We start from the raw sequence: 57,671 nt of genomic DNA on the forward strand, positions 1-57,671 counted from the left end.
AAAGAGGATGTGAAGTAACCAGTCTTGCCATGCTCCTGAATCATGCAGGAGAAGAGACCAGTAAAATGGAATTAGCCGAAAAAATAAACCGTGTTCCTTTCGAAATGGATGGCTATAGGGGAAACATTCATAAAGGCTTTGTTGGCAATATGCAGACATTGGATGAACCTGGACTCGGTGCCTACCATGAACCCGTTGCAGAACTGGCTGAAAGCCATTTGCCCGGAAAAATTGAAGACCTGACAGGCAGCGGGTTCGACAAAGTAATCGAGCAGCTTGATGACGGGAGACCAGTCTGGGTGATCATCACCAGCACTTACGACGTATTGCCTGATTCAGAATGGGAAACCTGGGAAACTAAAGATGGCCCGGTCAAAATAACCTACCGAATGCATGCTGTATTAGCCACAGGCTATGATGAAGATCATATCTATGCAAATGATCCGCTTAAGGAGAAAAATACCCAATACCAAAAGGACAAGTTCATTGCCGGATGGGAACAGATGGGAAGACAGGCAATCACTTATGTGGATAAATAAAAACCGCGAATGTATGGGGATAATTTTTTGTCTCGATCAAGATTACCTATGTGGATAACTCTATTATTTCCTTGGATTATCCACTTAATGTGGATGAATCGGACAAAAAACACCTTATATTGTGGATACTTCTGAAAAATTGAAAAAGTCAATGAATTAGTTATGCACATTTTGAAATATGGGAAGCTCTAAAATAAAAATCATCCTCAATCCGCGGATGATTTGTGAATTACAAATTTTTAACTAAGCCGAAAGCTTCGGCCAGCAGTTTGTAAGAATTTAGCTTGTCTTGAAAGCCATGAATATTGGTAATGACCATAAACTCATCTGTTCCGTAGATTTCGCTGAGCAGCTTCAATTCCTCTTTTATTTTTGCTGGGGTACCAACTATCATCCGTTGGCGGTTTTCAGTAATTTTTTCTTTTTCCACATGTGTGAGCTGGATACCTTCAGCTTCTATGCTTGGGATTAATCTCGTATCTCTCCCTTTTTCAACTGCCAGAAGCCACAGATCCTGGCTCAAAGCCAGCTTCTCGGCCTCTTCCTGTGTCTCAGCGCATACAACAAAAATACACACATTTGCTTTCGGCTCAGACAAAGCTGCTGAAGGCTGGAATTGGCTGAAATATGTATCCATTGCTCTCTTTCCATTGGCGGGATTGATAAAGTGGCCATACGTAAAGGCAGCTCCATGTTCTGCTGCCAGTCTTGCTCCGCGATGCGTGATTCCAAGAAGCCATAATAATGCAGGATCTTCAGCCTGCGGAAAAGCTTTTACTTGCTGATAAGGATGGCCTTCTGGAAGCTCTTTGTTCAAAAACCCCTGCAAATCCCTAAGCTGTCTCGGAAACTCATTCAGACTTTTCCTTACTCCATCTGTCAGGGCAAGCCGGGTGGATGCGGATCCTCCGGGAGACCTTCCAATGCCCAGATCGATTCGTCCTGGAAATAGAGTTTGGAGCACATTAAAATTTTCGGCAATTTTATAAGGGCTGTATTGCGGCAGAAGGATTCCGCCTGAACCGACCTTAATTCGGCTGGTGCTTGATGCAATATGGGAGATAAGAATTTCCGGTGAGGAGCCAGCCATTCCATTCGAATTATGATGCTCAGCCACCCAAAAACGGGTGTAGCCAAGCTCTTCTGCCACTTGGGCAAGCTTGACTGTTTTACGAAAAGTTTCAGCTGCAGTATCCCCTTTTGCCACGACAGATTGATCCAAAACACTGAGCTTCATTAGAACTCCCCCTTTTATTGAAGATGATCTTATCACAAGGGATGCAGTTTCCTCAAATGTCCCGGCTGCGCAAGCGATTTATTAGGAAATTTACAGCCTTTCTGGTAGTATATGAATGATTTTTTTTAAGGAGGAAAAACGATGCATACATTAAAAGGCAAAACAGCTCTAATCACAGGAGCAGGCAGAGGGATCGGGCGTGCAGCAGCTATCGCGCTTGCGAAAGAAGGCGTCAATATTGGTTTGCTTGGCCGCACGATTGAAAATCTTGAAAAAATGGCGGATGAACTTAGCCAGTACGATGTGAATGTATCTGCTGCTGCAGCCGATGTTGCCGACCTTGAAGCCGTTACTCATGCAGTCGAGCATATTAAGTCAGACCTTGGCTCTGTGGATATCCTCATCAACAATGCCGGAATTGCCAAGTTTGGAGGATTCCTGGAGCTATCTCCTGATGAGTGGGAAAGCATCATCCAGGTCAACTTGATGGGTGTTTATAATGTTACAAGAGCCGTTCTTCCTGAAATGATCGAACAGAAGTCCGGAGACATTATCAACATTGCATCCACAGCCGGCCAAAAAGGCGCACCTGTCACTAGTGCATACAGCGCATCCAAATTTGCCGTTTTAGGCTTAACAGAATCCCTGATGCTTGAGGTTCGAAAGCATAATATTCGAGTTAGCGCATTGACTCCAAGCACGGTTGCCACTGATCTTGCGATTGAAACAAACCTGACAGACGGCAACCCGGAAAAGGTTATGCAGCCGGAAGACCTCGCAGAATTCATGGTAGCACAGCTGAAACTGAACCCTCGGGTGTTTGTGAAGACAGCAGGCATGTGGTCGACAAATCCGTAAGATTTTTGGAGGAGCCCCTATCGCTTAATGATTGGGGCTTTATTTTTTCTTTTTGGAATAAACTCTTTCTCCCATCAAAAAGAGACTGCCTTAAAGACAGTCTCGACATACATTAATTTGCGCTTCTTTTAAACGGCCACCAGTTTGCCTGGCCGAAGTTCTTGACCATAACCGGAATAAATAGCGGCAGCATTACTAGTGCGTAAAGCATTAATCCGACCAGAACGATAGACGCGATCTGCAATAGCGACAGCATCCCGGATGGCATCATGGCCGCGAATGTTCCGCCAAGGATAACAGCAGCTGAGATAATAACTGTGCCCATCTTTTTCATGGATAACAGCATTGCATCTGCAATTGAAAGGTCACGATATTCATTAAAGCGGTCCATTAAGAAAATGCTATAATCAACGCCAAGTGCGACCAAAATAACGAATGCAAAGAATGGAACTGCCCAGCTGATGCCCGAATATCCAAGCAGGTTTACAAAAATCGCTTCATTCATTGCCATACTTGTATAGTAGGTCAAAATCAATGAACCAATTAAATAGATTGGCATGATAATAGACCTGAAAAGGAACACAAGAATAATCGAAATACCAAGCAGCATCAATACAACTGTACGGGAATAATCCTGATCTGACATTGTGCTCAAATCAGCATTTGTGCTTGTAATCCCGCCTACTGCGACAACCGCATTTTCAAGCTTGGTCCCTTTTGTCGCTCTTTCCACCGCTTCTTTGATTTCACCCACCTGGTTAATGGCTTCGTTGGAGTAAGGATTTGCTTCTAGCACTACATCCATTGTCATGACTTTACGGTCCTCTGACAAATAGACATCAAACACCTGGGCAAACTCTTCATCCTCCAGAACTTCAGGCGGCAGATAGAAACCATCCATATTTTCCGAATTTGATAGGCCAGCCAGATAATCCTGTGCCGAACCGAGACCCTCAGACACCTGTTCCAGCCCATCTGCACTCTGGCCAAGACCATCTGTCAGCTGGCTGATTTGTCCGCCAAGACCGCTGAATCCTGCGAGCAGCTGTTCCTGCCCGCCATTGATTCCTGCTAAACCATTTGTCAGCTTCGGAAAATTATCCACGATTTGCCCCTGCCCGTCAGCAAGCTGATTGAGGCCAGCCTGCTGGGCTTCGATTCCTTTGACAAGCTGCTGAAGTCCGGCAGGTAGTTTTGACTGTTCTTTTAGTATTACATCAAATCCCTTATTTGCTTCTGCCAATCCATTATTTAACTCAGCAATCCTCAAATTCAGCTCATATAAAGCCCCTGTAACTTCACCAAAATTCTTTTGTATTGCCTGTTTGTAAGTTTGGTAGGTTTGATCCGCTGCTAACTGATCATAATTGGCATCAAGGTGGTTATATAAAGCATCATTTGCTGCCATTATTTCACCCAGTCCTGAACTGGCCTTAGAATATCCAGCTTGCAGCTGGGTTAACCCTTGTTGGGATAACTGGTAACCGTTTAAGAGTTTTTGATAATTTGCTGTAAGCTCTTCCGCTCCAGCTTTCGCATCACCTAATCCAGATTTAATTTGATCTGAACCCACAGACCCCTGGCGAATTCCATCTTCAATTTTTGCAAGGTTCGTCTGAATTTCACCAAGTCCGGACTTGATTTCATTGGTGCCAGAGATCAAATCGTTGATGCCTTTTGTGGCATTCTGCAGCTCAGGCTCTGATTTGGACAGTTCGCTGCTTGCTTCATTTAAGCCGTCTGAAATTTTATTTAATCCGTCCTTACCTTCTCCAAGGCCTTCTTCAAGAGTCTCAGCTTGTTTGGCAACAAAGAAGTCTTCGATTGGCTCTCCAGTTGGTCTTGTGACAGATCGGACTGTATCCACCAGATTTACTTTTTCAACCTCTCGGCTGATTTTTTCAGCCAGGCCTACATATTCTGCGGAATCCATTTCCTCATCGTTTTTCAAGACGATTTGCGTTGGCATGGATTCTCCTGGCCCAAAGCTGTCAGCAATGGCATTAAACGCTTTAATGGAATTAACATCTCCTCCGATTTCCTCAAGGGAGTTGTAAGAAAGTTCTCCGTCATATGTCACCAGGAACGGCACACAAACGGCTGCCACTATAAGCAATGCCACGAATGGACGCGCAAGAGAGAATCGCCCGACTGTACCCCATAGGTTGCTTTCTCCATGCTCGGCACTCTTTTTCGAAGGCCAGAAAATTTTCTGCCCCAGCACCGCCATAAAGAATGGCACAATGGTAAATAAAGCAATTAATAATATTGCTACACCAATGGCCACAGCTGCTGCTGACTGATAAAGAATAAATTGCGAGAAGCCAATTGCAGCAAAGCCAATCATAACAGCCAAGCCGCTGAAAAATACTGTGCGGCCCGCATTCCGGTATGTTGCCACAATGGCATCCGCTGTGCTTTCATTATAGGAAAGTTCTTCTTTAAAGCGGCTTAGCAGAAGGATACAATAGTCTGTTCCAATCCCAAACAGAATCGCCACAAGGAAAATCTGAGTATAGTTTGAAATTGGAAAATCCAGTCTATCCACTAAAAATGCCACTATGGATTGTGAGGCAAGATAGGTAAATCCAACTGTCAGCAGCGGGATAATGGGCGCAACCACTGATCGGAATACCAGCAGCAAAACAACCAGAATAAAGACGACTGTGATTCCTTCCGTCTTTTTCAGTCCTTCCTGCGAACTGTTCATGAGATCTTCATTGATCAGCCATTCACTCGTATAATAATGATCTACCTTTGCATCATCAATAGCTGAGTAAAGCTCTTCACTCAGCTCAGCTGGCTCACGGTCGTTCCAGCTTACATTGACAGAAGTCAGAATGGACTTGCCATCCTCTGAAACAAGCTGATCTTTCAAGCTTTCTTCATTAAAGTGGGTAAGAATTTCCGTAATTCCCATTTCGCCGCTTTTTTCTTCAAGCGTTCGGACAGCTTTCTCCGCTTCTTGGATTTCTTCTTCTGTCAGCTTTTTATCATTATGAAAAACAAGTGCGACCTGGGTCTCATCCCCGCCGCCTTCCTGCTTCTGCACTTCTTGCATGATATCCCCGGCAAGTGTGGATGAATACTCTTCAGGCACAGTAATCTGCCCTTTGTCACGGACCAGATCTGCCATGTTTGGCGCTGCCATAAACAAGCCGGCAACCACTGCGATCCAAACGACAATGACAAGCCATTTTCTTTTAATAATTGAATACACTCTTTAATCCCCCGCTTTGTTTTCTGATAAAGTGAAACTTCAATCAGTGGGGGTTCTCTCCCCCCACTGATTGTTAGTTGAACCAATCGGGCCTATACGGGCAGTTTGACTCCCGCTCATACTCCTTCGATTGCTCCTGAGTCTAGAACGGGAGCCTTACTGCCCGTTAGACTGCGATAGTACTTTATCCAATTTTTCAAAGGTTTCAATGAACTGCTGGATTTCGGCCTGATCAAATCTGTTTATCAGCGATTCTACAAGGTTATGAATCTTTTCTTCTGCTTTGACGTACAACTCATTCCCTTTTTCGGTAAGAGTCAGATAGACAACCCTGCGATCATTTTCATCTCGTGTTCGCTGAATCAGCCCTTTTTCCCACATGCGCGTGATCATCGCCGTAATCGCGCTCTTTTTCACGTCAAACACTTCTGCAAGCTCTGACGAAGTACAAGATCCCACCTGATTTATGTACCTCAGTGTAAAATGCTGGTCATTGGTCAGATCGCTGCCTATTTGATTTTTCACAAGTGACGCAGCCTTTTTCTCAACGGAAAAAGAAACGGCAATATACCGGTCGACCAAATCCTTAATATTTGGCACATTCACTTATATATTCACCTCACAAAGTAATTATTCTATCGTTTAACTGTTCAACTGTTTAACTATTAACGTAGTTAACTTTAATATAGGGGAAGATGGTTGTCAATTAAACTTCATCAAAAGGAATAAAATAACGTTTCCCTTTTTTATTTCCTGCACTTACTCCGCAAGTTTGCTTAAGAATCCGCTTTGCTGTATCACTGGATAGGCTGCCCAAATAATTTTGGGCTTCTTTATTTGTTATTGTTGGATTAATCAGGAGGGCATAATCATTTAATGCCTGAATATGTGTATCTTTTGAAACAGGGCTGCACGCAAGGCATTTCCAGTTGCCATGGCCCCTGTTCATAGGAAACGATAAACAGCTGGGACACTGAGCACCCTTTATCAAGTCATTTATCTGTAGAGCATATCTTTGAAGAATATCAATTTCTGCCGGATTATGATCATCTATTAGGCATGAATATAACTTCTTGAGCTGTCTTGAATTGAGGAGAGCGGATGTATATTTTTTTCATACAATCTCATTTTGCTGATGATATCCTAAGAGGGGATTACTAAATAAGGGATTATTTTATCACGGGAATCGAATTTAATTACGGTGCGCTCATTTGCGATAACAACGAGTGGTTCAATCGGAATGACAGGGAAACGGTACCTAACCAGCCAATTCTTTAAATCATCTGCCTGGCGTTTTACCTGTGCCACCGGGTCGGCAAAACCTTCCTCCTTACCTTCAATGGTCCAGATTATTTGTTTAAATGAGGAATTGAAGAAGATAGACCCTGAAAATAATAGGAATTCGACTATTCAGCAAGATATCCTTTTATTTGAATGAATGACCTTCTAAAAATTGAACTTACCAGCGAAATCTGAAATCAGCAGAACCTGACATTTTTCAGCAAAACCAAAAACAGTCCCCCATTTTGGAGGACTGCTTCATTTTAAAAATTATTTTTTAATCAATTCAAGTTCAACAGGAATAAATTCCTCCAGTTCTTCCCCAGCAAGAACCTTTGAAGCTGCATCTACTGCTTGCTCACCCATTAAGTCTGGCTTTTGGGCTACTGTTGCTGCCATTTTTTCGTCTTCTACCGCTTTAACAGCATCATCTGTCGCATCAAAACCGACAACAATTACATCCTCCATGCCTGCAACTGCCAAAGCCTGCACTGCACCAAGGGCCATTTCATCATTGTGGGCAAAAACCGCACCGAAATCACTAGTGCTTTGAATGATGTTTTCCATAACCGTTAATCCTTCTGCACGGTCAAAGTTTGCTGCTTGTTTTGCTGCAACTTCAAAGCCTTCAGCTGCACCGACTGCATCATTAAATCCCTGGCCTCTTTCACGTGCAGCAGATGAACCTGGAATTCCTTCAAGTTCAACAACCTTTCCAGATCCGCCAAGCTGTTCTATGATAAATTCACCGGCCATTTTTCCGCCTGCTGCGTTATCTGACGCAATATGAGTAACAACCTCGCCGCCTTCAGCACTGCGGTCAACCGTAATGACAGGAATATCTGCATTGTTTGCTGACTCAATTGCAGAGGCAACTGCTGCTGAATCTGCAGGGTTTACTAAAAGAATATCCACACCTTGCTGAATTAAATCTTCAATATCACTTACTTGTTTTGCAGGATCATTTTGTGCATCTACCGTTGTGATTTCTAAACCAAGCTCTTTTGCTTTCGCTTCTGCACCATCACGTAATGTAACAAAGAATGGATTGTTTAAGGTAGAGATAGATAATCCAATTTTCTGTGTGCCTTCTTTTTCCCCGCTATTTTGATCGGATGATTTCTCTGTACTGCCGCCGCCCTGTTCTAATGAACATGCACTTACTACCATAGCTGCAACTGCGATAATAAAAAGCTGAAATAATTTTTTCACTGCTAAAACCCCCTTGAAATTTTTCATATAAATTTATTTAAGCAGCTTTTTTCCGATCCAGCAGGACTGCCAGGAGAATAACGCCGCCTTTTACCACTTGCTGATAGAAAGATGAAACGTTTAATAGGTTTAATCCGTTATTCAAAACGCCAATGATTAATGCACCAATTAATGTGCCGAATATCCATCCTCTGCCGCCGGATAGACTTGTACCACCCAATACAACTGCTGCAATGGCATCAAGTTCATAGCTTGCACCTGCGGTTGGCTGGGCAGAATTCAATCGTGAAGCTAAAGTGATTCCAGCTAGGGCAGAAAGGAATCCTGTAATCGAATATACACCTATTTTTAGGCGGTCCACTTTAAGTCCTGATAGCCTTGAAGCTTCTTCATTTCCTCCAATGGCATAAACTCCACGGCCAAAAGTAGTCTTTCTCAGAATGAAAAATAATACAAAGTAAGCAATTAACATGGTTACAACCGGGAAAGGAATGCCAAGAAAATAGCCTTTACCGAGCATTTGAAAGCTCACGGCGTCTGATAGTCCAGTAATAGGACGGCCATCTGTATACACTAGTGTAAATCCCCTGAATATCGTCATCGTTGCCAGTGTGGCAATAAATGGCGCAACTTTTCCCTTAGTAATAATTAATCCGTTAACCATCCCCATTGCAGCACCTGCAGCCAATCCAACGATGACTGCAAGCACAGGGTCCATGCCGCTTGCAAGCATACCGGCAGTTAAAGCAGAAGCAAGCGCCAGAATGGATCCGACAGACAGGTCAATGCCGCCAGTCAGAATGACAAAGGTCATTCCATATGCGATTAGTGCATTAATGGATACCTGTCTAAGCACGTTAAAAATATTATCAGTGGTTAAAAAGCTGGGACTCATGATGGTTAAAATGATCGTTATTAAAATCAGGCCCAGCACCGGGCCAAGCCTTTGCAAAGAACCCAGGCTTTTTGTTAATTGACTCATGATTTCACCCCTCCAGTTGCAGCTTCCATAATTTTTTCCTGACTGGCTTCTTTCTTATCTAGAATGGCAGACAGTTTTCCCTCATGAATAACCATCACCCGATCAGACATTCCCAGGATTTCCGGCAGCTCTGAGGAAACCATAATAATGGAAAAGCCTTTTTCGGTCAGTTCATTCATAATTGAGTAAATCTCTTTTTTCGCTCCTACGTCCACGCCTCTTGTTGGTTCATCAAGGATGAGAAGCTTAGGCTCAGTGCCGAGCCATTTGCCAAATACAACTTTTTGCTGGTTTCCCCCGCTAAGTGATTTGACCTCTTGTTCAGGCCCTGACGTTTTAATCCGTAATTTTTGAATCATTTCCTCGGTCCACTGCTTTTCTTTCTGCTTCTGTATAACAGCTGACTTTGATAATTTTTTCAAGTTTGGTATAGCCAGATTTTCGCGGACCGTTAACCCAAGCACGAGACCTTCATCTTTACGGTCCTCTGTAATGAATCCAATTCCTGCTGCAATGGCATGATGTGGTTTTCGAATGTTTAATTCTTTACCGTCCATGTATATCCGTCCGTTTTTCTTCTTGCGCGCCCCAAAAATTGTTTCCATTATTTCAGTTCTGCCTGCTCCCATTAAGCCGGCAACACCAAGGATCTCACCTTTTCTTACATTAAATGAGATGTTATTGAAAATGCCCTCCAGGCTCAGGTCTTCAACCACAAAACGATCCCCGCCTATCTCTGCAGTGCGTTCTGGGAAACGCTCCCCAAGCTCACGGCCAACCATCATTTTTACAATTTCCTCGAAATCCGTTTCGGATGTTATCTTCGTGCCGATCGATTGGCCATCCCTTAAAACGGTAATTCGATCACACATTCTAAATATCTCTTCCATGCGGTGAGAGATATAAATAATCGCTACTCCTTCTCTCCTTAACTGATTTATGACTGTGAACAGTGTTTCAATTTCCCTATCTGTCAGTGCAGCTGTGGGCTCATCCATTATCAGAACTTCCGTTTCAGCAGCAATGGCCCTGGCAATCTCGATCATTTGCTGCTGCCCTACTGATAATTCTCCTGCTTCCTTCTGAGGATCTATGTCGATCCCAAGCCGATTCAGGTTCTCCTTCGTTTTCTCATTCATTTCTTTTGTTTTTAAAATTCCAAATGGCTGCCTTTTCAGTTCCTTGCCAAGGAACATATTCTCTGCAACAGTTAAGTAAGGAATGATGTTCAGCTCCTGGTGAATAACTGCTATTCCGGCTTTTTCTGCTTCTTTGGGTGAATGATATTCCACTATTTCTCCTTTATAAAGAATTTCCCCGGAATTGCTTTTATGGATTCCCGTAAGAATTTTCATTAAGGTTGATTTACCGGCTCCGTTTTCTCCCATCAAAGCATGAATCTCACCAGGAATTAAATCGAAATCGACACCCTTTAAAACTTGTACATGGAAAAAAGACTTATGAATATTCTTCATTTCAACTACTGGAGTTTTGTTCATCAGAAAATCACTCCTGAATGCAGAATGATATTCGCATATGGTGTTGCTTCCCCCGAACGAATAACTGCTTTTGCTTGCTGCGTCAGCTTCTTAAATTCTTCATGGGATACATAATCTTTATCTGTGAACTTATTTTCAAGTACCTCTTTCAATTCAGGGTTAAAGTCTTTTATTTCTTGTGCCAAGGTGACTTTCTCAATCTCCATATCTGCCACCAATGCTTCAAGAACTTGTAGAAATGATGGTGTCCCTTGTTTTAAAGCAAGGTCAATCCGTTTTATCTCTTTAGGGATTGGAAGTCCGCAATCTGCAATCACGATGGTATCTGTATGTCCCATTTCACTTAATACCTTGGAGATTTCGCTATTCAATATTCCATTCTTTTTCATCTTTGCCGCACCTCCATTCTATTTTTCCTGCAATCTATTAACTTCATCACGGCTGGGCATTCCGGATTGCGCACCAAGCTTTGTGACAGATAACGCAGCAGCTTTTACGGCAAACTCACATGCACTCTTGAGATCGTTACCTTCTGAAAGAGCAACAGCAAGTGCACCATTAAAGGTGTCTCCAGCGCCGGTTGTATCTACTGTCTCTACCTTTAAGGCTGGGATTGTAACTTCTTTTTTTCCATCATATAGCAGTACACCCTGTGCACCTTTGGTTATTACAAGCTTATCTATTAATGAGTTAAGCACGTCCTGATCATTTTTATATAGTGAGAATAGCTCTTCTGCTTCATATTCATTTGGTGTTAAGTACGTAATCATTTCAAACCAATGTTTTGGTATCTGTTCGAACGGAGCAGGATTCAAAATGACTTTGACCCCGCCTTGATGTGCTATTTCAAGAGCCTTTTCCACACTTTCCAGCGGAATTTCAAATTGCAGCAGGAGCCAGTCGCTTTTTACTATTTCTTCTTTGTACTCTTCTACTACATTGGGAGTCAATTGAAGATTTGCTCCTGGAACAACGATAATTTTATTATCACCCTCATAGACTGTTATGCTGGCAATCCCTGTTTTCCCATGTGTAACCGGTTTCACACTATCCGTGCTGATTCCCAGATTTCGCAAATGTGTTAAGTATTCATTGCCAAACAGATCATCGCCAACTCGCCCAATCATCTGGACTTCAGCTCCCAGCTTGGCTGCAGCAACTGCCTGGTTAGCTCCCTTGCCTCCAGGTATAGTTGAAAAATGCTCACCGATAACTGTTTCGCCCAGCAGGGGATCTTTATTTGTTATAGTGACGAGGTCCATATTAATACTTCCTAAAACAGTAATCATTTATATTTCACCTTCTTTGTATTATCTGCGTTTGGCAGATTCCCTTATAACCATTTCTGTATCATAAACTACGTGGACGTCATCAAGCCTTTTGCCATCAATCAGTTCTAGAAGCATGGTAGCGGCTCTTTTTCCCATCTCGTAAATGGGCTGGGCCATCGTGGTGATTTCAGGTGATACCGTTTCTGTCCATTCAATACCATCAAACCCCATGACAGATAGATCCTCTGGCACACTTAAGTTAAGTCTTCTAGCAGCTTTTAGGGCACCAACGGCCATGACATCATTGCCTGCAAATACTCCATCAATATCAGGATTTTGTTTAAGCAGTTCCAGGAAAGCTTTCTCGGAATCTTTTAAATGGTATTCTCCCTCACACTCAATCAGCGGCATATTTTGCTCGTTCATTTCGTCTTCATATGCTTTCTGCCTCAAAATGGAGTTTTCAATATATTTTGGTCCTTTAATATGGGCAATTTTTTTACATCCATTTTCAAGCAGGAATCTGACAGCTTTTCGGGCTTCATTATAGTTATCGACTGTTACGGAAGGAATGCTGTTATGGAAAAAACGGTCTAATGCTATGATTGGCAAGTTCAAACGTTCAACATGCTCAAGCTCTAACGTATTGGAAACAATGATGGCACCATCTATATGATTTTCCTGCATTTTTTCCAAGTACATTAATTCTTTTTTCAGATCCTCATCACTATTGCAAAGAAAAGTAGTATATTCCGCTTTATTTGTTACATCCTCCACTGCTCTAACCAGCTGCGGAAAATATGGGTTTGTTATGTCCGGGACAATAAACCCGATCATTTTGGATTTCTTTTTAAAAAGGCTCCTTGCTACATTATTGGGGCGATATTGCAATGCTTTAATCGCTTTCTCAACCTTTGCTCTTGTATCCTCATGGACGTATCCCTGATTGTTAATCACTCTTGAAACAGTAGCAACAGATACTTGGGCCTCTTTAGCTACATCTTTAATTGTTACCATATAGGTTCTCTCCATTCTAAAAGGCAGGTAACCATTTTATAAACATGTAACCGGTTACACAACCCAATAAAACAAATCCGGTTAATTTGTAACCGGTTACATAACATTTTCAATTAAAACCGGGTGTAACCGGTTACATATATGTTAATATGATTTTTTTAATCTGTCAACTATGCTTAAAGGATATTTATCTGCGAATTATTTATTATATCAGCCATGCAAAATCTCTATTCTACCAGCGATAAACACCTGCGATTTAAACTGACAAAAAAGACCCCATCTCTGGAGCCTTGTCCGTTAAAATTCGATTTGAATCTTTTCTGCCTCTTCAATCTTCTTCCCATCAGCACTAAACACATCGCTAGTGGTGATTTCGAAATGTGTCAGATCCGATTTTTCTATTATAAAGCCAACATTGCCAGCTTTGGTTTCGTTTGGCCCAATTTCTTCGGTTAGCCCATCAAGGTAAATATCCTTTTCCCAAGTTATTTGCTCACCTTTACTTGTTTCAAGGATGGCTGCCGGGGCAAAGTTCACTTTTTGATCAGAAGTGTTCTTAATTTCAACAAAGACTTTAACAAAATCGAATTCCTCGTCATGCGTCAGGGTATGAAAATAATCCACTAAGCTGTAGTCTGGCTTCAAATGCATTACTTTTGCATCTGTCACTTTCATTTCAATGGGGCCGATACTATGAATACCATTAACGTTTTTTGTTTTTTTCAAAGTAAGTTCACCTTTTTCGTCCAGGTGAGTCTGTCCTGCTTTTTCCAACTGCCGATCATCCGGAACCTGAGGGTTTGGTGCATAATTTTTCACAGCTTCACTTTTTTTCGGAGCTTCAGCACTGACATCAGAAGGCTGTTCCGGCGCGTTTGAGCATCCAAATAAAACAAACGATAAGAGAGCAATCATTGTTATCAGTTTTTTCATGATGATCCCCCTTCCATTGGTGTAAAAAGTTCCCGCTGCTCCTTGAAAGCAGCGGGAGATGATACATTATTTATCTTCAACTTTTACATTGGACTTCAATATTTCAAAAATCAATTTAGCATGGTCTGTATTTTCGATTTGCCCTGCAAAGCGGTCGCTTGAAGGGCCAAATGCATATACCGGCACGTCTTCACCAGTATGGCCGCCAGTTGTCCAGCCAGTATGGGATCGCTCATTAAAGATTTCCTCAATCGCGTTATCAATATCTGTTACATTCTTCGTTTCGGCAGCATCTTTAACAGATTGGATCTCTTCACCAGTTAGATCAAGGTCGATATATTGGTTCAAAGTTTTTTCTGCATCCGCACCTTTTACAATTTCCGCTGCCATAAAGTCAGGTGTACGCTTTGCTGCTTTAATTGGCTCGCTGAACCAATTATAGATGCCGTCAGAACCGATGGAATAGCCGCCAGTTGAGTGGTCAGCAGTTGCAACAACAAGGGTATGCTTGTCCTTTTTTGCAAAATCAATGGCTGCTTTGAATGCCTTTTCGAAGTCTTCCATTTCGCTCATTGCCCCAACTATATCATTATCATGGCCAGCCCAGTCTACCTGGCTGCCCTCTACCATCAGGAAGAAACCGTCTTTATCCTTGTTCAGACGCTGGATTGCAGAACTCGTCATTTCTTCCAATGAAGGAGTATCTTCTGTGCGGTCAATCATTTTTGGCAAGCCGCGCTCTGCAAATAAACCAAGAACCTGCTCATTGTCATCCGCAAATAACTGGTCGCGGTCTGTTACATAGCTGAATCCATCCTTCTTAAACTCTTCTGTAAGATTTCTGTCATTGCGGACAAATAAATCTGTGCCTCCGCCAAGAAGTACATCTACCTTATGATCGCCATTGATAAGGTCATCATAGTAATCATCCGCAATGGCATTCATATTCTTGCGGCTTTCGTCATGGGAGCCGAATGATGCAGGAGTCGCATGCGTAATTTCAGAGGTTGCCACAAGTCCTGTTGCTTTTCCTTTCTCTTTTGCAGCTTCCAAAACGGTTTTCACTTCTGATCCATCGTTATCTACGGCAATCGCATTGTTATAAGTTTTAATGCCAGCAGACATTGCTGTTGCTGCAGATGCGGAGTCTGTTACATTTTGTTCCGGATCTTCCGGGTAAGTCATTTGCTGGCCGACCAAATATTTATCCAGCTCGGAACGCTCAACAAATTTTGTGCTTGGGTCGTCTTTCATATAACGGTATGCAGATGTATAAGATACTCCCATTCCATCACCGATAAGGAAAATTACATTCTTAATTTTTCTATTATCTTCGTTCCCTTTTGCTTCTGTATGCTGAACTGTACCCATTAGTCCTCCAAACGCAACTGCAGAAGCAGCAAGAACCGGAATTGCTTTTTTTGTCAATTTCTTTAATCTCATTCTAGTAATCCTCCCTGTTGTTTTTAACCACAATTAAAAGTATAGTGACAGTGTGTAAATGGAAGATTAATAGAATGTAAAAATTAGAGGGCACTTATGTAAAGACCTGGTCTTTGCTTTCTTGGAATTTTTTGTGTAAAATCCATTAACAAATGAAAGTGTTGAAGGAGCGATTTTTTATGAAAGTTTTGGCCCTGCTGGGAAGCACAAGAGAAAATGGCAACTCCGAATTCCTGGCAAAAAAAATAGTAGAAGGCACTGAACATACCCTTGTTCAGCTGTCTGAAATGCATATTGAACCGATTATTGATAAAAGGCATGCAGCAGGCGGTTTTTCACCGGTAAAAGACGATTATGAGCAATTAATTCAGCATATGCTGTCACATGATGTTTTTCTATTTGCCACGCCTCTGTATTGGTATGGGATGAGCGGTCCGATGAAGGATTTCTTTGATCGCTGGTCACAGTATCTAAGGGATGAACGCTTTAACCTGAAAGAAGAGCTGGCAAAGAAGAAAGCTTACGTTGTTATTACAGGCGGCAGCAGCGCGAAAGTAAAAGGACTTCCCCTTGTTCAGCAATTTCAATATATTTTCGAGTTTGTAGGCATGGAGTTTGCTGATTATATCATTGGAAGCGGAGTAAAGCCGGGAGAAGTTAAAGAGGACACTCTTGCTTTAGCGAAGGCCGAACAGTGGAATACATTATTTTCAAAATAAAAAGGCGGACTTATGGGCCGCCTTTTTTTCATATCACGATTCCTGTCTTACCCTGGAATCTTTATTCAGCTGATTTTCCCCATCAGGGTCTAAATATAATTTCCTGCTTGGCATAGCTACATAAACACGCTCATTTTCAAGAATGTCCATGATCTCAAAATTAATTTCTTCCTTAATTTTCAAGAATTCTCCCCAATTTGTCGTTTTGGTAAAGAAATAAAGGAAGATATCGAGTCCATTTTCTTTGTAGTCGTCAAAGGTCACAAGAATGGTTTCCGGGTGTATATCGGGATGATTTTTTAACAGATACTCGATCTGCCCTACCACATTCGCCATTTGATCTTTCGTTGTATCATGAGTAACGCGCAATCTGAAGCTGATTTGCCTTTTCCCCATCTTGCTCCAGTTTGTAATCGATTCATTGGCTAAAGTAGCATTAGGAACTGTGACCAGCGCCTGGGCAAATGTCCTTACCCTGGTGCTTCGAAAAGAAATATCTTCAACTGTTCCCTCCACACTTGGCGTCATAATCCAATCGCCAATCGTGAACGGCTTTTCAGTAATGATGACAAATCCGCCAAACAAATTGCCCAGTACATCCTTGGCAGCAAAAGCAATGGCGACTCCGCCTAATCCAAGTCCAGCAACAAAGCCATTAACATCATAATCAAATTCCTGGGCAACCACGCTGATACTGATCGCCACTATAACAACTCTCAAGGACTTTGAGATAAATGGAATGAGAATATCATCAATTTCCAGATTATACCTAACCTTTAGACTGGTAAAAAGGGCAGATGATGCAGCTGCCATGTTGTACAAACCCCAGGTAATCATAATGATAACAGACGCTCTAATAATATCTAAAAACAAGGAATTATGCTGGTTTAAGTGAGGAAAATAACCGACAGAAACATAGATTCCTATAATGATAAATAACCACTGAATCGGCTTTTGAAATGAAACAAAAATATGTGAGAAAAAGTCATTTGGCGCTTTTCTGCTAAGCCTTAATAATAGTGTAAATACATATTTGGTGAAAAGCTTCCGGAAAAGGAGAAACAGCAGGAAAATCCCAATTGATATTCCCAGATCCACCAATATATCTTCTTTCATGTAAGTTTCCCAGAACATATGAATAACCTCCTTGATGCTATTTGTTATCATAACATAATTCTATAAGACAGGTTATCATACGAAATTCCCTAAAAAACGCATTGGAAAAACCTTTCTTCATCCGAAGAGTTTGCCCAGTTCAATCCCCAGCAAAGCCAGGAGTATTCCGCCGCCATAGCTCAATACATTATAAAGAATGAGCTCTTTTTTCCTTTTATCCATATGGAGCTGTATTGCTTCCAGATTAAATGTAGAAAAAGTAGTGAAAGCTCCCATAAAACCAGTGCCGATCAGCATAAAAAGGCTGCCTTCTATTCCTGAGCCCACCATGATTCCAAGAAGAAGGGAACCACTTAAGTTAATAACAAGCGTAGCTGCAGGGAACCTCGACACAATCCTTTTATTTATAACCTGACTGACCCACAGCCGGCATATCGCTCCAAAGAAACCGCCCATCCCCACCATCAGAAAATGAAACATACTCATTCTGCTTCTTCTCCTTTCGTGACTCGGAATCCTAGTCGGCTCATCCATAATCCGCCAAAAATGCTGGCTGCAACATACAAAACTGCCAGTGCTGTCTTTCCATCGAGAAAGAGTGTTACCGTTTCAACACTTAAGGTTGAAAAAGTCGTAAAGGAGCCAACAAAACCAGTTCCCAGAGCTGTTTTTAAATGGGCTGGCAAGGAAAAACGCACAAGCAGCCCCGTCATAAGCCAAGCGAGAAGAAAACTTCCCAGCAGATTAACCGTCAAAGTAGCAAATGGAAAAACCGCACTCTCATGAAAGAGGAAAATACCAATGGAGTACCTCAAAGAGGCTCCAAGAAATCCTGCAGCCCCAACTAATAAATAAACCACCCCTATCCCTCCCTTTTTTCTTAGTTTGTCCAATATAAAAAGACTCCTGCCAGCTACCTCACAACTGACAGGAGTCATTAGCCTAAAGGCGGTTAAAGGTGAACTCCATCACCTATTACTTTTTATCTTCATTAACACTATAAAACATATGAACAGGGATTAAAAGACCTTTAAAAAATCTTCTTTAACAACATCATCACTATCAAGGCGAAAATCCTGGTCTCGTCATCCACCTCATATTGGTTTCGGTCACTTTATATGTCCTCCTGTTAAATTTCTTGGAGCAAAAGGTGCGAGGCATCTATTTTTTATTGAATTACTATTCTAGCAGAACAAATACTCAGCACATTTTATTTAAGTAATATTGCCTCATCCCCAACTCTTATCTCACCACATCGTTCAACTTTTGCCCAAACCCCAAACATTGCAGCATGGTGAGTTGCCAAGGTTTTCAATATACGAGCATCCTGCTTTAGTTCCTCTTGAGGATTGTTTACCATAATACACCTTTGAAGCGGGGCAACAATTTTCAGGGTAACACTTTCTCCTACTTGAATTAGCTGATCCACCCATTCATCCTCAAGATACCCTGTTGCTTCTGTTTCGATTACTAGGTTTGCCCGAAATCGGCGAGAGTCTGCTATTTCCCCTAAATCCTTACTTAACATTTTTAACGCAGAGGTTGTGATGATACTTATGGGCCCTTCATCAAAATGTGATATTGACTCTTCCTTTGCCAATATTACTGGAAACCCTAACAGCTCACTTAGTGCCTTGTTTACCCTTTCCTGATCACCTCGATATTCTGTTCCATCGGGCATAGTGATAAGGGGGGTGTCCCGCTCATATTTTGCTTTAAAGTTAAACAAGCCTTCCATCTGCTGAAAGCGCCGTGTAGTCTTTCCACTGCCAAATTTTCCATCCTCATTTTTAATTGCCCATAAACGGTCTCCGAGTATACCTCGACTATCAACTGGGGCAGAGGATAAAGACTCCCCCAAAACTGATTTCACTGGAAACCTATTGATTTCTTGGACTCTTCCAATACGTTCATTCTTTTGATTCAAAGTCTATCCCCCCGTATTTGGCCTAAACCTGCAGTTCGTAAGATTAACTCTCCTTCATTTTACTTCGTATCCCTTTAAACTTGATCAATAGCAAGTTCGACAAAAAAGAGCGTTAACCCTTTTTGGATCAACGGGAACCGTAACTTATTTATATTTATTAAAAAGTGAGATAAGAAGGCAAGACCAATCTTATTGAAGAAAAACACCGTTAGGTAAGTAAGGAAAAAACAGTATCAGGTAATTGATGCGGGGTTAAAAAGCGTGTTGAAATATTTATACAAACACAACAGCCAGTGATTTTGTCTGCGGAATATTACTGTGGGCTTTAAGAATGTAACTTCAAATTTTTACGATTGGAAGAGGACACCATATTGCAATGTCCCCAATCATTAAAGTGACTTCTCGAAATGCATTAGCCACTTCTCTTTGTTTCGAAAGATAGAGTTACACTTAACTTTATTCAATGCATTTAAAGCATAACATTGTCAAAAACACTTTAAAGAATCATATAGTTTAAGTTACAACAAATAAAAAACCACCAAATATGTATTTGGTGGAGACGGAGGGAGTCGAACCCTCGTCCAGAAATATCGGCACTTAAGCTTCTACGAGTGTAGTCGATATATTCGCAATTCGCTGATCCTTATGCCTATCGACGGGCGTCCGGCCAGCTAGCCTGGTTGTTCTCTTCCTTCATCCTCAGGCGGTGGAATCCGGCGTAGCCCACTAAGAGTGAGTCCGCTACCCTACCACATGGGCTATGGAGGGGCGAACCGCTAAAGGCCTATTAGGCAGCTAAAGCGAAGTTGTTTTGAGTTTTGCCAGTTATTGGCTTTGACGTTTTAACGAGGCCGATCCCCTCGACTCGCAACCTAAGCTCGAACTATCCCTGTCGAATCCGTAGCGTCCCCATTATAATAGGTCTGCGTCGAATCTTATTCAGTACGCTGACGTTCGGATAAGCTCGAATAGATGAGCTAAAGATTGTGTCACTCGCTGTGACAATTACTATTATAGCACACTGAACTAATTTTTCAATTGTAAGGTTCTGGGTTTACATTTTCTGCCTTTCACGGAAAGCACGCTCTACTTCACGCTTGGCTTCTTTCTTCTTCAGATCCTCACGCTTGTCATATTTCTTTTTACCCCTTGCCAGGCCAATTAAAACTTTTGCATAACCATTTTTAAGATACATTTTTAATGGAACGATCGAATAGCCGACTTCCTTTGACTCGCCAATTAGCTTGCTGATTTCTTTTCTATGCAAAAGAAGCTTTCTTGTCCTTAGCGGATCGTGATTGTAGCGGTTTCCCTGCTCATAAGGACTGACATGCATGCCGAAAAGATAGATTTCATTGTTTTGAATTCTGGCATATGAGTCCTTAAGATTCACCTTGCCCGCACGGATCGATTTAATTTCCGTCCCCTGCAGAACAATGCCTGCTTCGTATGTTTCTTCTATAGCATAGTCATGATAGGCCTTTTTATTTTGCGCAACCATTTTGCCAGTTCCTTTTGGCATGTTGAATCCCCCTTTGCTCCTCTTTCCTGAAATCAGGAAATGCAGCATCCGTTCTATAGCGGTCTCTCTATTATAGCAAAATTGCGTGCCCCTCTCAACGAGTAGCCCTGCTGAGAAGGGAAAGAGAGAGCCTTTTCGGCCCTCCCAATTTTCTTTACCTCTTCTTTTTCTTCCGCTTTGCTTTTGGCGCATTTTCGTAATGCTTTTTCTCTTTTTTCTTTCTCGGGCCGCCTGAACTGTTTCCATTTCCCTGGTCAGTCTTACTTCTGCGCGGCTTTTTCTCGCTGCTGCCTGTCTTGAACACCTTTGGAGCTTCACGTGGTTCCCGTCTGCGGGTTCCCTTCATGCCGACGATCTCAAAATCAATCGAGCGTTCGTCTTTATTTACATTGACGACACGAACAGTGATCTCGTCGCCTATGCGGAACACATTGCCCGTACGCTCGCCAATCATCGCCATCTGGCGCTCGTCATAGCGGTAATAATCGTCCGTCATATAGCTGACATGAATAAGGCCTTCAATCGTGTTTGGAAGCTCGACAAACATTCCAAAATTCGTAACAGAACTGATGATCCCATCATATTCTTTGCCAATTTTATCAGCCATATATTCCGCTTTCTTAAGCTCATCTGTTTCGCGTTCCGCTTCCACTGCACGGCGCTCCATATTGGAAGAATGCTCAGCAATATCCGGGAGCTGTACATTCCACTTTTCCCTTGTCGCCTGATCCAGCTTGCCTTCAATTAAATAGGTGCGGATTAGTCTGTGGACAATTAAGTCCGGGTAACGGCGAATCGGTGATGTGAAGTGTGTGTAAAACTCTGTTGATAACCCGAAATGGCCCAGGCTCTCTTCATAATATTTCGCCTGCTGCATGGAGCGGAGCATCACTGTGGATACAACCATTTCTTCCGGCTTTCCCTGAACCTCTTCAATGATTTCCTGAAGAGCACGCGGGTGAACGGAATTGGCTGTTCCTTTTACAATATAGCCAAAGTTCGTGATGAACTCGAAAAATCTTCTCAGCTTATCTTCCTTCGGATCTTCATGGATACGGTAAATGAAAGGTACATCCATCCAATGGAAGTGCTCAGCAACGGTTTCATTGGCTGCGAGCATAAACTCTTCAATCAGGCGCTCCGCAATCGAGCGTTCGCGCAATGCCACCTCTGTCGGATTGCCCTCTTCATCCACAATGACTTTCGCTTCTTTAAAATCAAAGTCGATGGCTCCGCGATGCATTCTCTTATTACGCAAGATCAAAGAAAGCTCCTTCATCAGCTCGAACATCGGCACAAGCGGCTGGTACCTGTTGATAAGTTCTTCGTCCTGCTCTTCCAAAATCTTATTCACATCTGAATAAGTCATCCGTTCCGTTGTTTTAATCACACTCTGGAAAATCTCGTGTTTCACCACTTCCCCGTCCGGTGTAATTTCCATCTCGCAAGAAAGGGTAAGACGGTCCACTTTCGGATTCAAAGAGCAGATGCCGTTTGATAAGCGATGCGGAATCATCGGGATCACCCGGTCCACTAAATACACGGAGGTTGCCCGCTCTTCAGCCTCCCGGTCGATTGGTGAATCTTCTCGTACATAATACGTTACATCAGCAATATGGACACCAAGTCTGTAATGTCCGTTTTCAAGCTTTTGGACCATTACTGCGTCATCAAGGTCTTTCGCATCAGCACCGTCAATGGTAACGATGACTTCGTTTCTAAGATCCCGGCGGTTTTCCAATTCACTTGGATCAATCGTATCCGGCGTTTCTTCAGCTTGCTTAAGCACCTCATCCGGAAACTCAAGCGGAAGGCCATGCTTGTGAATAACAGATAGAATATCCACACCCGGGTCATTTTTATGCCCGAGAATGTCAATAACTTCTCCTTCTGCACTCTTTCTGCCTTCTGGATAAGTGGTCAGTTTTACAACGACCTTGTGCCCTTCAACAGCGCCTTTTGATGCTGCTTTGGGGATAAAAATATCACTGGCAAACTTTTTATCATCCGGGATAACAAATCCAAAATGCTTACTTTCCGTATAAGTTCCGACAATTTGTGTCACACCGCGCTCTAATATGCGGACAATTGTACCTTCCCGCCTCTGTCCTGAATTCTCAGTCGTCACACGCGCAAGAACGATATCGCCATTTAAAGCATTATTCGTTTCATTGGGCGGGATAAAAATATCATCCATTCCCTGCTCTTCCGGAATGACAAAGGCAAATCCCTTTGCATGGCCGGAAAGCTTGCCGCGGATAAGATTCATTTTTTCCGGCAAGCCGTAGCGATTGCTTCTCGTCCTGACGACAAGCCCTTTTTCCTCCATGACAACAAGTGCCTTGACGAAATCTTTGAAGCCTGTGGAATCCTCTATTCCAAACGCAGCTTCAAGCTCCTGAACCGTCAATGGCTTATACGCTTCATCTTTCATATAATGAAGCAGCTTGTCGATCAGTTGTTGTATATTATTTTCCATATCTTCATCCCTCCTTGGGGAGTTTTTCTTCTGGTATTATTCTTCCCAATCAAGCTTTTCTAAAAACCCATACACATCTTCGTGCAGCTGATCACGCTCTTTATCGAGAGTAATCACGTGCCCGGATTCTTCGTACCACTTCAGCTGCTTTAAGTCATTCTCCACTTCATTAAAAATGATATTAGCACTGTCCGTGTTGATCATATGGTCATGTCGTGCCTGTACAACAAATGTTGGGGAGTAAATCATATCCACATGATTTCGCACATCCGCGATCAGCTCCTGGAGTGCCTTTAATGTATTCATCGGTTTTTTTTGGAACTCTTCCATTTCCTGTTCAATTTGTTCTTCCGGCTTACCTTCAAGTCTCTTATATTCTCTCGCGTAGCTCAGAATTCCTTCATACATGACTTCTTCGCTTTTTATGTACATAGGTGCGCACATCGGAACAATCCCCTTTACAGGTACAGTGTAACCCAATTTAAGGGAAAATACGCCGCCAAGGGAAAGTCCGGCCACTGCAATTTCTTTATGTCCCTTGTTTTTTAGAAATTCATACCCTTCCACCACATCTTTCCACCAGTCTTCCGGGCCTGTATGAACCAGCTCTTCTGGCGGAACTCCATGTCCCTTATACTGCGGAGCATGGCAGGTGTATCCCTTTGTTTCAAGAAATCTTGCCATCATTCTTACATCTGCTGTATTTCCGGTAAAACCATGCAGCAGCAGGACTGCTCTTTTTCCATTTCCAAATGTAAACGGTTTTGGCGCCACAACTCTCATTGATAAAACTCCTTTTACCTTTATAATTCCTATATTTTTATTAATCAAACGTTTGATTAATTCTGCATTCCTTATTTTTAGCAAACAGCGGGGCAACATGCCAATAAAAAAGCTTTCTTATGTAAAAAATGTGAACGTTAGCCAAAATAGGCAAATGTACAGAGCCAAAAATAAAAGCCTGACCTTCTGAAGGCCAGGCGCTGCATTCATTTATATCGCGAAATAAGAAACTAAAACAGTAAGGATAAAGAATAAAACAGAAAGAACGATCGTGATGCGGTGAAGAATCAGATCAATCCCGCGTGCTTTTTGCTTTCCAAAAAGCTGCTCAGCTCCCCCTGAAATGGCACCGGAAAGACCTGCGCTTTTACCAGACTGAAGGAGTACAACTACAATTAGGCCAATCGAAACTATGACTAAAAGGGTAATCAATAATGTATGCATGAAGCCACCTCCTGAAAACGTACAATCACATTATTCTTAATTTATCACATTTTTATTGCATAAACAATAAGATTTTGGCAGGACCTGTTAGTTGGAAGGACTTTTATAGCAGCTGAGAGAATTTATATTGTGAAAGGAATGATGCCGTTGATCATAAAAGAGCGGAAAATATCAAATTTTATTCTTAGCATTAATGCCTTATTGAGTAGACTCCCGCTATCACATCCAAAAAGGGGTCTCATCGAAAGTGATTAACGAAGCGAAAAGCAGGTATTCGCGGAGAAGAGGCTGTGGATTACTTTTTAAAAGATTTACCTGAGTTCATAATCGTTAAAGATACTCGGCTTTCCAATGGCAACGGAGACTTCTTTCAAATCGATATGCTTCTCCTATGCCCAAACTTCCTTCTTATCCTCGAAATTAAGAACATCTCCGGCACTATTTATTTTGACCCCGCATTTAACCAGCTGAAAATGAGCAAGCAAGAAAAGGAAAGAGGTTTTCGATCCTTTAATACAAGCTAAAAGGCAGCAAAAGGAACTTGGAAAATGGCTGGCTGATCATAAGATTCACACACCCATTGAATATCTTGTTGTAATCAGTAATCCTTCTACTGTTATCAAGACTTCCTTTTATCACAAATTGGCCATAGAAAAGGTGCTGCATGCGAGCCATTTGAGAGAAAGGATAGATAAACTAAAGGAGAACTATCCGGCAGAGACATTAACAGACAGAGAGATCAGAAAGTTAAGCAGAGCTATTACAAAAAAGAATATCCCTGCGAATTACAATGTCCTAAAATACTATGACATTGATATAAAAGAGATTATTACCGGCATTCAATGTCCTGAATGCAGCAGATTTTCAATGAAAAGGATGCTGGGCACCTGGAAATGCAGTAATTGCCATACTGCTGATAAGGAAGCACATATTAGAACCCTCCATGATTACCTTCTTTCGATTAGTTCCTCCATTACGAATCAGCAATTTCGGGAATTCACCCATTTATCTTCCTCAAATATTGCCAAAAAGCTGCTTACTGCGCTGAAACTTCCCTTTTCCAGTTCATATAAAGACCGAACCTATCAATTATCTGCCGATTTTTTTGAGAGACTCCATTTTACCAGCCGAAAGTGAATATTTACTGGCCAATATTTGATTTTTACCGGCCAAAACCGGGAAAATGCCGGCCAAACTGTCCTATTTACCGGCCAACATCAAAAAAACAGCCGCCCCACGCGGGACGGCTGCACAAGCAAGATTACTTGCTCAAGTTATAGAAGGATTTTAATCCATCATATACAGCTAAATCGCCAAGCTCGTCTTCGATGCGAAGAAGCTGGTTGTATTTAGCAATACGGTCTGTACGTGACATTGAACCAGTTTTGATTTGGCCAGCGTTTGTTGCAACAGCGATGTCAGCGATTGTAGCATCTTCTGTTTCACCGGAACGGTGAGATACAACTGCTGTGTAGCCGGCACGCTTCGCCATTTCGATTGCTTCGAATGTTTCCGTTAAAGTACCGATTTGGTTTACTTTGATCAGGATTGAGTTGCCTACGCCCTGCTCGATTCCTTGAGCAAGCTTCTTCGTGTTTGTAACGAATAAGTCGTCACCAACAAGCTGAACTTTTCCGCCGATGCGATCAGTTAATAGCTTGTGTCCTTCCCAGTCGTTTTCGTCAAGACCATCTTCAATTGAGATGATTGGGAACTCGTTTACAAGCTCTTCGTAGAAGTTAACCATGTCTTCTGAAGTTAAGCCAGTACGGCCTTCGCCTGCAAGATCGTATTTGCCAGTTTCTTTGTTGAAGAACTCAGAAGAAGCAACATCCATTGCAAGGTAGATGTCTTTGCCTGCTTCGTAGCCAGCATTTGTGATAGCTTCAATGATGACTTCAAGAGCTTCACGGTTAGAGCCAAGGTTTGGAGCGAATCCGCCTTCATCACCTACAGCTGTGTTCAGGCCTTTGCCAGATAAAACTTTTTTCAATGAATGGAAAACTTCAGCACCCATACGGATTGCTTCTTTAAAAGTAGGAGCTCCTACAGGCATGATCATGAATTCCTGGAAGTCCACGTTGTTGTCAGCGTGAGATCCGCCGTTGATGATGTTCATCATTGGTGTTGGAAGCTGCTTCGCATTGAAGCCTCCAAGGTAACGGTATAACGGAAGTCCTACAGACTCGGCAGCAGCATGTGCACAAGCCATGGATACGCCAAGGATCGCATTCGCGCCAAGCTTGCCTTTGTTTTCAGTTCCATCTAATGCGATCATCGTGCGGTCGATGCCAACCTGGTCAGTTACATCTAGACCAATAACAGCGTCAGCAATTAGGTTGTTTACGTTGTCTACTGCTTTTTGAACGCCTTTTCCAAGGTAACGGGACTTGTCGCCGTCACGAAGTTCTACTGCTTCGTGCTCACCAGTGGACGCTCCAGAAGGAACGATGGCACGGCCAAAAAATCCTGATTCTGTTAAAACTTCAACTTCAACTGTTGGGTTACCGCGGGAATCTAATACTTCACGAGCATATACTTGTTCGATAAATGGCATAGTAATTCTCTCCTTTTTTATAAATAATCTTTTATTTTTTCAATAAAGAGGTTCCTGTCATTTCTTCAGGTTTTTCCAATCCAAGCAGGTCCAGGACAGTTGGAGCAAGGTCTCCTAAAATTCCGTCTGTACGGAGCTCTGCACCATCCTGTGTAACGATGACTGGAACTGGGTTTGTTGTATGAGCGGTCATTGGGCTGCCTTCCAAGGTAACAACTTCATCAGCGTTGCCATGGTCAGCTGTGATAATCGCTTTTCCGCCTTTAGAAATAATCAAATCAACAATTTTGCCAAGGCATTCGTCAACTGTTTCAACCGCCTTGATCGTTGGCTCAAGCATGCCTGAGTGCCCCACCATGTCCGGGTTAGCAAAGTTCAGGATGATCGCATCGAAATTATCAGCCTCTATTTCCTTCAGCAACGCGTCCGTTACTTCATAAGCGCTCATTTCAGGCTTAAGGTCATAGGTAGCTACTTTCGGTGAATCGATCAGGATCCGCTCTTCGCCAGGGAATTTCTCTTCACGTCCGCCGCTCATAAAGAACGTCACATGAGGGTACTTTTCTGTTTCCGCAATGCGGAGCTGTGTTTTTCCATTTTGCGCCAGAACTTCACCAAGGGTGTTATCAAGGTTGGTCGGTTTGAACGCTACATATCCGTCAACTGTTTCACTGAAGTGGGTTAAACAAACGAAGAACAAGTTCTCAGGATGTCCTGGCCCTCTATCAAATGAACGGAAGTCTTTATTTGTAAAAGTGTTCGAAATCTGGATTGCCCGATCCGGACGGAAGTTATAGAAAATGACTGCATCATTTTTCTTAATTGTTGCAACCGGTTTACCATCTTCTGCTGTTATGACAGATGGAATGACGAACTCATCAAAGATACCATTCTTATAGTTATCTTCAACTAAATCCAGGGGATCGCTGTATGATGGGCCATCGCCATACACCATGGAACGGTATGACTTTTCAACTCGCTCCCAGCGTTTGTCGCGGTCCATGGAATAATAGCGTCCAGAAATCGTCGCAAATTCGCCGACTCCGTATTCCTTCATTTTTTCATGCGTTTCTTTAATGTAGCCTGCTGCTGTTTGCGGGCCAACATCACGTCCATCCAGGAACCCATGAACATAGACATTCTTCACGCCTTCTTCAGCAGCCATGCGAAGCAGTGCGAATAAGTGCTGAATATGGCTGTGAACGCCTCCATCTGAAAGAAGTCCCATCAAATGAAGATCCGTGCCATTCTTTTTGACATGGTCAATCGCAGAACGGAACGTTTCGTTTTTCTCAAAATGTCCTTCACGAATGGCCACGTTTACTCTTGTTAAGCTCTGATAAACAATCCGGCCTGCACCAATGTTTAAGTGGCCTACTTCAGAGTTTCCCATCTGCCCTTCCGGAAGACCTACTGCTTCGCCGCTGGCTGTCAGAGTTGCGTTAGGGTAGGTATTCCAGTAGCGTTCGAAGTTTGGCTTCTTTGCCTGGGCAACGGCATTTCCCATCCGCTCTCCACGCAATGCGAAGCCATCTAAGATGATTAATGCAACTGGAGATTTACTCATTCTTGCCTGCCTCCAATAATTGAAGGAATGATTGCGGCTCAAGGCTTGCGCCGCCTACAAGAGCTCCATCAATATCAGGCTGGCTCATATATTCTTTAATATTTGCAGGCTTTACGCTTCCGCCGTACTGAATGCGGACTGCATCTGCTGCAACTTGGGAAAATTGCTTCGCAACTACAGAGCGGATATGTGCACATACCTCATTCGCATCTGCCGATGTTGAAGACTTGCCAGTTCCGATTGCCCAGATTGGCTCATACGCAATAACAGTCTGCTTTACCTGATCTTCAGTTAGACCATTAAGAGCCTTTTCCACCTGAGAGCCTACAAGATCCATTGTTTCGCCCTTTTCACGCTGTTCAAGCGATTCACCGACACAAACGATAGGAGTTAAATTGTATTTAAAAGCAGCCAGAGTTTTTTTGTTAACGGCCTCGTCTGTTTCATTAAACATTTCCCGGCGCTCGGAATGACCAAGGATTACATATTTTACCCCAAGGTCTTCAAGTGCCACAGGGCTGATTTCGCCTGTAAAAGCACCACTTTCTTCAAAGTGCATGTTTTGCGCGCCGATTTCAACATCATAACCCTTTGCGCTATCCACAAGGCGTTCCAGGAATAGTGCAGGGGCACATACAACTGTTTCTACCTGCTCTTTCCCCGGTACTAAGCCATTGATTTCTTCAAGAAATACTTTCGCTTCCGGAAGTGTTTTATGCATTTTCCAGTTTCCTGCGATAATTGGTTTACGCATGTTGCACGTCCTTTCATGCTTTTATTATTGTCAAAAGACAGGGCTAAACAGCCCTGGTTAAATTATTTATCGTTTAAAGCCACTACGCCAGGCAGAGCCTTTCCTTCCATAAACTCAAGGGAAGCGCCGCCGCCTGTTGAGATATGGCTCATGCGGTCAGCAAGATGGAATTTCTCAACTGCAGCTGCAGAATCTCCGCCGCCAATGACTGAATATGTATCGTTCGCTTCTGCTAAAGCCTCAGCCACTGCTCTTGTTCCGCCGGCGAATTTTTTCAATTCGAACACACCCATTGGCCCATTCCAGATGACCAGCTTGGAATTCTGGATTACATCACTGTAGATTTCGCGCGTTTTAGGTCCGATATCAAGTGCTTCCCAATCAGAAGGAATTTCTTCAATTGCTATTGTCTTAATATTGGCTTCCTCGGAAAAATCGTCTGCTACCACGACATCAACAGGCATGTAGAAGTTCACGCCTTTTTCTTTCGCTTTTTCCATAAAGGACTTTGCAAGTTCAATCTTATCTTCTTCCAATAGGGATTTCCCTACTTCATGGCCCTGTGCCTTTACAAATGTATAGGCCAGTCCGCCGCCAATGATCAGGTTATCTACCTTTTCAAGAAGGTTTTCTATTACACCGATCTTATCTTTAACCTTTGCGCCGCCGATAATGGCTGTAAATGGACGCTCAGGATTTGAAAGAGCTTTTCCAAGTACATCCAGTTCTTTTTCCATTAATAGTCCTGATACTGCAGGAAGATGATGCGCAATTCCTTCCGTTGAGGCATGTGCACGGTGTGCTGCTCCAAAGGCATCGTTCACATACACGTCAGCAAGCTCAGCAAATGCCTTTGCAAGTTCAGAATCATTCTTTTCCTCTCCAGGATAGAAACGCACGTTTTCAAGAAGAAGAACATCTCCTTCACTTAGCGTGTCAACCATTGCTTTTACAGAATCGCCATATGCTTCATCGGCCTTCTTCACTTCTTTGCCAAGAAGCTCTGACAAACGCTTTGCTACTGGTGTTAAACGCAATTCTTCAACAACTGAACCCTTCGGACGGCCCAAATGGCTTGCTAAGATTACTTTAGCACCCTGGTTAGTCAAATACTCAATAGTTGGAAGAGCTGCACGGATACGAGTTTCATCTGTAACCTGTCCATCCTTCATAGGTACGTTGAAATCAACGCGGCAAAAAACTCGTTTGCCTTTTAACTCCACATCTTTTACGCTTTTTTTGTTCACAGCAAAAGGACCTCCTTACCAGGAAAAGCGGAAGCGCCTTGCCCAGGGGCGACAAGTATAAGACGAGCGCTGGCAGAAGGCGTGCTTTGCCTTCAGAAGCGATTGGCTTATGACTCGAGACCCCAGGCGCTGGAGCTAGACACCAACCTAGTCAATTATTTTTACTTTTTGCTTTAAAACAAAAGGGAGAGGGATTGTTTCCCTGCTCCCCTTTTACCCTTATCCATTATAGACGTTAGAGATTTTAATATCCAACAAGATGAGGTATTTTTTTAGAGAAAAAATTCACCTTGAGAATGCTTCGCAAAACGAATTTTTTTCTCGTAAAGATTTCTCAATTGCCGCGATTAACGGGCAGTAGCCCCCTGGAGTAAAACGAGGAGTAACTTCCCGTTATGCCCGGTAACTTCAATTAACCATCAAAGGAGAAGAACTAATTCCCCTCTGATGGAAGTTTTCTTTTTTAAAGTCCTTTTTGAGCGATGTAGTCAACAAGGTCAACTACACGGTTAGAATAACCAGACTCGTTGTCATACCAAGAGATAACTTTTACCATGCTGCCTTCCATAACCATTGTAGACAGTGCATCGATTGTAGAAGAAGCTGGGTTTCCGTTGTAGTCGCCAGATACTAATGGCTCTTCGCTGTATGCAAGAATGCCTTTAAGTTCGCCTTCAGCAGCTGCTTTAAGAGCGCTGTTTACTTCTTCTGCTGTTACATCTTTGTCAAGCTCAGCAACAAGGTCAACAAGAGAAACGTTTGGAGTTGGAACACGCATAGCTCCACCGTTCAATTTGCCTTTAAGTTCAGGCAATACTAGAGATACTGCTTTTGCAGCGCCAGTAGTTGTTGGAATGATATTTTCTGCTGCTGCACGGGCACGGCGGTAGTCTTTGTGCGGCAAGTCAAGGATTTGCTGGTCATTTGTGTATGAGTGAACAGTTGTCATCATACCGCGCTTGATTCCGAAGCTGTCGTTCAATACTTTTGCAAATGGAGCCAAGCAGTTTGTTGTACAAGATGCGTTAGAGATTACATGGTGGTTTGCAGGGTCATATTTATCATGGTTAACACCCATAACCACTGTGATATCTTCGTCACTTGCAGGAGCTGAAATGATTACTTTCTTCGCACCAGCTTCAAGGTGTTTCGCAGCGTCAGCACGCTTTGTGAAACGGCCAGTAGATTCTACTACTACTTCTACGCCAAGGTCTCCCCATCCTAATTGAGCAGGATCGCGCTCAGCAAGTACTTTTACTTTATGGCCGCCAACAACAAGGTAATCGCCATCAACTGTTACTTCTTCATTTAATGTTCCGTGTACGGAATCATATTTTAAAAGGTGTGCAAGCATGTTTGCATCTGTAAGGTCATTTACTGCTACAACCTCTACGTTAGGGTTTTTAAGAGCTGCACGGAAAACAACACGCCCGATTCTTCCAAATCCGTTAATACCAACTTTAACTGCCATGATTATTTCCTCCTTAGAAAGGTAGATTTAATATTTGAAAAGGGATTACCCTTTTAACAACTGTTTTGCTGCACCTTCATCTGTCACTAAAATGGTAGAGGATGGTGCCCGTTTCATGTATGCAGCAATGGCTTTTGCCTTTGAAGAGCCGCCTGCCACTGCAATGACATGTTCAATATGGGATAGGTCATCCAGCTGAAGGCCGATGGTCTGAACCTTATGTACAACCTCGCCGCCTTCATTGAAGTAATAACCAAAGGATTCTCCTACTGCTTGGGCATGCTTGATTTTAACAAAATCTTCTTCACTGGTTTTGCGGCGTTCCGCCATTGTAATAGCGTCCCCAATCCCGTGTAAAACCATGCTAGCAGATTTGATCTGGGTGATTACTTCTTTAATATTGGGTTCCTTAATAATGCTTTCATACATCTCCCTGCTCACCTGGTCCGGTACATAAAGGACGCGGTGTCTGGAATCTGTATGATCAGCCATTTTTGCACAAATGGTGTTAGCCTGATTTTTAACATCTTCCCCAATTCCGCCCCGTGCCGGCACAAACAGCCAATCCCGTTCAGCAAGATCAGGGGTTAGCATCTCCGCTACGGCTGCCATTGTGGATCCGCCGGTAACTGCGATGATATTTTTGCCTTTGAGCCTTGATTTCATACACATCGCTGTTGCCCTGCCAAGCTCCTGCTTTACCCATGGAGATTCATCGCTGTTGCCCGAAACAATGATCGCCTGGCGAATGCCAAGTTTTCGGGATAATTCCTGCTCCATTACGGCTATACCCGATATATCCCTCATTATTCCTTCAAGAGCTTCAAGCAAATCCCTGCCATCGGCAGAAAGGCTCATCCCCGTACTTGAAATGCGGATCAGATTCTGGTCTTTTAAAAATTCAACCTCACTTCTCAGCACTCTTTCCGTCAGGCCCAAACTTACTGCAAGGCTCCTTCTTCCAACCGGCTCCATCAGCCCTATGTAATGAAGGATCCCATAGCGCTTCTGCATAACCGCAAGCATATCAGGCAATAATCTTTTTTGAATATCAATTAGTGAGTACATCCGGATAGCTCCTTAATCATATGTGGTCATTTTTTGTCCCGCATAGACATATTATGTCCCACTTACCACAAAAAAAATCACCCTTGCTTCTCTTCAATAATAGCAAGAGTGAGTAGTGAAATCAACTGATAAAACTCAGTTTTTTTCTGTAAGCGCTTCACTTACCGTAATGGCATCAATATGCCCGAACTGCACTTTATACCCATCAATTTCAACAACCGGGATCATGAGCCCATACTTCTCTGTCAGTTCATCGCTACCATCAATGTCTTTCTCAATTAAGATAAATTCGTACTCTTTCTTTAATTCCATTATTACATCCTTGGCTTTATCACACAGCGGGCATCTGCTGCGTGTATAAAACACGACCTCTGGCTGTTTCAATCAGCAAATCTCCTTTATCAGTCATACCTTTTCCGTTTAGATGATGATGGGATGCCCAGCTGATCCCGATATTTTGCTATCGTCCTTCTGCTGACAACCATCCCCTCTTCTTCCTTCAGCAGCTTCACAAGCTCCTGGTCGGATAAAGGCTTTTGCTTATTTTCCTTTTCTATCATTTTACCAATTATCGTCTTGACCTGCTGTGAAGACGTATTTTCATCGGATGTTGTTTTAATCGTGCTTGAGAAAAACGACCTCAGCTCATAGGTCCCATATGGCGTTTGCGCATATTTTTCCCGGACAGCACGGCTGACAGTTGATTCATGAATATCGAGTTCATCTGATATTTCCTTCATGGTCATCGGCTTCAGATGTGAAGGTCCTTTTATAAAGAAGTCCTGCTGTTTTTCAACGATTTTAAGGGTCACATTCGCAAGAGTCTCTTTTCTCTGCTCTATGCTCCTCATGATCCATTGATAATCCTGCTGCTTTTCCTGAAGGAAGCGGCTGACATTCCGGTCTCCAGAGGCCGCAAACTTTTTATAATAACCTTCATTAAAACTGATTTTAGGAAGCACTTCATCAAAAACACTTACAGAAAAGGAGTTTCCATCCCACTTAATTATCACGTCCGGTGTTATATATGCCGATTTCTCGCTTTGGAAGGATGAAGCCGGCCTAGGATTCAAGGTCTGCACAAGGTCGAATACCTCCTGAATCTCTTTTAGCCCCACACCAAGCTGCTTGGAAATCTCTTTCCATTTCTTCTCCGCAAAAAAGGTAAAGTATTCAGCTAAAATAATTTCAGCGAGTTCATTTCTCTCTGGCAATCTCTTAATCTGCAGGGAAAGGCACTCCTGGAGATTCCTCGCGCCAACACCAGCAGGCTCGAGTTCCTGCAATTCTTCAAGCATCTGTTCCATATTTTCAAGAGGCATCTGGAGCGCCTTGGCAGCTGTCTGCAAATCCGCTCGCAAGTAACCGTTTTCATCAAGGCTCTCAATAAGATGCTCAATTACTTTTTGTTCGTCCTTGTTTAATTTCAAATGAAGCTGCGACTTCAAATATTCATCCAGCTTCATCGTCTTTCCGCAGCCAATCTGCTCAATCCAATTTATTTTATCTTTTTCGACTTTTATTCTCGTCGGTTTGACACGGTCATAACGGGGATCCATCGTCTGGACTTGACCGGACTCTACTTTTAAAAGGGGATTTTCAAGCGCCTTGCTTTCCAAAAAAGCAGAAAGCTCCTGTGTGCTGTATTGCAGAAGGGCAATCGCCTGCGTCAGCTCCTGTGTCATTGTTAATTTCATTGTCTGCTGCTGCCATAACCCAGCTTTCAAATTCATCGTACATTCCCCCTGTCCCCATTTTACAATATTCCAGGTAAATGTTGTATGGAAATATCTTGGCAAATGCCAATCGCACGGGCACTTTACCATCTTTCTGAATACTTCACAATATGCATGGAAGAGGGAAGAATATTCATTTTTTATGGTGAAAACTGTGGATTTTAAGGATTTTTTTGAAATTCAGGCTTAAGTTTAGGAAGTTTTTTAGATTTATGTGCGGATAGAGGAATTTTATTTGCGTATAGGGCCAATTTACTTGCGGATAAATTTTTTTGTGTGCGCATAGGCTGGATTTATTTGCGGATAGCGTAAAAAGTAAAAACTCCCTGTCCATATCAGACAAGGAGTTTTGGCAGCGCCCTCGGCAGGAATCGAACCCACATCTTAAGAACCGGAATCTCACGTGCTATCCGTTGCACCACGAGGGCAGATATTTTAACAGGTGGCTGACCAAGCGCTCAGCCGCTACGATAACTAATTATATGATAAGTTTATTCACTTTGCAAGCCTCCTTTTAGTTTAAAAATTGGAACAATGGGTATCATGGAATGAGATAGCACAGCACAGAAAAAAGTGTCGAACGAATCAAGCACAAATTCTATGCGATTTGTTTGACCTTAATTGACCATCAGTGTATCATGATAATACATAGGAGTTAAAAAATTTTCTTTACTTGGAAGAACATGCTTGTTCATCTTGTGTGTTGACCTTATCTTGAAGGAGGAATTGGAAAATGAACTTAATCCCTACAGTTATTGAACAAACAAACCGCGGGGAGCGCGCTTATGATATTTACTCCCGCCTTTTAAAAGACCGCATCATTATGCTGGGAAGCGCAATCGATGACAATGTGGCAAACTCAATTGTTGCCCAGCTTTTATTCCTTGAAGCAGAAAATCCTGAAAAAGACATTTCCATTTACATTAATAGCCCGGGCGGTAGCATTACAGCTGGTATGGCTATTTATGATACGATGCAATTTATCAAGCCAAAGGTACAAACGATCTGTATCGGTATGGCAGCATCCATGGGTGCGTTCCTTCTTGCTGCTGGTGAGAAAGGCAAGCGTTTTGCCCTTCCAAACAGTGAAGTCATGATTCATCAGCCGCTAGGCGGAGCTCAGGGACAGGCGACTGAAATTGAAATCGCTGCAAAGCGCATTCTTTTCCTTCGCGAAAAATTAAACACAATTCTTTCAGAGCGCACTGGACAGCCGCTTGAAGTCATTGCGAGAGACACTGACCGCGATAACTTTATGACAGCTGAAAGAGCTCTTGAATACGGTTTGGTTGACCAAATCATTACCAGAAACTCTTTGGATGAGAAGAAAGATAAATAATAAGCATAAAAAAACAACTCGCATCTTCCCGATGCGAGTTGTTTTAGTTTTCCTTTTGAATATAGTTCGCAAGTGCCTCAAGAGCTTCGTTTTCGTCGTTCCCTTCAGCCTTGAGGGTAATGACCGATCCTGAGCTTACTGCCAGACTCATCAGCCCCATTATGCTTTTGGCATTTACCTTCTTTCCGTCCTTCTCCAGAAAAATATCGGATGAGAACCGATTGGCCTCCTGTACGAACAATGCCGCCGGACGTGCCTGTAATCCTGTTTTCAGCTTAACTTCAACCTGTTTTTCCGCCATTGTATATCTCCTCCCTGCTGATCCCTCTATCAGTGAGCATCTATAGTGTCGCCTGCCCGGAGTTTCTCAGCGATTTCATCTATTTTTCTTAATCTGTGATTAATACCCGATTTACTGATATTTCCGCCTGAGACCATTTCCCCAAGCTCTTTTAAAGTGACATCCTGGTAAGCTACACGCAATTCGGCAATTTCCCGCAGTTTGTCAGGAAGAACCTGAAGTCCGACAGTTTGATCGATGAACCGGATATTTTCCACCTGGCGCAAAGCAGCTCCAATTGTTTTGTTTAAGTTCGCTGTTTCACAATTTACGAGCCGGTTGACCGAGTTTCGCATATCGCGGACAATCCGGATGTCTTCAAACCGGAGCAGAGCTGCGTGTGCACCGATAATATTTAGGAACTCCGTTATTTTTTCGGCTTCCTTTAAATACGTGATATAGCCTTTTTTCCGTTCAAGCGTTTTGCTGTTCAGCCCGAACGTATTCATCAATTCACACAGGGAGTCATTATGCTCCTTGTAAAGTGAAAAGATCTCCAAATGATAGGAGGAGGTCTCCGGATTATTTACCGATCCCCCGGCAAGGAATGCACCGCGCAGATAAGAACGCTTACAGCATTTCTTTTTTATGAGCTCATTGGAAATATCGTGTGTAAATACGAATCCCTCGCTTAAAATTTTCAGATCATCAAGAATCATGCTGGCCTGTTCCGTTAGCCTGACAATATAAACATTGTTCTTTTTCAGCCGCATTTTTTTCCGGACCAGGAGCTCGACCTGAACGTTGTAATTCCTTTTAATCAGAGTGTAAATCCTTCTTGCAATTGCTGCATTCTCCGTCTGTATATCCACAATCAATTTCCGGCTGGAAAAAGAAAGTGAACCATTCATCCTGATTAAGGCGGACAATTCCGCCTTCCCGCAGCAGTCTTTTATTTCCAGGTTCGTCAATTCTTTTTTCGTTTCCGAAGCGAAAGACATCCCTTCACCTCCTATCCGCAAAAGCGCTAAGCCAGTAGCATATAAAAAGATATTCTTTACTGAGCAAACGTATGCACAGTTTATTTTTTTACCGGCAAAAGCCCTTTCACACCTGTATACTACGCGTTAAAACGCCTATTGGTTTCATGTAAAAGTAAATTATATAGCATTTGGGCAACTTCTTTTGTATCATGGCGAATGATCCCGCCTTCGTGGCTGACAATTTCACCGTGCATTATTTCAAGGCCCAGTTCGGTAAGAGCACCTGTATCATACACAACAGGCTTTGCCATTTCCTCGCTGTACCTCTCCTGAATATGAGGAGGAATTTCCTCATTGTTTACCAGAATGGTATTGATAAAAGCACAGCTCATATGATCATACAATGCTTTTACGTGATCACTTGCCGTGTAATCGAGCGTCTCTCCTGCCTGTGTCATTAAATTGCATATATACACCTTTTTCGCCTTAGAATGACAGACCTCACGTCCCAGCCTAGGGACAAGCAGGTTTGGAAGAATACTGGTATATAAGCTTCCAGGCCCTATGATGATCATATCAGCCTGTCTGATTGCCTGCAGTGATTCAGGCAGGGCTTTGATATTTTTAGGGGTTAAAAATACCCGTTTAATTTTTTTGCCGGAATAGGGAATCTTTGATTCTCCCGATACTATGGTCCCGTCTTCCATTTCTGCATGAAGGACCACACTCTGGTTTGCAGCCGGCAATACCTTTCCCCTTACGTTTAACACCTTGCTCATTTCCTGAATCGCATGAACAAAGTTTCCTGTAATCGAGGTCATGGCCGCTAGAATCAGATTGCCAAGCGAATGCCCGGATAACTCATTGGATGTCGCAAAGCGGTGCTGGAACATCTCCTCAATGAGCGGCTCCACGTCTGAAAGAGCTGCCAGTACATTGCGGATGTCACCGGGCGGCGGGATATGAAGATCATTTCTCAATCTTCCTGAACTGCCGCCATCATCGGCAACTGTCACAATGGCAGTAATATCAACAGGGAATTGTTTCAATCCCCTTAAGAGGACAGGCAGCCCTGTTCCTCCACCGATGATGACGATTCTTGGCTGTCGGTTCATTTGATGTTTTCCTTTCTCCTCTCGATGTCACGGTGCGTGATTGCCGTATGGTAATCCTTGCCGAAATAGTCAGCAATATACTCTGTCAGCGCTACCGAACGATGCTGGCCTCCCGTACAGCCGATTGCAACGACCAATTGAGCTTTCCCTTCCCGTTTATAATGCGGAAGCATGAAGCTCAGCAGCTCCGTAACCTTCTCGAGAAATTTACTTGTTTCAGTCCATTTCAGCACATAGCTGGATACCTCTTCATCTAATCCTGTCTTCGGCCTCATATGCTCAATATAATGCGGATTCGGAAGGAACCGGACATCGAACACCAGGTCGGCATCAATTGGAATTCCATGCTTAAAGCCAAAAGACATGACATTAACCGTAAATATAGTTTTCTTATTCAATGAGAATTCTGTGAGAATTTTCTCTCGCAATTCCCTTGGTTTCATTTGTGATGTGTTATAAATAAGCTGGGCCCTGCCTTTTAATTCTTCAAGCAGTTCCCGTTCAAGCTTTATGCCTTCAAGAGGTAATCCTGATGGTGCAAGGGGATGGAATCGTCTTGTTTCTTTATATCTTCTGACGAGCGTCGAATCATCAGCATCAAGATATAAAATTTGCGGGGTGACCCAGGATGTCTCGGATAATTCATCCAGCGCTTTAAATAAGTGGTCAAAAAACTCACGGCCGCGCAAATCCATCACCAATGCCACCTTATTCATTTTATTCCCTGATTCCTTCATAAGTTCAAGGAATTTCGGCAGCAGTGTCGGCGGCAAGTTGTCTACACAGAAGAAGCCAAGATCTTCAAAGCTTTGGATGGCTACTGTTTTCCCTGCCCCTGACATTCCCGTAATAATCACCATTTGAGTATCATTAACTGCACCCGTGCTCATTTATAATTTCCCCCTGTTTCTGTCAAATTCAGCTTGGATCCAGCCTGTAACTAAGCAGTTCAAAATCAGGCGTATACGTAAACGTTCCATAAATCATGCCCTGTCCATGAATCATATACTCCAAAATATGTGAATCTCCGGCTGCCATCGGCAGATTCTTAACCTCTGAAAACGGATGCCAGCGAAGTTTGCCTTCATCTGATTCCTCCAGGTTCAGCCCATCAGAAGCTGTAGCCAGGAAAGTAAACATCATCCACTCCTGTACAACCTTATCGCCATCCTTCATGATGAACGTAAAAATGCCTTTAATATTCGGATTTCGCAGATAAATGCCTGTTTCTTCCCTGAACTCACGGATGCACGAGTCCCTCACTGATTCACCCGGCTCCATTTTTCCGCCCGGAGCCACCCACCAGCCTCTTCTCGGCTTCTGTAAAAGCAATACTTTATCGTCTTTCAGTAACACACAGTTCGTGACTCGCTGCAACACATTTCACCTCTAATTTTCCGAAATCATACCGCTGCCGCCTTTTCATGAAATCGCTTAAAGTAAAGGCCGGCTAACGTTCTTTTCTTATTCATTTCATTATACTATTTTTGGCTTACAGCCACAATGAATACAGGTTTCCAAAAAACATTCTTCAAAACATACTGTATTTACGCAAAAAAAGAGCACAGGCATATGCCTGTGCTTTAAAAGGATTATATCTTTAAAAGGGGGTCAATTTCTATTCCTATACTACCCGAAATTTATTTCATGAAGGTTACAGGAGAATTAAAACCACATGACTTTTTGTAAAACTTTTCAACCAGTGGCTTTTTTTACTAAAATAAAAGGCATACAGCCCCTAGGACCATATGCCTGTTCCCATTATTTCTTCACTTTAAGGCGTTCTTGCAATTCTTCAACATAGTGCTGGGCGCTTTGGGCAGCGATGCTTCCATCACCTGTCGCTGTAACGATTTGGCGAAGGGATTTTTCGCGGATATCTCCGGCTGCAAAAATGCCTTCCACCCTTGTTTCCATTCGGTCGTTTGTTTCAATATAGCCATTGCTGTTCGTGATGCCAAGGCTTTCAAATGGCTTGGAAAGAGGAACCATGCCGATATAGATGAAGACACCATCTGCTTTGAATTCTCTTTCTTCCCCTGTTTCAGTAGACACAAGCGTTACGCTGCCTACTTTTCCGTCCTTATCATTAACTTCCTTCACTGTAGTGTTCCAGATAAAGTCGATTTTTTCATTGTCAAACGCACGCTGCTGAAGAATCGCCTGCGCACGAAGCTGGTCCCGTCTATGAACGATTGTCACCTTAGAGGCGAAACGGGTCAAATATACGCCTTCCTCAACAGCAGAGTCACCGCCGCCGACTACAACAAGCTCTTTGCCTTTAAAGAATGCTCCATCACAGACTGCACAATAGGATACACCGCGTCCGCCAAGCTCTTTCTCACCAGGAATGCCAAGCTTTTTGTATTCGGCACCAGCAGAAATAATTACTGAGCGTGCTTTATATTGCTTCGATCCAGCAATAACAGTTTTATATTCTTCGCCGTCAATGATTTCTTTAATATCTCCATACGCATATTCAGCGCCAAATTTCTTCGCATGATCGAACATTTTGGTGGATAAATCCGGGCCTAAAATATGGTCAAAACCAGGATAGTTCTCAACTTCTTCTGTATTGGCCATTTGTCCGCCCGGAACACCGCGTTCAATCATTAGTGTAGACAGATTTGCACGAGATGTATATACAGCTGCCGTCATCCCTGCCGGACCTGCGCCAGCGATAATGACATCATAAATTTTTTCTTCAGTCACAGCGATTCACTCCTTCAGTAATCAGAAATCCAGTATTTTAAATAAAACACTCTATAAATACGCATATTATAGTATGACCTTCTTACTGTTATCCTATAAAATTGGCGCGTGTTTCGTCCATACATCTGCTCACTGAAGGCGGTCGTTCACCGATTTTACATATTTACCCATCGTTGAAGCGGAAATCCCGTATCTTCCTGCAATTTTTGATTGGGAAACCTTTTCGTTTCGAAGCTTATGCCAGACATACTCAATTGCTGCAGCCCAAGCCTTATTGTTTTTTATATTCTGGCAGTTATTTGTCAATTCAGCAAAAATGGTAAACCACATTAAATACAGGCCGGCTTCCACCGTGCCAATCGGATGGTAGTTTTCATAAAACAGTTCAGCTGTCTCATGCGCAGCCTGAACCTGGGCAGGCGCTTCCTGGTCTGTTTTCACAAAAGAGAGATATTCCTTCTCCACAGCTGAAAACTTATTGTTTCGTACAATTGCTTCAGAGATCAAAATTTCATCTCTTCTGCTGGATACTGACGTAAGGAAAAGGCCGAATAACCGCTCTTCAATATAGTCGCTTTCCAGCTTTTTTAGAATGGATGAATAATGGTCTTCAAAGCCGCTGCTGGTTACTTTTTCATCGTTCCAGGGCTCAAAGCCTTCTTTTTCCGGATTAATCTCAATGGCTTTCTTCCATGCTGATTTCGCCATTTCTTCACGTCCGGTAAAATATGCGGAATAGGATAGCCAGTAATAAAATGGTCCGTCCCCTTCAAAGCCTTTCTTTTGAAGCTTGCGAAGCCATGCAAAGGCAGCCTCATATTCGCCGGTCAAAGCAAAAGTGGCACCAAGCTTGAACTGATGTTCAATTGAAAGCGGCTTAATTTTTTTCAGAGCCTCTTTCAACAAGCGCACCTGCCTGAAATCCCGCTCGTAAAAAGCAAAGACAAGCTTGTTGCACAAAGCGTGCAGATTACCCGGATTTTCTTCCAGCACCTTCTCTAAAATATCTGCTGCCTTTTGCACTTCTCCAAGGTAAAAATACGCCAAGGCCAAATTGTTGTATGCGGACCAGTACTCCGGATACTCATCAATCACAGAGTTCAGTATCTCAACCGCTTTTGGAAAATGACCGGACTCCAGCAATTCCCGTGCGTGTTCCTGTTTCGTTATCAGGTCATCCTGCTCGTAGAGCTCATCATCCAAATCTTCCCCTTCAAGCGTCAGAAGTTCCAGCAGATCCTCTGTATCTTCCGTAAACTCTCCGTCCCGATCCAAATCCAGATACGTATTTGCATGCGTGTAAGCATCTTTGAAAAGGCCCATATGAGCATAGTTGTTGGCAAGGAAATAATGGCATTCCACCATATCCTCATCAAGCTCTTCCAATATCATATGAAGCAGCTTATTCGACTCCTGATACTCACCCATTTCTGAATGGACAATTGCAAGCTGGCAGATAATCATTGGTTCACCCGGCTCAAGCTGCATCGCCCGCATTAAATATTTCTTTGCTTTATGAAAATCCCTGCGGTGGTACGCCTTAATCCCTTTGGAAAAATAGTACTCACCATTCGGGATAAATGACAGTAACTTTCCCTTTTGGTGTCTAGCTTTAGAGTCTTTACTCATGAAATCCTCCATAAATGTTAGTAACTAAAGTAGTATATCACACGAACAAGCCTGTGGAGAAGGGAAGAAATGACAATACTATTTCCCATCGGAATTTTTTATTGGAAATCTTATCGCGGTTATGTTTTAAAGGGTTGTTGCGGTGGTTTAATAGGGGAGCTAAATTCGGAGATAAACTGCTCGCTTCGCGCCGGGTGATAGCAGCGGCCTTTGGTGGTGCCGGTGTGGGGGATGAGGGAATCGAATAACCTTCTGGATATATGAGGAGATTTCAGTGAAGGAGCTCCCGAAAGTCCTTATTCGCAATCGGAGTCTGTAAGTGGGGTTTCGGATCTAGTTGCTGAACATAAAGATGGTGACAGCCTGGAGTACTGGCCATTTGGGCTCCAGCAGTTGGTGAAGAAGCTGCCACCACATGCAATAAGGATTTTAGAAATAAAAGCGGGAAGTGTTCTCTGTTTCCGGCTGCACTTAAATTACCTTCTTGCCTTTTGAATTGCTTTCTTTCACTTTCTCCTCCCAAAAATCAGCACCTTTAATGCCAAGTTTAACAGGATCGAAGACTGGTTCAATGCCCGCTTTCTTCTGTTCTTCATAATCTTTAAATACTTTTAAGGCTGTTTTAGTCAAAAATAGAATAGCGACTAAGTTAAGCCAGGCCATACTTCCGAAGCCAAAGTCTCCGAGCGCCCATAATAGGGATGCATTTTCAACACTGCCTAAGTAGATCATTCCTAAGAAAAGAATCATTAAGCCTGCTTTTAGCCCTTTTAGATTTCTCTTTCTGCCAAGGTAAACGAGGGTTGTTTCAGAAATATAGTAGTAAGCCAACAGGGTTGTAAAGGCAAAGAAGAAGATAGCAATAGCTACGAAAAAACCGCCAAATCCAGGGATAACGCTTTCAACGGCCGCCTGTGTCCACATTGGTCCAGCTTCAACACCTGGGATGTTCTCAACAATCGGCTGCTTTCCTTCTGGTGTAACGCTGTACATTCCGGTGATTAGAATCATAAGTGCAGTAGCTGTGCAAACAATGATAGTATCAATATAAACAGAGAATGCTTGAACAAGACCTTGTTTTGCCGGATGGGATACATCTGCTGCAGCTGAACTATAAGTTCCTTCCCCTACACCAGCAACGTTAGAGAATACCGCTCTCTTAACGCCCCATGCAATCGCTGCACCGATAATACCGCCAAACATTTCATTTGCACCAAATGCACTTGAAATAATCAGCCAAAGCATGGCTGGAATTTCTGCTGCATTGGCAAATAAAAGAACGAAAGTAATAACCACATATCCTAAGGCCATAAAAGGGACAACTTTTTCCGAAACAGTAGCAATTCGCTTAACGCCGCCAAAAATAATGATGCCAAGTAATACAACAAGAATGATTCCAGTGATGCTTTTATTGAGGCCAATTGTGTTTTCGAACCCAACAGCAATCGTATTTGCCTGAATACCTGGAACTAAAATTCCGTAGCAGAGGGTAACAACAATCGCAACAAATACCGCGAACCATTTTATATTTAAACCTTTTTCAATGAAATAAGGAGTTCCGCCCCGGTATTGATTACCATCTTTTACTTTATAGACCTGAGCAAGAGTAGATTCTATAAAAGCACTTGCTCCACCTAATAAAGCCATGATCCACATCCAGAAAACCGCTCCCGGACCTCCGAATGCAATCGCAGTAGCAACCCCGGCGATATTGCCAATACCGACCCGGCCAGCTAAAGCCATTGTAAATGCCTGGAAAGAGGATACACCTGATTCCGGGTTACCCTTTTCAAAAAGAAGTTTAATCATTTCCTTAAAATATCTAAATTGCACAAAACGTGTCATAATGGAAAAGAACAATCCAGCACCAAGCGCGAACGCTACCAATCCAAGACTCCAAACTAAACCCGACGCTTTATTCACTAATTCTTCCATCTTATCCCACCTATTTTCAAACTTTAAGTAGATAGTTCCGTTTCTGTTTTAATTTATAATATTAATAATATTCAGACATATAAATGTGCAAAATGGGACATTGTAACAAAACGCTGTCCCACTCCCATCCAATTAGTACACAGGATTGATTGTCCAATTGTTCCTTAAAATTTCTCATCATGCTTGATGTTAACAAATACACTTTTCACTTCCGTATAGTTTTGTAAGCCATATTCTCCACCCATTTCGCGGCCGATGCCTGATTGTTTGTAGCCGCCGAAAGGCATAGTTTCCCATTCAAGACCAAAATCATTAATCCAGACTGTACCTGATTGCAGCTTGCTTGCAATATAATGTCCCTTTTTCATACTTTCTGTCCAGATACTTGCAGCTAAGCCATATTCACTATCGTTCGCGCGTTTAATGACCTCATTAATCGTATCGAAAACGAAAATGGACATGACAGGACCAAAGATTTCTTCACGAGCAATAACCATATGATCTTGTACATCAGCAAAAATGGTTGGCTGTACAAAATAACCTTTTTCAAATCCTTTTTCGCCCCCTGCCACGAGGCGCGCCCCTTCTTTCTTCCCTTGTTCAATATACTTAAGAACAGTTTGATGCTGTTTTGCTGAAACAAGCGGGCCCATTTCCGTTTCGGGGTTCATTCCATCACCTAACTTCATTGCATTCGCTCGTTCTGCTAAGGCTTTTACTACATGATCATATATGTTTCTCTGTACAAATACACGTGTACAAGCACTGCAGTTTTGCCCATGATTGTACATTGTTCCGTTAAATACCCCTTCAATTGCTTCCTCAAGATTAGCATCATCTAAGACAATGGCTGGCGATTTTCCGCCAAGCTCCAGCGTAACACCTTTAATTTGATCTGCAGCTTTTTTCATTACTTCTTTTCCGACAGCAGTTGATCCTGTGAATGCTACCTTATCGATATCTTTATGTGCAGTAATTGCTTCTCCCGCAACCCTGCCCGTTCCTGGCACAATATTTACAACACCATCCGGGAACCCGGCTTCCTTGAATAGCTTTCCTGCGTAGAGAAGAGATAATGGTGTTTCAGTTGCCGGTTTAATCACAATCGTACAGCCGACTGCGAGTGCAGATCCAAGCTTCCAGGCAGCCATGGCGAGCGGAAAGTTCCATGGAATAATTTGGCCTACAACCCCAACCGGCTCGTGTACAGTATAGGTTACATAATTCTTTGAAACCTGAGTTGTCTTACCAAATATTTTTGTGGCCCAGCCTGCGTAATATCTAAAATGCTGGATTGTTCCGTCGACATCATCTGCCAAGGCGACCTTATAGGGCTTTCCGTTATCCAATGATTCCAGTTGTGCAAGTTCCTCTCGATTTTCTTCTAAGAGATCCGCAAATTTATAGATTAGGCGGGAGCGTTCAGCGGCATCCATTTTTGTCCATTGGCCATCATCAAATGCTTTTCTTGCAGCAGCTACCGCAGCGTTAATATCTTCCTCTTGCGCTTCACTTACTTCTGCAAACACCTCTTCGTTTGCAGGATTAACGACGGTAAACCTTTTACCACTGATCGCCGGTACATATTTACCGTTAATATATAGCCCTTTCACACCTTCCAGGAATTCTTGAACTTTCGGTTTTAAATTGTATTTTGTCGCTTGCATATCCTCACTCCTTCACTTTTTTAGTTTTTTACTGTCTCTAAACTTGCAAGCAGGTCTTTTAGCTTTTGATCCTCCTCAGGTGATAGGCCTAGACGAGGGTAACGCGCAGGTCCGCCAGCCTGGCCGGTTAATTCCATGGCTCTCTTCACAATTTGCACATACTTTCCAGATCCTTCAAGGAACGCGCACAGTGGTAAAATACGATCATTGATTGACCAAGCTTCTTCTAACTCACCGTTTTGGAAATGGTTATACATGTCTGTAACCAGCTTTGGCACAATATTTCCTGCAACAGAAATCCACCCGGTTGCTCCAACTAAGTAAGACTCCATTACAAGCTCTTCAGCACCGCAGAATACTTCAAAGTCTCCTTTTCCTTTTCTTGCAAGATCTCTTACCTTGCCAATTTCACCGCTTGATTCCTTAATGTGAGTTACATTTTTACAATCCTTGCCAATTTGAAGCATTAAATCTGCGCTCATATTAACGCCAGAAGTAAATGGGTTGTTATAAAGCATGATTGGAAGATTAACACTGCCAGATACTTCTTTAAAATGATGGTAGATTTCATTTTCCTTTGGCTTCATGTAAAAAGGGTTAATGATTAGAGCACAATCCGCTCCATGTACTTCAGCTTGCTTTGTATACTCGATTGTTTCCCTTGTTGTTTCAGCAGCTGTCCCCACAATAACAGGGATGCGGCCGCTTACTTCCTTCATAACAGTTTCTACCATCTGGAATTTTTCTTCTCTTGATAGACTGACAAATTCACCAGTACTCCCATTGATGACGATACCTGCCACACCTTGATCCACAAAGTAATTAACATTATTCTTTACACCGCCCCAATCAATCTCCTGCTCCTGTGTCATTGGTGTAATTAATACTGGATAAGCTCCTCTAATTCTAGTCATTTTAATTTTCCTCCCTATAATTAATAGTTTTTTATTTTAATAAAAACCCTGCGAATAATGGATCTGTCGGGTCTAATACATATGTCTGCATACCCGTAATAAATCCGCGGGCTGAAAAACTAAACTCGTAACTGGTTTCAATTTGTGCTGAATACTCGGCTCTTAATTTACCTTTGAAAAGGCTTTCATTTTCAATTGGGCTGCCTGCAGATATATCGCCATTCCTTAATAAATAGCTACTGCAGGCAGCCAGAGTGCCAAATCCCGGAGAACGCACAATATAACGATCCGGACGGAAGGTTACCGTTTTGATTTTGCCTTCACTTTTTTGCGAATGATCCAGCAATATCACTCTGCTGAAAGCATATTTGCCTTCTAATGCTTCAATCGTCTTTTGCCCCCATTGATTAATAACTGGAAGGTTCTCCATCTCAATCTCAAAAGGCAGCTCTGCTTTATCAAAAATGGCATAAATATGATCGGCTTGGACTAGAGATACTTCGGTATTTAAATCAAAATAAGACACCGGCGCATTGACCTGTACAACCTGGCAAGGCCCGCTTTTTAACTTAACTGATTTCACTTCACCGTCTTTAATTGCTGCAGTAACAGAAACAACACCGTTAATTGTTTCAATTCTGTATACATTTGAAGGCCTGGCCTTTAATTGGCCGCACTCTAACAATGCGGTTATGACAGCAACAATTCCGCCATATTGCATCGGAACGGTTCCGTAATGATCGAAAAAGATTACAGCTGCATCGGCATCGCTTTTAAAAGGCGGGACGATCAAACAACCCATTAATCCAGCAAATCCGCGGGGCTCATTTAATAGAAGTTTAATTTCCTCCTGATAGGCAAGCGAAAACTGCTCATTCAGCTCCTGTATACTTTGATAATGAACAAATGGTCCATCCTTAACAATACGATAAGCCTGACCTGCTACGTGTACATCGGTTGCTGTATACGTCTTTTGAATTATCATTTCACATCCTCCATTTCATGTTTCATTGGGGGAATAAGTAAGAAGCCTTCTTTAAGCGGATCCTCCTCGTTATAAAAGAACCGGTGCATTCCCATTAGCCATGCTGAACCAGTGATTCTTGTAATAACAGCCTCCACACCCAGAACATCTGCTGTTTCAAGGACTTCTCCGCGGAATAAAGAGCCGACAATACTCTCATGTACAAATTCTTCTTTGATACCAATCTCCTTTTTGGCATAGAGGACAGATAATTTGGCCGAAGTACCTGTACCGCATGGTGAACGATCAATCCCGCCTGGAGGGACAACAACTGTATTTTTTACATCAGCTTCTTCATGGGTTGGCACAGTGAAAAATTCAATATGGGTCAAACCGCGAATAAATGGATATTGCGGATGAATGACATCCGTTTTTTCGTTAATTGTATTCCTAATTTTGATAGCTTTTTCAATGATTGTTGAAGCATTCTCCGGTGTCAGTTCTAATCCAACAGATTGGGCATTAATGATTCCATAGAAGTTGCCCCCATAAGCAATGTCTGCATCAACGGTTCCGATTCCCTCAACTTCAACAGAGACACTCTTTAACAGGAACGCAGGGACATTACAGAAGGAAACCTCTTTTGCTTTACCGTTCTCTACCTTAATCTCTGCCTTAACAAGACCTGCTGGTGTATCAATCCTGATGGTAGTAACTGGCTCCTGAACAGGGAATAGCCCTGCTTCCACTAATGCTGTACAAACTCCGATTGTGTCATGGCCGCACATTGGCAAATATCCGCCGGTTTCGATATATATAACACCGATATCTGCTTCCGGATGACATGGATCTGTTAAAAGTACTCCTGACATTACATCATGCCCTCTTGGTTCATTCATCAGGAGCTTACGAATCCAATCATATTCCTTTTGCATATGAAGCATTTTTTCGGACATTGTCGCTCCTTTTAGTACTGGGAGTCCACTAATCAATGTCCTTGTCGGATTTCCGCCCGTGTGTGTATCAATGGTTGTAAAAACCCGATTTGCTTTCATCAGCTCCTCACCCTTTCCTTAAATCGAGAAAATCTCAGCGGTTCAATTGGGATGCAAGTTTCCTTTTCATTAAGCATTTCCTCTATCACTTTTCCAGTAACAGCGGCAAGGCTAATTCCGTCTCCCTCATGACCGGCTGCAATATAATAGTTAGGAATTCCTTCCACTTCTGACACAATTGGCAAGTGATCCTCCGTCCAGGGCCGTAAGCCAGCATAAGTACGTATGACCATCATGTCAGCCATTTTCGGATAGAATCTAATGGCCCTATTGGCAATGCATTTAATAATTTCATTATTGATTTTTGTATTAAACCCAACAAATTCACGGCTGCTTCCAATCAGGAAGTTTTGACTTTCAGTCGGTTCAAAAACAAGTGCTACTCCGTATTTTTCAGTAATCGGGTCAACCTGGCGCTTGCCGCCAAATTTTGATATTAAATAGCCAAATTCCATGACTTTTCTTGGCCCAACAAAATCCTGGCGTGATGCGACCATAATGTGGCCTTTTCTTGGTTTAATTGGAATAGACAAGTCCAGCATCTCACCGATATATGGAGCCCATACACCTGCCGCATTAATGACATAGTTAGCGGTGAAGGTCCCATTGGATGTTTCAACGCTAAATGTACCGTCCGTCTTCCTTCTCATTCCGGTAACCTCAGTTTGTTTATGGGCTTTAGCACCCATCTCCTTTGCCCCCTCAAGAAGGTTAAAGGCAAGTAGATATGGATTGACTGTAGAATCTGTTGCACACTCTAAGCCGCCTAATAAATCATCAGCAAAATACTTGGAGTCTTGGCGGATGTCCTGTCTGTCCAGCATCCTGAACGGCAAGCCGGCCTCACTCTGACGGTCAACCCACTTTTGTGCTGCTTCCATTTCTTCTTCTGTCTCGCATACAAGGATGCTTCCGGGAGCCCGATATTCAAAAGGCTGTTTCAATTCTCTGCTTAATTCATCTACTAATTTCTGACTGACAAGTGACATTTGACTATCGAAGCCAGGATCTTTATCAATAGCTAAAATATTTCCGTCACAGCGGGAAGACGTGCCACTGACAAATTCACCTTTTTCAATAACTGTTACATTTCTTCCAGATTTAGAAGTATAATAGGCAATTGCACAGCCTATGATTCCCCCGCCTATAACCAAAACGTCACAATGATATTTCACAAAACCAACTTCCCTTCGTCTTGTTACATCATTTTATTAATGCAAATAACATGCCAACTTTTTATATCTTACGCAAAAATAAGAACCTTCTAATAATTTTGCTGCTAACCCAAATATAGATTTTTTTGACCTGTTCTTAATTGTCAAAAAATTTGATAAAATAGTGTATAAAATATTGAACAGTGTATAAAAAATTTTACATTCAGGAGGCTGTCATGTTTGAATTACCATCAGTCAAAGAAATAATTGAAAGTAATTTTATCTGTCTGAACCAAGTTGATAATGAAGGCGCTTTACCAAAAGTTTATTTGGATGATTCCTTTGCTGCATTAGCTGATGCCTGCAAGCGCTATGCAGCCGTTGCCGTTGTAAATTCAGGCGGCCAAGTACTCGGCTGCATCACAAATGAACAAATCATTGATTTTTTGTATGATTCCTACAATCAATTAAAGGCTTTCTATGATGCTGTCATCAAAACATCGGACGCTTCAGTCACAGTGATTGATGCTGATGAACGTGTCCGCACATGGACCGAGGGAGCTGAAAAAATTTTCTCTGTAAAAAAAGATGAGATTGTGGGCAAACCAATAATAGAATTCTTTGAACATCAGAATCTGCAAATCTTAGAATCCTTATACAAAGGAAAGAGAATACAAGGAAAGCATCACCAGCCAAGATCTGATCTCTTTGTCCTAATAAATTCAAACCCTGTTTACTTTAATGGACGCATTATCGGGGCAGTTGTGTCGGAAACTGATGTGACAAGCCAGGTTGTTCTTAATGAAAAATTATTTAATATGTCGACTGAGGTTCATCGTTTAGAACAGGAGATGGCGAAATACAGACCTTCAGATACATTAAAGGGAAAAGCGCTGTGATGGAAAAGACGGTGCAAATGGCAAAAAAGGTGTGCTCTGTCCGATCAACTGTATTGATCTTAGGAGAAAGCGGAGTCGGCAAGGAGGTCTTTGCCAAATCCATTCATGAGGCAACTGAAGGACCTGAAGCACCATTTATTTCAATTAACTGCGGTGCTATTCCAGCTTCATTATTTGAAAGCGAATTATTTGGCTATGAACGCGGCGCCTTTTCCGGTGCAGATCATAGAGGAAAAAAAGGAAAAATTGAGCTTGCTAAAGGGGGCACTCTTTTTCTGGATGAAATTGGTGAAATGCCTTTAGAAATGCAGGTCAAGATGCTTCGTGTGCTTCAAGAAAGAAAATATTACAAGGTTGGCGGTGAAAAAGAAATTGAGGCTAATTTCCGGGTAATTGCTGCAACAAATAGGGATTTAAAAGAATTAATAAAAGAAGGCCAATTCCGGGAGGATTTATATTATCGGCTAAATGTTGTCAGTTTAAAAATTCCTCCTTTAAAAGAACGCTGTGAAGATATCGTTGAACTAATTCATTACTTTTTAAATGATTTTTCACTGCGCTATCAGCGGCCGATCCATCATTTTTCACAGGAAGTTATGCAAGAGATGCTTCAATATGATTGGCCGGGCAATGTTCGGGAGCTGCGTAATGTCGTTGAACGTCTGGTTGTTTTTGCAACAGATGGAGTCATTCGAAAAGAATATTTGCCATTTCACTCAGCAATGAGCTATTCAGCTGTATCTGATACTGACCTTCAGGAAAACAACATAGAAATGAAAACGGTCATTGTGCCTCTTCAGGAGGAAATGGACCAGCACGAAAAGAAGGTACTCGAAAAAGCATTGGCATTAACCAGCGGCAACAAATTAGAATGCTCGAAAAAACTGGGAATCACCCGGGCGACCCTTTACAATCGTCTAAAACGTCTTGGCTTAAGCTAATTTGAAATACTGGCTTCAAAGTTGGTACGATTTTTGCATTATATTTTTACATATACCTGAAGAGGAGGGATTACCAAATGAATAACAACGAGGCACTTATGATCTGTCGTTGTGAAGAGGTTACCTATGGGCAGCTTTTCGCAACAGCAAAAGAACATCAATGTACATCCAGGGAACTGAAGCTTAGAACAAGAGCTGGAATGGGGTTTTGTGGGGGACGCACTTGCAGGGTCATGGTCGATCGGATTATTGAAAGTGTCGTACCTAATACAGGAGAAGGTGAAATTCCTTTAAAATATCAGCCTCCAATTCGCCCTGTAACTTTTGGAACGGCAGGTGAAAAGAATGACTAGAATTATAGATCATCCGGTTTTAGGAAAATTAGATGATAGAAAAAAGATTCCATTCACTTTTGATGGGGAAGTATATGAAGCATTTGAAACTGAAACAATCGCGGCAGCTCTGCTGGCAAACGGTGTGAGAACACTGCGTGTTCATGAGGAAAGTGGAACACCAAGAGGGTTTTATTGCAATATCGGCCACTGTATGGAATGCCGTGTAAATGTTAATGGGCAGGCCAATATAAGAGCCTGTTTAACTGTTGTGAAGGAGAATATGGTTGTTGAAAGAGGAAAACAGCATCCTAATATTGTTAAAAGGATGGTGGAGAATCTATGATAGATGTAATCGTTATTGGAGCTGGACCAGCCGGTTTAGCTGGTGCCATAACCTGTGCTGAATACGGCTTAAAAGTTACCGTCATTGATGAATTTGTCAGGCCAGGCGGAAGATTAATCGGTCAATTGCACCAGGAACCGTCTGGAGAATGGTGGAATGGAATAAAAGAATCCACTCGTATGCATAACGAAGCACAGAAACTCTCTGTAGATATCCGCTGCGGCGTTTCTGTATATAACCTTGAAAAAGATAAGGATTGCTGGAATGTTCATACTAATATAGGAACACTGATAGCTCCTTATGTGCTGGTAGCAACTGGTGCAGCTGAGTTCCCTATTCCTGTGCCAGGCTGGACTCTTCCAGGAGTTATGTCCATTGGGGCTGCACAGGTCATGACGAATGTTCATCGTGTCGAGGTTGGCAAAAAGGGCATAATCATTGGTGCTAACATTCTAGCATTTGCGATTTTAAACGAGCTCCAAATAGCCGGAATTAATGTGGAACATATTGTACTGCCAGAAAAGAGTCCGCTTAGCCAAAAAGCGGGAGAACCTGAGGAAGTCTTGAAGTCACTTCTAAATGCTGCCCATCTTGCCCCGTCACCCATTTTGCGGCTGGGCAGTCGCTTTATGAAAAATAGAGGATTCCGCAAATTAGGGATGAAATTTTATCCTAAAAGCGGCGTTAAGGTGAATGGAACACCATTGCAGCTTAGAAAAGCAGCACTTGAAATTCTTGGAAAGGATCAGGTAGAAGGCGTACTCACTGCAGAAATAGATGTGAATGGTAACGTAATCAAAGGTACAGAAAAAATTTACGAAGCAGATTTCGTGTGTATCGCAGGCGGCTTGTATCCGTTAGCAGAGCTTACAGCAGTTGCCGGCTGCCCATTCCAATACGTTCCAGAACTTGGGGGACATGTTCCGCTTCATTCTGAAAAAATGGAAACTCCGCTCGAAGGATTATTTGTTGCCGGGAATATCACCGGCATTGAAAGCGGAAAAATCGCCATGGCCCAAGGAACAACAGCAGGCATTTCGATTGCTAAACACGCTGGAAAAGGCAGCACCGACATCAACAAGAAGCTTGAACAGGCATTGAAAAATGTTCATGCTGTCCGTCAAAACGCTGCCATCCAATTCAACCCTGAAATTGCAAACGGCCGGAGGAAAATCTATGAACTTTGGGAGGATCTTTATGGGAAAGAACAGGATTCTTTAAAGGAGATAGGATAAAATGTAATGATCCAATAGCAAATGTTCGTAAAAAAACCGCCCTCCCTATTCGGAGGCCGGTTCGCTTTTCTTGTCATGCCGTTTATTCAGTATTTTTAATACCTCATTAAAAGGCAGTTCCTGCTCCCGCAGCAGCACCATCAAATGATAAATCAGGTCGGCTGCTTCCCATTTCAGTTCGTCCTTATCACGGTTTTTCGCAGCGATGATGACTTCTGCGGATTCTTCGCCGACCTTCTTCAGGATTTTATCCACGCCCTTTTCAAAAAGATATGTCGTGTATGCTCCTTCAGGGCGTGTCTTTTCCCGTTCTTCAATGACCTTTTCAAGTGTATAAAGGATTTCGTACTCAGATAAGCCGCCTGACCCTTCCCCGTATACTCTTTCCTCAAAGCAGCTGACTGTTCCATTGTGGCAGGCAGGACCTGCTGGTTCAACCATAACCACAATCGCATCCTGATCACAGTCAAGCTTCATTTCAACAATTTTCTGTGTGTTGCCGCTTGTTGCCCCTTTGTGCCAAAGCTCATTGCGGGAACGGCTGAAAAACCAGGTCTCACCTGTTTCCGCCGATTTTAAAAGGGATTCCCGATTCATATATGCTAACGTTAATACTTCTTTTGTTTTTGCATCCTGTACAACTGCAGGGATCAGTCCCTTTTCATCGAACTTTACACTTTCAATATTCATCGGACAACCACCCCTTTTTCCTCAATATATGACTTTACTTCTGCAACAGACGTTTCTTTATAGTGAAAAATCGATGCAGCCAATGCGGCATCCGCTTTTCCATCGATAAATGCTTCAGCAAAGTGATCAGCATTTCCGGCACCGCCTGAAGCAATTACCGGAATCGAAACCGCCTCGCTGACTGCTTTTGTCAGCTTAATATCGAAGCCTTTTTTCTCACCGTCTGAGTCCATGCTTGTGAGTAAAATTTCTCCGGCCCCGCGCTCCGCTGCTTCATGGGCCCAAGCGATGACCTCAAGGTCAGTCGGTGTCCGTCCGCCATGTGTGTACACGCGCCAGGAACCAAGGTCTTCATCGTATTTTGCATCAATCGCAACAACGATGCACTGTGATCCGAAAAAATTTGCCCCTTCTGTAATTAAATCAGGATTGTTTACGGCAGCTGTATTGAGAGAAACCTTATCAGCCCCTGCCCGCAAAATTCGTTTCATATCTTCCAGCGCGTTAATCCCGCCGCCGACTGTAAATGGAATGGCAAGCTCAGACGCAACAGCCTTTACAACCTCAACCATAGTTTTCCGACCTTCATGTGAAGCGGAGATATCGAGGAAGACCAGCTCGTCAGCTCCCTGCTCATCATAAAATCGGGCAAGCTCAACCGGATCTCCGGCATCACGCAGCTGCACGAATTGGACCCCTTTTACCACACGGCCGTCTTTTACATCCAGACAGGGAACGATGCGTTTCGTCAGCATGATTCCTTCACCTCTTTCAGAGCTTCCGCTACGGTAAAACGGCCTTCATAAATGGCCTTTCCGACAATGGCGCCAGTAACACCTTCTGAAGAATACTCCCGCAGCTTCGCCAAATCAGCCAGCTGGCTGACGCCGCCAGATGCAATGACACTTTTTCCGGTTTCCCCTGCAAGCAGACGAACAGCTTCAATATTTGGCCCCGATAGCATTCCGTCTGTTGCGATATCTGTAAAAATAAAAGCTTCCGCACCTGCGTCGGCAAATCGCCTTCCTAAGTCAACTGCCCTCACTTCAGACGTTTCCAGCCAGCCATGTGTGGCCACAAAGCCATTTTTCGCATCAAGGCCGACTGCAATGGCTTTGCCGTATTTGCGGATCATTTCAATAGCAAACTCAGGATTGGAGACGGCGATGCTTCCAATGATTACGCGTGTTACGCCATTATCCAGATAATGCAGGATGTCTTCTTCCGTACGGATTCCCCCGCCGATCTGGACGGAGGCGCCAAGTTCGCGGGAAGCCTGAATGACATATTGATCATTAACCCGCTTCCCATCCTTTGCCCCGTCTAGATCTACCATATGAATCCAGTCTGCTCCTTCATCAGCAAACTTTTTGGCCATATCAAACGGAGAGTCGCCATACACCGTTTCCTTATCGTAATCCCCCTGCAGCAGCCGGACGCACTTGCCGCCTCTCATATCGATTGCCGGATAGATCGTAAAACTCATTTCACAGACATCCTTTCTTCAACCAGCTCGGTAAAATTGCGTAAAAGCGCCATGCCGAGCGAACTGCTTTTTTCAGGGTGGAACTGCATGCCGAACACATTGCCCCTTCCGGCAACTGCCGGCACTTCTACATCATACATACTTCTGCTGATAACAACTTCTCTATCATCTGTATCTACAAAGTAGGAGTGGACGAAATAGACATAATCTTCATTAAGTCCTTTTAAAATTGGCGAACCCTGTAAGAATTCAAGACGGTTCCAGCCCATATGCGGAACTTTATACGTTTCGCCTTCTGCTGTTGCACCGGGAAAACGCCTCACATGGCCAGGGAGAAGCTTCAGGCCTTCCGTCATGCCATTCTCCTCACTGCTCTCAAATAAAAGCTGCATGCCAAGGCAAATGCCAAGAAGCGGCTTGCCTGTATCAGCAAACTCCTTTACCAGATCTGCCAGACCTGTAGAATTTAAGATGGTCATGGCATCTTTGAAAGAGCCGACACCCGGCAGAATTAAGGCGTCTGCTTTAAGGAGCTCGTCTTTATTTTCAGAAAGGAAATAAGGAACCTCCAACCGTTCAAGCGCTTTACTGACACTGAACAAATTCCCCATTCCGTAATCGATGATGCCGATCATTTACAACATCCCTTTCGTTGATGGAACTCCCTTAATCCTTGGATCAATCGTTGTTGCCTCATCAAGCGCACGAGCGAGTGCTTTGAAAATCGCTTCGATAATGTGATGTGTATTCTGTCCATAGTGGACGATGACATGCAGGTTCATTCTGGCTTCAAGTGCAAGTTTCCAAAGAAACTCGTGAACAAGCTCGGTATCAAATGTACCGACTTTTTGGCTCGGGAAGTCGGCACGCATCTCCAAGTGAGGGCGGTTGCTGAGGTCAACTGTAACTTGAGCCAATGCTTCGTCCATCGGAACGAAGGCATTTCCATAGCGCTTAATGCCTTTCTTATCGCCTAAAGCGTCCTTCAGTACCTGGCCTAAGCAGATGCCAATGTCCTCTGTTGTGTGGTGATCATCCACGTCTGTATCGCCATTCGCAACGATGTTCAAGTCAAATTGTCCGTGCTTGGCAAACAGGTCCAGCATATGCGTC

Annotated in this window: 56 protein-coding genes, 1 tRNA gene, 1 other RNA gene, 1 pseudogene and 1 riboswitch (2 of these 60 cut by a window edge); of the genes and pseudogenes, 10 read left to right on the top strand and 49 right to left on the bottom strand. The window is 42.9% G+C overall.

The genetic code is table 11. From position 1 onward, the window contains the following. A protein-coding gene (locus tag NR125_RS08515; protein WP_009331788.1) for a C39 family peptidase crosses the window boundary here: on the top strand, positions 1-539 show its 3' portion. 154 nt of this gene lie to the left of the window's left edge; 539 of the gene's 693 nt are visible here — the last part of the coding sequence; the start codon falls outside the window, past its left edge; its stop codon occupies positions 537-539. A gap of 229 nt (positions 540-768) precedes the next feature. On the opposite strand, the gene NR125_RS08520 is transcribed toward NR125_RS08515, so the two are convergent. Further along, positions 769-1,776: an LLM class flavin-dependent oxidoreductase gene (locus NR125_RS08520; RefSeq protein ID WP_071156648.1), complete on the bottom strand. Its 1,008-nt coding sequence runs from the start codon at positions 1,774-1,776 to the stop codon at positions 769-771. 141 nt (positions 1,777-1,917) lie between these two features. Here NR125_RS08520 and NR125_RS08525 point away from each other — a divergent pair, with 141 nt between their 5' ends. Continuing rightward, positions 1,918-2,634 (top strand): 3-ketoacyl-ACP reductase, encoded by a 717-nt coding sequence (locus NR125_RS08525; protein ID WP_009331790.1) that lies wholly within the window; start codon positions 1,918-1,920, stop codon positions 2,632-2,634. Between the two features lie 112 nt (positions 2,635-2,746). Here the strand turns inward: NR125_RS08525 and NR125_RS08530 are convergent, their stop codons facing one another. From NR125_RS08530 to NR125_RS08585, 12 genes are all read right to left on the bottom strand, one after another. Next, positions 2,747-5,854: an MMPL family transporter gene (locus tag NR125_RS08530; protein ID WP_009331791.1), complete on the bottom strand. Its 3,108-nt coding sequence runs from the start codon at positions 5,852-5,854 to the stop codon at positions 2,747-2,749. A gap of 156 nt (positions 5,855-6,010) precedes the next feature. Next, a complete protein-coding gene (locus NR125_RS08535) occupies positions 6,011-6,460 on the bottom strand; it encodes a MarR family winged helix-turn-helix transcriptional regulator (protein ID WP_009331792.1) in 450 nt (149 codons plus the stop codon). Positions 6,461-6,560: 100 nt separating this feature from the next. Beyond that, the gene (locus NR125_RS08540; protein WP_009331793.1) at positions 6,561-6,803 is read right to left on the bottom strand and encodes a hypothetical protein; all 243 of its coding nucleotides are present in this window, start codon (positions 6,801-6,803) and stop codon (positions 6,561-6,563) included. Positions 6,804-6,997: 194 nt separating this feature from the next. Continuing rightward, positions 6,998-7,264 carry a nuclease-related domain-containing protein gene (locus tag NR125_RS08545; RefSeq protein WP_139266819.1) on the bottom strand — a complete coding sequence of 89 codons (267 nt, stop codon included), beginning with the start codon at positions 7,262-7,264 and terminating at the stop codon, positions 6,998-7,000. A gap of 141 nt (positions 7,265-7,405) precedes the next feature. Continuing rightward, on the bottom strand, positions 7,406-8,347 hold the full coding sequence (gene rbsB, locus NR125_RS08550) for a ribose ABC transporter substrate-binding protein RbsB (protein WP_256815042.1): 942 nt from the start codon (positions 8,345-8,347) through the stop codon (positions 7,406-7,408). A gap of 37 nt (positions 8,348-8,384) precedes the next feature. Further along, on the bottom strand, positions 8,385-9,329 hold the full coding sequence (locus NR125_RS08555) for an ABC transporter permease subunit (RefSeq protein ID WP_009331795.1): 945 nt from the start codon (positions 9,327-9,329) through the stop codon (positions 8,385-8,387). Next, positions 9,326-10,828, bottom strand: coding sequence for a sugar ABC transporter ATP-binding protein (locus NR125_RS08560; protein ID WP_009331796.1), 1,503 nt, complete (start codon positions 10,826-10,828; stop codon positions 9,326-9,328). Before NR125_RS08560 ends, NR125_RS08555 begins: the two co-directional genes overlap by 4 nt. Beyond that, the gene (gene rbsD / locus NR125_RS08565; RefSeq protein WP_009331797.1) at positions 10,828-11,217 is read right to left on the bottom strand and encodes a D-ribose pyranase; all 390 of its coding nucleotides are present in this window, start codon (positions 11,215-11,217) and stop codon (positions 10,828-10,830) included. The genes NR125_RS08560 and rbsD overlap by 1 nt, the downstream gene beginning before the upstream one ends. Positions 11,218-11,235: 18 nt before the next feature. After that, complete coding sequence (rbsK, locus tag NR125_RS08570; protein ID WP_009331798.1) at positions 11,236-12,117, bottom strand: ribokinase; 882 nt, start codon at positions 12,115-12,117, stop codon at positions 11,236-11,238. 21 nt (positions 12,118-12,138) lie between these two features. Then, positions 12,139-13,116, bottom strand: a complete 978-nt coding sequence (locus NR125_RS08575) for a LacI family DNA-binding transcriptional regulator (protein WP_009331799.1) — start codon at positions 13,114-13,116, stop codon at positions 12,139-12,141. Positions 13,117-13,413: 297 nt separating this feature from the next. Continuing rightward, a complete protein-coding gene (locus NR125_RS08580) occupies positions 13,414-14,049 on the bottom strand; it encodes a DUF4352 domain-containing protein (RefSeq protein WP_009331800.1) in 636 nt (211 codons plus the stop codon). Between the two features lie 66 nt (positions 14,050-14,115). After that, entirely contained in the window at positions 14,116-15,492 is a 1,377-nt protein-coding gene (locus NR125_RS08585; protein ID WP_009331801.1) for an alkaline phosphatase, read from the bottom strand. Between the two features lie 179 nt (positions 15,493-15,671). On the opposite strand from NR125_RS08585, the gene NR125_RS08590 reads away from it, so the two are divergent. After that, positions 15,672-16,211: a flavodoxin family protein gene (locus NR125_RS08590; protein WP_009331802.1), complete on the top strand. Its 540-nt coding sequence runs from the start codon at positions 15,672-15,674 to the stop codon at positions 16,209-16,211. A 33-nt stretch (positions 16,212-16,244) separates the two neighbouring features. Here the strand turns inward: NR125_RS08590 and NR125_RS08595 are convergent, their stop codons facing one another. The 9 genes from NR125_RS08595 to secG form a co-directional block, all read right to left on the bottom strand. Then, entirely contained in the window at positions 16,245-17,345 is a 1,101-nt protein-coding gene (locus NR125_RS08595; protein WP_009331803.1) for a mechanosensitive ion channel family protein, read from the bottom strand. A 99-nt stretch (positions 17,346-17,444) separates the two neighbouring features. Then, positions 17,445-17,813, bottom strand: a complete 369-nt coding sequence (crcB, locus tag NR125_RS08600; RefSeq protein WP_009331804.1) for a fluoride efflux transporter CrcB — start codon at positions 17,811-17,813, stop codon at positions 17,445-17,447. Then, the gene (locus tag NR125_RS08605; RefSeq protein ID WP_175502155.1) at positions 17,810-18,187 is read right to left on the bottom strand and encodes a fluoride efflux transporter FluC; all 378 of its coding nucleotides are present in this window, start codon (positions 18,185-18,187) and stop codon (positions 17,810-17,812) included. Before NR125_RS08605 ends, crcB begins: the two co-directional genes overlap by 4 nt. A 61-nt stretch (positions 18,188-18,248) precedes the next feature. Beyond that, positions 18,249-18,309: riboswitch (Fluoride riboswitch) on the bottom strand. Between the two features lie 228 nt (positions 18,310-18,537). Then, positions 18,538-19,254 (bottom strand): MOSC domain-containing protein, encoded by a 717-nt coding sequence (locus NR125_RS08610; protein ID WP_256815045.1) that lies wholly within the window; start codon positions 19,252-19,254, stop codon positions 18,538-18,540. Between the two features lie 551 nt (positions 19,255-19,805). Then, positions 19,806-20,165: a transfer-messenger RNA gene (gene ssrA, locus NR125_RS08615) on the bottom strand. 143 nt (positions 20,166-20,308) lie between these two features. Beyond that, the gene (smpB, locus tag NR125_RS08620) at positions 20,309-20,776 is read right to left on the bottom strand and encodes an SsrA-binding protein SmpB (protein ID WP_009331807.1); all 468 of its coding nucleotides are present in this window, start codon (positions 20,774-20,776) and stop codon (positions 20,309-20,311) included. A 154-nt stretch (positions 20,777-20,930) separates the two neighbouring features. Then, positions 20,931-23,255: a ribonuclease R gene (rnr, locus tag NR125_RS08625; protein WP_256815049.1), complete on the bottom strand. Its 2,325-nt coding sequence runs from the start codon at positions 23,253-23,255 to the stop codon at positions 20,931-20,933. Between the two features lie 36 nt (positions 23,256-23,291). After that, entirely contained in the window at positions 23,292-24,038 is a 747-nt protein-coding gene (locus tag NR125_RS08630) for an alpha/beta hydrolase (protein WP_192907866.1), read from the bottom strand. A 210-nt stretch (positions 24,039-24,248) separates the two neighbouring features. After that, a complete protein-coding gene (gene secG / locus NR125_RS08635; protein WP_009331810.1) occupies positions 24,249-24,482 on the bottom strand; it encodes a preprotein translocase subunit SecG in 234 nt (77 codons plus the stop codon). Between the two features lie 272 nt (positions 24,483-24,754). On the opposite strand from secG, the gene NR125_RS08640 reads away from it, so the two are divergent. Together NR125_RS08640 and NR125_RS08645 are read left to right on the top strand one after the other, a co-directional pair. Next, the gene (locus tag NR125_RS08640) at positions 24,755-25,006 is read left to right on the top strand and encodes a nuclease-related domain-containing protein (protein ID WP_226280792.1); all 252 of its coding nucleotides are present in this window, start codon (positions 24,755-24,757) and stop codon (positions 25,004-25,006) included. A 151-nt stretch (positions 25,007-25,157) separates the two neighbouring features. Next, positions 25,158-25,619: a hypothetical protein gene (locus tag NR125_RS08645; protein ID WP_192907868.1), complete on the top strand. Its 462-nt coding sequence runs from the start codon at positions 25,158-25,160 to the stop codon at positions 25,617-25,619. Positions 25,620-25,743: 124 nt separating this feature from the next. On the opposite strand, the gene eno is transcribed toward NR125_RS08645, so the two are convergent. The 9 genes from eno to NR125_RS08690 form a co-directional block, all read right to left on the bottom strand. After that, positions 25,744-27,039, bottom strand: a complete 1,296-nt coding sequence (gene eno / locus NR125_RS08650) for a phosphopyruvate hydratase (protein ID WP_019383296.1) — start codon at positions 27,037-27,039, stop codon at positions 25,744-25,746. 31 nt (positions 27,040-27,070) lie between these two features. Beyond that, complete coding sequence (gene gpmI, locus NR125_RS08655; RefSeq protein WP_256815051.1) at positions 27,071-28,606, bottom strand: 2,3-bisphosphoglycerate-independent phosphoglycerate mutase; 1,536 nt, start codon at positions 28,604-28,606, stop codon at positions 27,071-27,073. Then, complete coding sequence (tpiA, locus tag NR125_RS08660; RefSeq protein ID WP_019383298.1) at positions 28,599-29,360, bottom strand: triose-phosphate isomerase; 762 nt, start codon at positions 29,358-29,360, stop codon at positions 28,599-28,601. Before tpiA ends, gpmI begins: the two co-directional genes overlap by 8 nt. Positions 29,361-29,422: 62 nt before the next feature. Further along, the gene (locus NR125_RS08665; RefSeq protein WP_256815052.1) at positions 29,423-30,607 is read right to left on the bottom strand and encodes a phosphoglycerate kinase; all 1,185 of its coding nucleotides are present in this window, start codon (positions 30,605-30,607) and stop codon (positions 29,423-29,425) included. Positions 30,608-31,070: 463 nt separating this feature from the next. Next, a complete protein-coding gene (gene gap, locus NR125_RS08670; RefSeq protein WP_009331817.1) occupies positions 31,071-32,078 on the bottom strand; it encodes a type I glyceraldehyde-3-phosphate dehydrogenase in 1,008 nt (335 codons plus the stop codon). 45 nt (positions 32,079-32,123) lie between these two features. Then, positions 32,124-33,146, bottom strand: coding sequence for a sugar-binding transcriptional regulator (locus NR125_RS08675; protein WP_009331818.1), 1,023 nt, complete (start codon positions 33,144-33,146; stop codon positions 32,124-32,126). 135 nt (positions 33,147-33,281) lie between these two features. Then, complete coding sequence (locus NR125_RS08680) at positions 33,282-33,530, bottom strand: glutaredoxin family protein (RefSeq protein WP_083390465.1); 249 nt, start codon at positions 33,528-33,530, stop codon at positions 33,282-33,284. Between the two features lie 17 nt (positions 33,531-33,547). Then, the gene (gene rpoN / locus NR125_RS08685) at positions 33,548-34,879 is read right to left on the bottom strand and encodes an RNA polymerase factor sigma-54 (protein WP_256815053.1); all 1,332 of its coding nucleotides are present in this window, start codon (positions 34,877-34,879) and stop codon (positions 33,548-33,550) included. 359 nt (positions 34,880-35,238) lie between these two features. Beyond that, a tRNA-Arg gene (locus tag NR125_RS08690) sits at positions 35,239-35,310 on the bottom strand. Positions 35,311-35,615: 305 nt separating this feature from the next. Here NR125_RS08690 and clpP point away from each other — a divergent pair. Continuing rightward, a complete protein-coding gene (gene clpP, locus NR125_RS08695; RefSeq protein ID WP_009331821.1) occupies positions 35,616-36,221 on the top strand; it encodes an ATP-dependent Clp endopeptidase proteolytic subunit ClpP in 606 nt (201 codons plus the stop codon). Positions 36,222-36,264: 43 nt separating this feature from the next. On the opposite strand, the gene NR125_RS08700 is transcribed toward clpP, so the two are convergent. The 13 genes from NR125_RS08700 to NR125_RS08760 form a co-directional block, all read right to left on the bottom strand. Continuing rightward, positions 36,265-36,522 (bottom strand): HPr family phosphocarrier protein, encoded by a 258-nt coding sequence (locus NR125_RS08700; RefSeq protein ID WP_009331822.1) that lies wholly within the window; start codon positions 36,520-36,522, stop codon positions 36,265-36,267. A gap of 29 nt (positions 36,523-36,551) precedes the next feature. Next, a complete protein-coding gene (gene whiA, locus NR125_RS08705; protein WP_009331823.1) occupies positions 36,552-37,502 on the bottom strand; it encodes a DNA-binding protein WhiA in 951 nt (316 codons plus the stop codon). A 119-nt stretch (positions 37,503-37,621) separates the two neighbouring features. After that, on the bottom strand, positions 37,622-38,599 hold the full coding sequence (locus tag NR125_RS08710; RefSeq protein ID WP_009331824.1) for a gluconeogenesis factor YvcK family protein: 978 nt from the start codon (positions 38,597-38,599) through the stop codon (positions 37,622-37,624). Further along, positions 38,596-39,489, bottom strand: a complete 894-nt coding sequence (gene rapZ / locus NR125_RS08715; RefSeq protein WP_009331825.1) for an RNase adapter RapZ — start codon at positions 39,487-39,489, stop codon at positions 38,596-38,598. Before rapZ ends, NR125_RS08710 begins: the two co-directional genes overlap by 4 nt. A gap of 28 nt (positions 39,490-39,517) precedes the next feature. Then, the gene (locus tag NR125_RS08720) at positions 39,518-39,976 is read right to left on the bottom strand and encodes an 8-oxo-dGTP diphosphatase (protein ID WP_019383301.1); all 459 of its coding nucleotides are present in this window, start codon (positions 39,974-39,976) and stop codon (positions 39,518-39,520) included. A gap of 384 nt (positions 39,977-40,360) precedes the next feature. Beyond that, positions 40,361-41,311 (bottom strand): thioredoxin-disulfide reductase, encoded by a 951-nt coding sequence (gene trxB / locus NR125_RS08725; RefSeq protein WP_071156433.1) that lies wholly within the window; start codon positions 41,309-41,311, stop codon positions 40,361-40,363. A gap of 129 nt (positions 41,312-41,440) precedes the next feature. After that, positions 41,441-42,940: a tetratricopeptide repeat protein gene (locus tag NR125_RS08730; RefSeq protein WP_071156431.1), complete on the bottom strand. Its 1,500-nt coding sequence runs from the start codon at positions 42,938-42,940 to the stop codon at positions 41,441-41,443. A 471-nt stretch (positions 42,941-43,411) separates the two neighbouring features. After that, on the bottom strand, positions 43,412-44,875 hold the full coding sequence (locus tag NR125_RS08735; protein ID WP_009331829.1) for an alanine/glycine:cation symporter family protein: 1,464 nt from the start codon (positions 44,873-44,875) through the stop codon (positions 43,412-43,414). A 164-nt stretch (positions 44,876-45,039) separates the two neighbouring features. Next, positions 45,040-46,542: an aldehyde dehydrogenase family protein gene (locus NR125_RS08740; protein WP_256815060.1), complete on the bottom strand. Its 1,503-nt coding sequence runs from the start codon at positions 46,540-46,542 to the stop codon at positions 45,040-45,042. Positions 46,543-46,562: 20 nt separating this feature from the next. Next, a complete protein-coding gene (gene dapA / locus NR125_RS08745) occupies positions 46,563-47,456 on the bottom strand; it encodes a 4-hydroxy-tetrahydrodipicolinate synthase (RefSeq protein WP_009331831.1) in 894 nt (297 codons plus the stop codon). Positions 47,457-47,487: 31 nt separating this feature from the next. Next, entirely contained in the window at positions 47,488-48,441 is a 954-nt protein-coding gene (locus NR125_RS08750) for a proline racemase family protein (RefSeq protein WP_009331832.1), read from the bottom strand. Then, on the bottom strand, positions 48,438-49,475 hold the full coding sequence (locus NR125_RS08755; protein WP_071156427.1) for a proline racemase family protein: 1,038 nt from the start codon (positions 49,473-49,475) through the stop codon (positions 48,438-48,440). The genes NR125_RS08750 and NR125_RS08755 overlap by 4 nt, the downstream gene beginning before the upstream one ends. Continuing rightward, positions 49,475-50,650 (bottom strand): NAD(P)/FAD-dependent oxidoreductase, encoded by a 1,176-nt coding sequence (locus tag NR125_RS08760; protein ID WP_009331834.1) that lies wholly within the window; start codon positions 50,648-50,650, stop codon positions 49,475-49,477. Before NR125_RS08760 ends, NR125_RS08755 begins: the two co-directional genes overlap by 1 nt. Positions 50,651-50,865: 215 nt before the next feature. On the opposite strand from NR125_RS08760, the pseudogene NR125_RS08765 reads away from it, so the two are divergent. The 4 genes and pseudogenes from NR125_RS08765 (at position 50,866) to NR125_RS08780 (ending at position 54,382) form a co-directional block, all read left to right on the top strand. Continuing rightward, positions 50,866-52,554, top strand: a pseudogene (locus tag NR125_RS08765) (sigma-54 interaction domain-containing protein). Then, positions 52,547-52,822: a (2Fe-2S)-binding protein gene (locus NR125_RS08770; protein WP_009331836.1), complete on the top strand. Its 276-nt coding sequence runs from the start codon at positions 52,547-52,549 to the stop codon at positions 52,820-52,822. Before NR125_RS08765 ends, NR125_RS08770 begins: the two are co-directional and overlap by 8 nt. Further along, positions 52,815-53,147: a (2Fe-2S)-binding protein gene (locus NR125_RS08775; RefSeq protein ID WP_009331837.1), complete on the top strand. Its 333-nt coding sequence runs from the start codon at positions 52,815-52,817 to the stop codon at positions 53,145-53,147. Before NR125_RS08770 ends, NR125_RS08775 begins: the two co-directional genes overlap by 8 nt. Then, the gene (locus NR125_RS08780; RefSeq protein ID WP_256815064.1) at positions 53,144-54,382 is read left to right on the top strand and encodes an NAD(P)/FAD-dependent oxidoreductase; all 1,239 of its coding nucleotides are present in this window, start codon (positions 53,144-53,146) and stop codon (positions 54,380-54,382) included. The genes NR125_RS08775 and NR125_RS08780 overlap by 4 nt, the downstream gene beginning before the upstream one ends. 45 nt (positions 54,383-54,427) lie before the next feature. Here NR125_RS08780 and hisIE read toward each other — a convergent pair whose 3' ends face one another. The 5 genes in view from hisIE to hisB are tightly spaced (each overlapping or abutting the next) and all read right to left on the bottom strand, a layout consistent with a single transcriptional unit that may run on beyond the window. Beyond that, entirely contained in the window at positions 54,428-55,072 is a 645-nt protein-coding gene (hisIE, locus tag NR125_RS08785) for a bifunctional phosphoribosyl-AMP cyclohydrolase/phosphoribosyl-ATP diphosphatase HisIE (protein WP_019383313.1), read from the bottom strand. Beyond that, positions 55,069-55,827, bottom strand: a complete 759-nt coding sequence (hisF, locus tag NR125_RS08790) for an imidazole glycerol phosphate synthase subunit HisF (protein ID WP_009331840.1) — start codon at positions 55,825-55,827, stop codon at positions 55,069-55,071. The genes hisIE and hisF overlap by 4 nt, the downstream gene beginning before the upstream one ends. Next, positions 55,821-56,558 (bottom strand): 1-(5-phosphoribosyl)-5-[(5-phosphoribosylamino)methylideneamino]imidazole-4-carboxamide isomerase, encoded by a 738-nt coding sequence (gene hisA / locus NR125_RS08795; protein WP_256815065.1) that lies wholly within the window; start codon positions 56,556-56,558, stop codon positions 55,821-55,823. The genes hisF and hisA overlap by 7 nt, the downstream gene beginning before the upstream one ends. Continuing rightward, on the bottom strand, positions 56,555-57,193 hold the full coding sequence (gene hisH, locus NR125_RS08800) for an imidazole glycerol phosphate synthase subunit HisH (RefSeq protein WP_009331842.1): 639 nt from the start codon (positions 57,191-57,193) through the stop codon (positions 56,555-56,557). The genes hisA and hisH overlap by 4 nt, the downstream gene beginning before the upstream one ends. Next, positions 57,194-57,671, bottom strand: the 3' portion of a protein-coding gene (hisB, locus tag NR125_RS08805) for an imidazoleglycerol-phosphate dehydratase HisB (protein ID WP_256815066.1). The gene runs 110 nt beyond the window's last position; the window shows 478 of its 588 coding nt (coding positions 111-588); its start codon lies beyond the right edge, outside the window; it ends in the stop codon at positions 57,194-57,196.

Origin of the sequence: Cytobacillus sp. Bac17, assembly GCF_024519925.1 — a bacterium.
Taxonomy (GTDB): Bacteria; Bacillota; Bacilli; order Bacillales; family Cytobacillaceae; genus Cytobacillus; species Cytobacillus pseudoceanisediminis.

What these genes read in the sequence shown, in the direction of transcription:
- NR125_RS08630 (WP_192907866.1), bottom strand. Translation starts at nt 24,038, where the DNA reads ATGAGAGTTGTGGCGCCAAAACCGTTTACATTTGGAAATGGAAAAAGA.
- crcB (WP_009331804.1), bottom strand. Translation starts at nt 17,813, where the DNA reads ATGAGTATGTTTCATTTTCTGATGGTGGGGATGGGCGGTTTCTTTGGA.
- smpB (WP_009331807.1), bottom strand. Translation starts at nt 20,776, where the DNA reads ATGCCAAAAGGAACTGGCAAAATGGTTGCGCAAAATAAAAAGGCCTAT.
- NR125_RS08710 (WP_009331824.1), bottom strand. Translation starts at nt 38,599, where the DNA reads ATGAACCGACAGCCAAGAATCGTCATCATCGGTGGAGGAACAGGGCTG.
- hisA (WP_256815065.1), bottom strand. Translation starts at nt 56,558, where the DNA reads ATGAGTTTTACGATCTATCCGGCAATCGATATGAGAGGCGGCAAGTGC.
- NR125_RS08595 (WP_009331803.1), bottom strand. Translation starts at nt 17,345, where the DNA reads ATGTTCTGGGAAACTTACATGAAAGAAGATATATTGGTGGATCTGGGA.
- rbsK (WP_009331798.1), bottom strand. Translation starts at nt 12,117, where the DNA reads ATGATTACTGTTTTAGGAAGTATTAATATGGACCTCGTCACTATAACA.
- NR125_RS08735 (WP_009331829.1), bottom strand. Translation starts at nt 44,875, where the DNA reads ATGGAAGAATTAGTGAATAAAGCGTCGGGTTTAGTTTGGAGTCTTGGA.
- rnr (WP_256815049.1), bottom strand. Translation starts at nt 23,255, where the DNA reads ATGGAAAATAATATACAACAACTGATCGACAAGCTGCTTCATTATATG.
- NR125_RS08740 (WP_256815060.1), bottom strand. Translation starts at nt 46,542, where the DNA reads ATGCAAGCGACAAAATACAATTTAAAACCGAAAGTTCAAGAATTCCTG.
- NR125_RS08750 (WP_009331832.1), bottom strand. Translation starts at nt 48,441, where the DNA reads ATGATAATTCAAAAGACGTATACAGCAACCGATGTACACGTAGCAGGT.
- NR125_RS08555 (WP_009331795.1), bottom strand. Translation starts at nt 9,329, where the DNA reads ATGAGTCAATTAACAAAAAGCCTGGGTTCTTTGCAAAGGCTTGGCCCG.
- NR125_RS08575 (WP_009331799.1), bottom strand. Translation starts at nt 13,116, where the DNA reads ATGGTAACAATTAAAGATGTAGCTAAAGAGGCCCAAGTATCTGTTGCT.
- NR125_RS08770 (WP_009331836.1), top strand. Translation starts at nt 52,547, where the DNA reads ATGAATAACAACGAGGCACTTATGATCTGTCGTTGTGAAGAGGTTACC.
- gpmI (WP_256815051.1), bottom strand. Translation starts at nt 28,606, where the DNA reads ATGAGTAAATCTCCAGTTGCATTAATCATCTTAGATGGCTTCGCATTG.
- rbsD (WP_009331797.1), bottom strand. Translation starts at nt 11,217, where the DNA reads ATGAAAAAGAATGGAATATTGAATAGCGAAATCTCCAAGGTATTAAGT.
- NR125_RS08755 (WP_071156427.1), bottom strand. Translation starts at nt 49,475, where the DNA reads ATGAAAGCAAATCGGGTTTTTACAACCATTGATACACACACGGGCGGA.
- clpP (WP_009331821.1), top strand. Translation starts at nt 35,616, where the DNA reads ATGAACTTAATCCCTACAGTTATTGAACAAACAAACCGCGGGGAGCGC.
- eno (WP_019383296.1), bottom strand. Translation starts at nt 27,039, where the DNA reads ATGCCATTTATCGAACAAGTATATGCTCGTGAAGTATTAGATTCCCGC.
- rpoN (WP_256815053.1), bottom strand. Translation starts at nt 34,879, where the DNA reads ATGAATTTGAAAGCTGGGTTATGGCAGCAGCAGACAATGAAATTAACA.
- NR125_RS08525 (WP_009331790.1), top strand. Translation starts at nt 1,918, where the DNA reads ATGCATACATTAAAAGGCAAAACAGCTCTAATCACAGGAGCAGGCAGA.
- NR125_RS08775 (WP_009331837.1), top strand. Translation starts at nt 52,815, where the DNA reads ATGACTAGAATTATAGATCATCCGGTTTTAGGAAAATTAGATGATAGA.
- hisF (WP_009331840.1), bottom strand. Translation starts at nt 55,827, where the DNA reads ATGCTGACGAAACGCATCGTTCCCTGTCTGGATGTAAAAGACGGCCGT.
- gap (WP_009331817.1), bottom strand. Translation starts at nt 32,078, where the DNA reads ATGGCAGTTAAAGTTGGTATTAACGGATTTGGAAGAATCGGGCGTGTT.
- hisH (WP_009331842.1), bottom strand. Translation starts at nt 57,193, where the DNA reads ATGATCGGCATCATCGATTACGGAATGGGGAATTTGTTCAGTGTCAGT.
- NR125_RS08560 (WP_009331796.1), bottom strand. Translation starts at nt 10,828, where the DNA reads ATGAACAAAACTCCAGTAGTTGAAATGAAGAATATTCATAAGTCTTTT.
- NR125_RS08675 (WP_009331818.1), bottom strand. Translation starts at nt 33,146, where the DNA reads ATGTACTCACTAATTGATATTCAAAAAAGATTATTGCCTGATATGCTT.
- NR125_RS08540 (WP_009331793.1), bottom strand. Translation starts at nt 6,803, where the DNA reads ATGAACAGGGGCCATGGCAACTGGAAATGCCTTGCGTGCAGCCCTGTT.
- tpiA (WP_019383298.1), bottom strand. Translation starts at nt 29,360, where the DNA reads ATGCGTAAACCAATTATCGCAGGAAACTGGAAAATGCATAAAACACTT.
- NR125_RS08590 (WP_009331802.1), top strand. Translation starts at nt 15,672, where the DNA reads ATGAAAGTTTTGGCCCTGCTGGGAAGCACAAGAGAAAATGGCAACTCC.
- secG (WP_009331810.1), bottom strand. Translation starts at nt 24,482, where the DNA reads ATGCATACATTATTGATTACCCTTTTAGTCATAGTTTCGATTGGCCTA.
- dapA (WP_009331831.1), bottom strand. Translation starts at nt 47,456, where the DNA reads ATGACTAGAATTAGAGGAGCTTATCCAGTATTAATTACACCAATGACA.
- NR125_RS08580 (WP_009331800.1), bottom strand. Translation starts at nt 14,049, where the DNA reads ATGAAAAAACTGATAACAATGATTGCTCTCTTATCGTTTGTTTTATTT.
- NR125_RS08585 (WP_009331801.1), bottom strand. Translation starts at nt 15,492, where the DNA reads ATGAGATTAAAGAAATTGACAAAAAAAGCAATTCCGGTTCTTGCTGCT.
- rapZ (WP_009331825.1), bottom strand. Translation starts at nt 39,489, where the DNA reads ATGAGCACGGGTGCAGTTAATGATACTCAAATGGTGATTATTACGGGA.
- hisIE (WP_019383313.1), bottom strand. Translation starts at nt 55,072, where the DNA reads ATGAATATTGAAAGTGTAAAGTTCGATGAAAAGGGACTGATCCCTGCA.
- NR125_RS08730 (WP_071156431.1), bottom strand. Translation starts at nt 42,940, where the DNA reads ATGAGTAAAGACTCTAAAGCTAGACACCAAAAGGGAAAGTTACTGTCA.
- whiA (WP_009331823.1), bottom strand. Translation starts at nt 37,502, where the DNA reads ATGTCTTTCGCTTCGGAAACGAAAAAAGAATTGACGAACCTGGAAATA.
- NR125_RS08780 (WP_256815064.1), top strand. Translation starts at nt 53,144, where the DNA reads ATGATAGATGTAATCGTTATTGGAGCTGGACCAGCCGGTTTAGCTGGT.
- NR125_RS08520 (WP_071156648.1), bottom strand. Translation starts at nt 1,776, where the DNA reads ATGAAGCTCAGTGTTTTGGATCAATCTGTCGTGGCAAAAGGGGATACT.
- NR125_RS08700 (WP_009331822.1), bottom strand. Translation starts at nt 36,522, where the DNA reads ATGGCGGAAAAACAGGTTGAAGTTAAGCTGAAAACAGGATTACAGGCA.